This is a genomic window from Streptomyces sp. NPDC060031, assembly GCF_042736805.1.
Classification (GTDB): domain Bacteria; phylum Actinomycetota; class Actinomycetes; order Streptomycetales; family Streptomycetaceae; genus Streptomyces.
On sequence record NZ_JBHWVM010000060.1, the window covers coordinates 1 to 48,032 of the forward strand.

The 48,032-nt window shown below is 71.8% G+C and carries 47 protein-coding genes, 2 pseudogenes and 1 riboswitch; of the genes and pseudogenes, 26 read left to right on the forward strand and 23 right to left on the reverse strand.

Annotation, left to right across the window (positions count from 1 at the left end; all coding sequences use genetic code 11):
• Nucleotides 1–206: 206 nt before the first annotated feature.
• Nucleotides 207–353 (forward strand): annotated as a pseudogene (locus ACFWB8_RS24365) (NADP oxidoreductase); the annotation flags it as partial.
• A 372-nt stretch (nt 354–725) separates the two neighbouring features.
• On the opposite strand, the pseudogene ACFWB8_RS24370 reads toward ACFWB8_RS24365, so the two are convergent.
• Nucleotides 726–1,634 (reverse strand): annotated as a pseudogene (locus tag ACFWB8_RS24370) (LysR family transcriptional regulator); the annotation flags it as partial.
• A 208-nt stretch (nt 1,635–1,842) separates the two neighbouring features.
• Between ACFWB8_RS24370 and snpA the strand changes: the two are divergent.
• Nucleotides 1,843–2,502, forward strand: a complete 660-nt coding sequence (gene snpA, locus ACFWB8_RS24375) for a snapalysin (protein ID WP_385230830.1) — start codon at nt 1,843–1,845, stop codon at nt 2,500–2,502.
• A 250-nt stretch (nt 2,503–2,752) separates the two neighbouring features.
• Here the strand turns inward: snpA and ACFWB8_RS24380 are convergent, their stop codons facing one another.
• The 4 genes from ACFWB8_RS24380 to ACFWB8_RS24395 all read right to left on the reverse strand — a co-directional run bounded on the left by ACFWB8_RS24380 (nt 2,753) and on the right by ACFWB8_RS24395 (nt 6,593).
• Complete coding sequence (locus ACFWB8_RS24380) at nt 2,753–3,337, reverse strand: dihydrofolate reductase family protein (protein WP_385230833.1); 585 nt, start codon at nt 3,335–3,337, stop codon at nt 2,753–2,755.
• A gap of 77 nt (nt 3,338–3,414) precedes the next feature.
• Complete coding sequence (locus ACFWB8_RS24385; RefSeq protein WP_385230837.1) at nt 3,415–4,008, reverse strand: GNAT family N-acetyltransferase; 594 nt, start codon at nt 4,006–4,008, stop codon at nt 3,415–3,417.
• Nucleotides 4,009–4,137: 129 nt separating this feature from the next.
• Nucleotides 4,138–5,190 carry a family 2 encapsulin nanocompartment cargo protein polyprenyl transferase gene (locus ACFWB8_RS24390; RefSeq protein WP_385230953.1) on the reverse strand — a complete coding sequence of 351 codons (1,053 nt, stop codon included), beginning with the start codon at nt 5,188–5,190 and terminating at the stop codon, nt 4,138–4,140.
• Complete coding sequence (locus ACFWB8_RS24395; RefSeq protein ID WP_385230840.1) at nt 5,187–6,593, reverse strand: family 2B encapsulin nanocompartment shell protein; 1,407 nt, start codon at nt 6,591–6,593, stop codon at nt 5,187–5,189. Before ACFWB8_RS24395 ends, ACFWB8_RS24390 begins: the two co-directional genes overlap by 4 nt.
• Before the next feature lie 231 nt (nt 6,594–6,824).
• Here ACFWB8_RS24395 and ACFWB8_RS24400 point away from each other — a divergent pair, with 231 nt between their 5' ends.
• The 4 genes from ACFWB8_RS24400 to ACFWB8_RS24415 all read left to right on the forward strand — a co-directional run bounded on the left by ACFWB8_RS24400 (nt 6,825) and on the right by ACFWB8_RS24415 (nt 10,295).
• Entirely contained in the window at nt 6,825–7,340 is a 516-nt protein-coding gene (locus ACFWB8_RS24400) for an RrF2 family transcriptional regulator (RefSeq protein WP_385230843.1), read from the forward strand.
• 121 nt (nt 7,341–7,461) lie between these two features.
• Complete coding sequence (locus ACFWB8_RS24405; protein WP_385230846.1) at nt 7,462–8,658, forward strand: globin domain-containing protein; 1,197 nt, start codon at nt 7,462–7,464, stop codon at nt 8,656–8,658.
• A gap of 131 nt (nt 8,659–8,789) precedes the next feature.
• A complete protein-coding gene (locus ACFWB8_RS24410; RefSeq protein ID WP_385230849.1) occupies nt 8,790–9,380 on the forward strand; it encodes an N-acetylmuramoyl-L-alanine amidase in 591 nt (196 codons plus the stop codon).
• A 24-nt stretch (nt 9,381–9,404) separates the two neighbouring features.
• Nucleotides 9,405–10,295 carry a 1-aminocyclopropane-1-carboxylate deaminase/D-cysteine desulfhydrase gene (locus ACFWB8_RS24415; protein WP_385230852.1) on the forward strand — a complete coding sequence of 297 codons (891 nt, stop codon included), beginning with the start codon at nt 9,405–9,407 and terminating at the stop codon, nt 10,293–10,295.
• A gap of 102 nt (nt 10,296–10,397) precedes the next feature.
• Here ACFWB8_RS24415 and ACFWB8_RS24420 read toward each other — a convergent pair whose 3' ends face one another.
• The gene (locus ACFWB8_RS24420) at nt 10,398–11,978 is read right to left on the reverse strand and encodes a Na+/H+ antiporter (RefSeq protein ID WP_385230855.1); all 1,581 of its coding nucleotides are present in this window, start codon (nt 11,976–11,978) and stop codon (nt 10,398–10,400) included.
• A gap of 64 nt (nt 11,979–12,042) precedes the next feature.
• Here ACFWB8_RS24420 and ACFWB8_RS24425 point away from each other — a divergent pair, with 64 nt between their 5' ends.
• From ACFWB8_RS24425 to ACFWB8_RS24435, 3 genes are all read left to right on the forward strand, one after another.
• Nucleotides 12,043–12,303 (forward strand): UBP-type zinc finger domain-containing protein, encoded by a 261-nt coding sequence (locus ACFWB8_RS24425; protein ID WP_385230858.1) that lies wholly within the window; start codon nt 12,043–12,045, stop codon nt 12,301–12,303.
• A 215-nt stretch (nt 12,304–12,518) separates the two neighbouring features.
• A complete protein-coding gene (locus tag ACFWB8_RS24430) occupies nt 12,519–12,932 on the forward strand; it encodes an anti-sigma regulatory factor (protein ID WP_030153599.1) in 414 nt (137 codons plus the stop codon).
• Nucleotides 12,929–13,984 carry an RNA polymerase sigma factor SigF gene (locus ACFWB8_RS24435; RefSeq protein ID WP_385230861.1) on the forward strand — a complete coding sequence of 352 codons (1,056 nt, stop codon included), beginning with the start codon at nt 12,929–12,931 and terminating at the stop codon, nt 13,982–13,984. The genes ACFWB8_RS24430 and ACFWB8_RS24435 overlap by 4 nt, the downstream gene beginning before the upstream one ends.
• Before the next feature lie 37 nt (nt 13,985–14,021).
• Here ACFWB8_RS24435 and ACFWB8_RS24440 read toward each other — a convergent pair whose 3' ends face one another.
• Complete coding sequence (locus ACFWB8_RS24440) at nt 14,022–14,477, reverse strand: hypothetical protein (RefSeq protein ID WP_385230864.1); 456 nt, start codon at nt 14,475–14,477, stop codon at nt 14,022–14,024.
• Between the two features lie 84 nt (nt 14,478–14,561).
• Here ACFWB8_RS24440 and ACFWB8_RS24445 point away from each other — a divergent pair, with 84 nt between their 5' ends.
• Both ACFWB8_RS24445 and ACFWB8_RS24450 read left to right on the forward strand, forming a co-directional pair.
• Nucleotides 14,562–15,527, forward strand: a complete 966-nt coding sequence (locus ACFWB8_RS24445) for a diacylglycerol/lipid kinase family protein (RefSeq protein ID WP_385230867.1) — start codon at nt 14,562–14,564, stop codon at nt 15,525–15,527.
• A gap of 319 nt (nt 15,528–15,846) precedes the next feature.
• Nucleotides 15,847–16,104, forward strand: a complete 258-nt coding sequence (locus tag ACFWB8_RS24450) for a WhiB family transcriptional regulator (RefSeq protein WP_004937597.1) — start codon at nt 15,847–15,849, stop codon at nt 16,102–16,104.
• Nucleotides 16,105–16,285: 181 nt separating this feature from the next.
• On the opposite strand, the gene ACFWB8_RS24455 is transcribed toward ACFWB8_RS24450, so the two are convergent.
• Nucleotides 16,286–17,755 (reverse strand): sensor histidine kinase, encoded by a 1,470-nt coding sequence (locus ACFWB8_RS24455; protein WP_385230956.1) that lies wholly within the window; start codon nt 17,753–17,755, stop codon nt 16,286–16,288.
• Nucleotides 17,756–18,152: 397 nt separating this feature from the next.
• Nucleotides 18,153–18,749 (reverse strand): TetR/AcrR family transcriptional regulator, encoded by a 597-nt coding sequence (locus ACFWB8_RS24460; protein WP_385230870.1) that lies wholly within the window; start codon nt 18,747–18,749, stop codon nt 18,153–18,155.
• Nucleotides 18,750–18,834: 85 nt separating this feature from the next.
• Between ACFWB8_RS24460 and ACFWB8_RS24465 the strand changes: the two genes are divergently transcribed.
• Together ACFWB8_RS24465 and nagB are read left to right on the forward strand one after the other, a co-directional pair.
• Nucleotides 18,835–19,596, forward strand: coding sequence for an SDR family oxidoreductase (locus tag ACFWB8_RS24465; RefSeq protein WP_385230873.1), 762 nt, complete (start codon nt 18,835–18,837; stop codon nt 19,594–19,596).
• A 111-nt stretch (nt 19,597–19,707) separates the two neighbouring features.
• Nucleotides 19,708–20,493, forward strand: a complete 786-nt coding sequence (nagB, locus tag ACFWB8_RS24470) for a glucosamine-6-phosphate deaminase (RefSeq protein WP_385230876.1) — start codon at nt 19,708–19,710, stop codon at nt 20,491–20,493.
• Between the two features lie 88 nt (nt 20,494–20,581).
• On the opposite strand, the gene ACFWB8_RS24475 is transcribed toward nagB, so the two are convergent.
• The 4 genes from ACFWB8_RS24475 to ACFWB8_RS24490 form a co-directional block, all read right to left on the reverse strand.
• Complete coding sequence (locus ACFWB8_RS24475) at nt 20,582–22,063, reverse strand: glycoside hydrolase family 3 protein (RefSeq protein WP_385230879.1); 1,482 nt, start codon at nt 22,061–22,063, stop codon at nt 20,582–20,584.
• Between the two features lie 6 nt (nt 22,064–22,069).
• Nucleotides 22,070–22,861 (reverse strand): carbohydrate ABC transporter permease, encoded by a 792-nt coding sequence (locus ACFWB8_RS24480; RefSeq protein WP_385230959.1) that lies wholly within the window; start codon nt 22,859–22,861, stop codon nt 22,070–22,072.
• A 104-nt stretch (nt 22,862–22,965) separates the two neighbouring features.
• The gene (locus tag ACFWB8_RS24485; protein ID WP_385230882.1) at nt 22,966–23,985 is read right to left on the reverse strand and encodes a carbohydrate ABC transporter permease; all 1,020 of its coding nucleotides are present in this window, start codon (nt 23,983–23,985) and stop codon (nt 22,966–22,968) included.
• A gap of 127 nt (nt 23,986–24,112) precedes the next feature.
• Nucleotides 24,113–25,396, reverse strand: coding sequence for an extracellular solute-binding protein (locus ACFWB8_RS24490; RefSeq protein ID WP_385230885.1), 1,284 nt, complete (start codon nt 25,394–25,396; stop codon nt 24,113–24,115).
• Nucleotides 25,397–25,690: 294 nt separating this feature from the next.
• Between ACFWB8_RS24490 and ACFWB8_RS24495 the strand changes: the two genes are divergently transcribed.
• From ACFWB8_RS24495 to ACFWB8_RS24520, 6 genes are all read left to right on the forward strand, one after another.
• Nucleotides 25,691–26,455 (forward strand): GntR family transcriptional regulator, encoded by a 765-nt coding sequence (locus tag ACFWB8_RS24495; RefSeq protein ID WP_365918853.1) that lies wholly within the window; start codon nt 25,691–25,693, stop codon nt 26,453–26,455.
• A 135-nt stretch (nt 26,456–26,590) separates the two neighbouring features.
• Nucleotides 26,591–28,840, forward strand: coding sequence for a carbon starvation CstA family protein (locus tag ACFWB8_RS24500; RefSeq protein WP_385230888.1), 2,250 nt, complete (start codon nt 26,591–26,593; stop codon nt 28,838–28,840).
• Entirely contained in the window at nt 28,837–29,031 is a 195-nt protein-coding gene (locus ACFWB8_RS24505; RefSeq protein WP_385230891.1) for a YbdD/YjiX family protein, read from the forward strand. Before ACFWB8_RS24500 ends, ACFWB8_RS24505 begins: the two co-directional genes overlap by 4 nt.
• Nucleotides 29,032–29,068: 37 nt before the next feature.
• On the forward strand, nt 29,069–29,566 hold the full coding sequence (locus tag ACFWB8_RS24510; protein ID WP_385230894.1) for a GNAT family N-acetyltransferase: 498 nt from the start codon (nt 29,069–29,071) through the stop codon (nt 29,564–29,566).
• Nucleotides 29,567–29,624: 58 nt separating this feature from the next.
• Nucleotides 29,625–29,756: riboswitch (cobalamin riboswitch) on the forward strand.
• Nucleotides 29,757–29,898: 142 nt separating this feature from the next.
• Nucleotides 29,899–32,286, forward strand: a complete 2,388-nt coding sequence (locus ACFWB8_RS24515) for a ribonucleoside-diphosphate reductase subunit alpha (protein WP_385230897.1) — start codon at nt 29,899–29,901, stop codon at nt 32,284–32,286.
• Nucleotides 32,286–33,302: a ribonucleotide-diphosphate reductase subunit beta gene (locus ACFWB8_RS24520; RefSeq protein ID WP_385230900.1), complete on the forward strand. Its 1,017-nt coding sequence runs from the start codon at nt 32,286–32,288 to the stop codon at nt 33,300–33,302. Before ACFWB8_RS24515 ends, ACFWB8_RS24520 begins: the two co-directional genes overlap by 1 nt.
• Before the next feature lie 101 nt (nt 33,303–33,403).
• Here ACFWB8_RS24520 and ACFWB8_RS24525 read toward each other — a convergent pair whose 3' ends face one another.
• Nucleotides 33,404–33,628, reverse strand: coding sequence for a hypothetical protein (locus ACFWB8_RS24525; RefSeq protein WP_385230903.1), 225 nt, complete (start codon nt 33,626–33,628; stop codon nt 33,404–33,406).
• Nucleotides 33,629–33,710: 82 nt separating this feature from the next.
• Here ACFWB8_RS24525 and ACFWB8_RS24530 point away from each other — a divergent pair, with 82 nt between their 5' ends.
• Complete coding sequence (locus tag ACFWB8_RS24530) at nt 33,711–34,700, forward strand: helix-turn-helix domain-containing protein (protein ID WP_385230906.1); 990 nt, start codon at nt 33,711–33,713, stop codon at nt 34,698–34,700.
• Here ACFWB8_RS24530 and def read toward each other — a convergent pair.
• From def to ACFWB8_RS24570, 8 genes are all read right to left on the reverse strand, one after another.
• The gene (def, locus tag ACFWB8_RS24535) at nt 34,676–35,326 is read right to left on the reverse strand and encodes a peptide deformylase (RefSeq protein ID WP_385230909.1); all 651 of its coding nucleotides are present in this window, start codon (nt 35,324–35,326) and stop codon (nt 34,676–34,678) included. The genes ACFWB8_RS24530 and def overlap by 25 nt on opposite strands.
• A 66-nt stretch (nt 35,327–35,392) precedes the next feature.
• On the reverse strand, nt 35,393–36,403 hold the full coding sequence (locus tag ACFWB8_RS24540) for a tetratricopeptide repeat protein (protein WP_385230912.1): 1,011 nt from the start codon (nt 36,401–36,403) through the stop codon (nt 35,393–35,395).
• Between the two features lie 131 nt (nt 36,404–36,534).
• Entirely contained in the window at nt 36,535–37,869 is a 1,335-nt protein-coding gene (locus ACFWB8_RS24545; RefSeq protein WP_385230915.1) for an HD-GYP domain-containing protein, read from the reverse strand.
• Nucleotides 37,866–39,338 (reverse strand): HD-GYP domain-containing protein, encoded by a 1,473-nt coding sequence (locus tag ACFWB8_RS24550; RefSeq protein ID WP_385230918.1) that lies wholly within the window; start codon nt 39,336–39,338, stop codon nt 37,866–37,868. Before ACFWB8_RS24550 ends, ACFWB8_RS24545 begins: the two co-directional genes overlap by 4 nt.
• Before the next feature lie 181 nt (nt 39,339–39,519).
• Nucleotides 39,520–39,837: a mycothiol system anti-sigma-R factor gene (gene rsrA / locus ACFWB8_RS24555; RefSeq protein WP_385230921.1), complete on the reverse strand. Its 318-nt coding sequence runs from the start codon at nt 39,835–39,837 to the stop codon at nt 39,520–39,522.
• Nucleotides 39,834–40,478 carry a sigma-70 family RNA polymerase sigma factor gene (locus tag ACFWB8_RS24560; RefSeq protein WP_008741505.1) on the reverse strand — a complete coding sequence of 215 codons (645 nt, stop codon included), beginning with the start codon at nt 40,476–40,478 and terminating at the stop codon, nt 39,834–39,836. The genes rsrA and ACFWB8_RS24560 overlap by 4 nt, the downstream gene beginning before the upstream one ends.
• Nucleotides 40,479–40,742: 264 nt before the next feature.
• Nucleotides 40,743–41,378 (reverse strand): alpha/beta family hydrolase, encoded by a 636-nt coding sequence (locus ACFWB8_RS24565; protein WP_385230924.1) that lies wholly within the window; start codon nt 41,376–41,378, stop codon nt 40,743–40,745.
• A gap of 39 nt (nt 41,379–41,417) precedes the next feature.
• A complete protein-coding gene (locus ACFWB8_RS24570) occupies nt 41,418–42,236 on the reverse strand; it encodes an SOS response-associated peptidase (RefSeq protein WP_385230927.1) in 819 nt (272 codons plus the stop codon).
• Nucleotides 42,237–42,289: 53 nt separating this feature from the next.
• Here ACFWB8_RS24570 and ACFWB8_RS24575 point away from each other — a divergent pair, with 53 nt between their 5' ends.
• From ACFWB8_RS24575 to ACFWB8_RS24590, 4 genes are all read left to right on the forward strand, one after another.
• Nucleotides 42,290–43,003, forward strand: coding sequence for a M50 family metallopeptidase (locus tag ACFWB8_RS24575; RefSeq protein WP_385230930.1), 714 nt, complete (start codon nt 42,290–42,292; stop codon nt 43,001–43,003).
• A 64-nt stretch (nt 43,004–43,067) separates the two neighbouring features.
• Entirely contained in the window at nt 43,068–44,420 is a 1,353-nt protein-coding gene (gene aroA / locus ACFWB8_RS24580) for a 3-phosphoshikimate 1-carboxyvinyltransferase (RefSeq protein WP_385230933.1), read from the forward strand.
• A gap of 8 nt (nt 44,421–44,428) precedes the next feature.
• On the forward strand, nt 44,429–45,439 hold the full coding sequence (rsgA, locus tag ACFWB8_RS24585; RefSeq protein WP_385230936.1) for a ribosome small subunit-dependent GTPase A: 1,011 nt from the start codon (nt 44,429–44,431) through the stop codon (nt 45,437–45,439).
• A 145-nt stretch (nt 45,440–45,584) separates the two neighbouring features.
• The gene (locus ACFWB8_RS24590) at nt 45,585–45,908 is read left to right on the forward strand and encodes a DMT family transporter (protein WP_385230941.1); all 324 of its coding nucleotides are present in this window, start codon (nt 45,585–45,587) and stop codon (nt 45,906–45,908) included.
• On the opposite strand, the gene ACFWB8_RS24595 is transcribed toward ACFWB8_RS24590, so the two are convergent.
• Nucleotides 45,874–46,437 (reverse strand): TetR/AcrR family transcriptional regulator, encoded by a 564-nt coding sequence (locus ACFWB8_RS24595; protein ID WP_385230944.1) that lies wholly within the window; start codon nt 46,435–46,437, stop codon nt 45,874–45,876. The two genes, ACFWB8_RS24590 and ACFWB8_RS24595, sit on opposite strands and share 35 nt — an antisense overlap.
• A gap of 123 nt (nt 46,438–46,560) precedes the next feature.
• On the opposite strand from ACFWB8_RS24595, the gene hisN reads away from it, so the two are divergent.
• Together hisN and ACFWB8_RS24605 are read left to right on the forward strand one after the other, a co-directional pair.
• The gene (gene hisN / locus ACFWB8_RS24600) at nt 46,561–47,373 is read left to right on the forward strand and encodes a histidinol-phosphatase (protein ID WP_385230947.1); all 813 of its coding nucleotides are present in this window, start codon (nt 46,561–46,563) and stop codon (nt 47,371–47,373) included.
• Between the two features lie 165 nt (nt 47,374–47,538).
• On the forward strand, nt 47,539–47,934 hold the full coding sequence (locus ACFWB8_RS24605) for a cyclic nucleotide-binding/CBS domain-containing protein (protein ID WP_385230950.1): 396 nt from the start codon (nt 47,539–47,541) through the stop codon (nt 47,932–47,934).
• Nucleotides 47,935–48,032 lie beyond the last annotated feature (98 nt).

The following is a 48,032-nucleotide window of genomic DNA, read 5'->3' on the forward strand; positions in this document are numbered from 1 at the left end:
GCTTCCTGCGGTCGGGCCGTTCTCGTGCGCCCGGCAGGTGCGCAACCGGGCTCCGGGCGCCCATCGCGCGGATCGGGGTGGGGAGCGCCGTGCCCGGCGGAGTCAGGGCGTAGTCCACCCTCGGCGGGGCCTCGGCGTACGCGCGGCGCCCGACCAGGCCGTGGCTCGGCACCGGCTCACTGGCCGCCGCACTCGGCGGTGCCTGGGTGCGTGCCGGACACGACGTCTGCATCGGCGGCCGGGACGTGCCCGCGGCCGCCCGGACCGCCCGGCGGATCGGGGCCGGCGGCCACGGGACACAGGCCGGGGCCGCCGCCCACGGCGAGGCCGTACTGGTCGCCGTACCGGCCGGGGCGGCGGCCGACGCGGTCCGTCCGCTCGACCTCGCCGGGCGGGTCCTGCTCGACTGCACCGGCCCCATGACGACGGGACCCGGCGGCCCGGTGCTGACCGGCAGCGGCGCGCGGGGGCTGGCCGCGGCCGCTCCCGGCGCCCACCTGGTCAAGGTGTTCGGCCTCGTCCACGAGAACATCCGGACCGTGGAGAAGCCCGCCTTCGAGGGCTCCCCGCTCGCCGTCCCCCTCTGCACCGACTCCGCCGAGGCCGTACAAGTCACCGCCGAGCTCGTCACCACCCTCGGCCGCACTCCGCTGCCCTGCGGCGGCCTCGGCCGGGCAGCGCTCCTGGGGGCCACCGACGACGCCCAGGGGTCCCGAGCGCCGCGCGTGCCGGTGCAGCCATGCCCGGTACGGCGGGGTCCGCAGGGCGGCTTCGCGGTAGGCCGCGCGGAGGTCCTCGTACACCTCCGCGTGCGCGCCCGGCCGGGTCGCGAGCAGGAGTCGTACCGCGAGGGGGTCGCCCGAGAGCGGCCGGATCGCCATGTCGTCGCGCGGGCCGGAGGTGGGCTGGCAGGGGGCGACCGCCTCGCCGGAGACGATCAGTGAGGTCGCGGTGTGGTAGTCGGCGTGCAGTACGGGCGGGTCGAGCCCGGCGCCGGCGAAGACCCGGCGCAGGCCGTCCCACTCGCCGTCCACCGACGGGTCCACGGCCCACCGGTCGGTGGCGAGGTCCCGAAGTTCCACCACGGGCCGCGCCGCGGCCGGGTGGTCCCGGGCCATCGAGACGAACTGCGGCTCCCGGTCCATCAGTACGCGCAGCTGCAGCCCGGCCGGCACCCGCAGCGGGCTGCCCTCCACCTCGTGGACGAACGCCACGTCGAGCTGCCCCGAGGCCACCATCCGCAGCAGGGCGTTGGCCGAGACGTCCACCACCAGCGAGGTCTCGGTGTCGGGCAGCCGCCGGTGCAGCCGCCCCAGCCACCCCGGCAGGGCGCGGCTGGCCGTGGAGCCGATCCGCAGCCGCGGCCCGCGCGCCAGCGCCCGGGCCTCCGCGACGAGGGCGGCCATCTCGGCCAGCAGCGGGCGGGCCCGGCCCAGCACGGTGCGGCCGAAGGGGGTGGGCCGGCAGCCGGTCCGCTCGCGCAGGAACAGCTCGCCGTCCAGGGCCCGTTCGATCCGGCGCAGCTGGGTGGTCAGCGAGGGCTGGCTCACGCCGAGCTGCCGGGCGGCCTTGTGCAGACTCCCGGCGTCGGCGATGGCGCACAGGGCGCGCAGGTGCCTGACCTCAAGCTCCATGCCCAGAGAGTAGGCCGGGCCCGCCTGGCCGCACCAGCCACTGGCATCCCTCCGATTCCCGCCATTCTCACGGTGGTTGCCCTGCCGAAAACTCCCGATAGCCCGGTGTTATCGGTGGCTGACATCATCCGCCGGGCGCATGTGCTCCCGCAGACTCCGGTTCGAACAACCACCCCCCACCGCACCGGACGAGTAGGAGCTCCCCCACATGCGCCACTCCCGAAAGGCCTTACTGGCCACCACCGTCGGCCTCGGCATCGCCGCCGCCTTCGCCGGCACCGTCCCCGCCGCCGTCGCCGCGCCGGCACCCGTCGGCAATGCCGCGAGCTACGCCGCGTACGAGACCTCGCAGGAGAACCAGGCCGCCAACAAGGCCTTCTTCGAGGCCGTTTCGCGCTCGGTCGCCGAGCAGCGCGCCGCGAACCCGGGCGTCCTCGCCGTGACCGTCACGTACAACACCCGCAACGCGCCCAGCTTCCGCAGCGTGATAGCCCGTTCCACGCAGATCTGGAACAGCTCGGTGTCCAACGTCAAGCTGCAGGAGGTGTCCTCGGGCGGGAACTTCTCGTACCGCGAGGGCAACGACTCGCGCGGTTCGTACGCGAGCACGGACGGGCACGGCCGCGGCTACATCTTCCTCGACTACCAGCAGAACCAGCAGTACAACTCGACCCGGGTGACGGCGCACGAGACCGGCCACGTGCTGGGTCTGCCGGACCACTACTCCGGGCCGTGCAGCGAGCTCATGTCGGGCGGCGGGCCGGGCACCTCGTGCACCAACCCCAACCCGAACTCCGCCGAGCGCTCGCGCGTGAACCAGCTCTGGGCGAACGGCCTCGTCGCCTCCGGGCTGGACACGAAGGGCTAGGAGCCCGGAGGGGCGTACGCCGTGCAGTCCGGGTTCCGACAGGGGCCCGGGCTCCACGCCGGCACGAAGATCCCCAGGGACTTGCGCCGTCTGACCAGTGTGGCGACGGGGCCCCCACAGGCCGGGCACGTCCGCTGTTCGTGCCCGGCCCGCGGGGCGACCTTCGCGTGTTCCGTCGTGTGCTGCTCGTTACCGGACATACCTCCACGGTAGGCCGGTTCCGCGCATCCGGCGGGGCGGGCGGGCCGGGTCAGCGCTTGACGGCGTACGAGGTGATGACCTGGCCGCCGCCGAGGGCCTCGACTCCGGTCAGCTCCAGCCCGCGGACCCCGAAGCCGGCCCGCGACATCGGCATGCCGGTACCGGCGAAGACCGGGTAGGTCTTGACGATGAACTCGTCGATCTCGTCGACCAGCCGGCCGGCGAGGTCGGCGCCGCCGCACAGCCAGATGCCCAGCCCGTCCCGGGCCTTGAGCTCGCGGACCCGGGCCACCAGATCCCCGCTGATCAGCTCCACCTGCGGGTCGGGCGCGGTGGTGAGGGAGCGCGAGACGACGTACTGCTCGCGCAGGTGGCCGTACGGGCTGGTGATGCCCAGCTTGAGGCCCGGCTCGTAGGTCCCCCGGCCCATGAGCACCGCGTCGAAGCGGCGGGACTGCGCGTCCTCGATCCCGAGCTGCGCACGCCCGGGGGCGGCGATGGTCTCCGGGTACTCGGCCTTGAGGTGATCGATGAACTCGGGGTCGAGGTGGGTGTAGAAGAAATCGCCGTCGCCGTCCGGGGCTCCGATGAAGCCGTCGATCGTCGTGGCGATGAAGTACGTGAGCTTGCGCAAGCGAGTCTCTTCCGTTCGGCAGTGCCACCGCCCCGGGACACGTCGAGTAAAGTACTTCAGTTGAAGTGGTTACGCAATCACCCCCGGGGCTTGCGCCACATCGGCCACATCAGGGGCCCGTCCGGCAGCCGCACCGGCGTCCCCGTGTGCTCGAAGCCCAGCCGCTCGTACAGCCGGCCGCTGCGCTCGCTGCTCGCCTCCAGGTACGCCGGCACCCCCTCGCGGTCGCAGCGCTCCAGCACCGGCCGGATCAGCTCCCCTCCCAGGCCCTCGCCCTGCCGGCCCGGCGCGACCGCGATCATCAGCAGGTACTCGTGCTCCTCCTCGGTCGGGTGCACGGCGCCGGTCAGCCGGCCGACCAGCTCGCACCGCTCGTTGCCGGGGTCGGCCACCGCGCGCATCTTCGCCGGGATCCCGTCCTCCTCCTCCGGCTCGCCCGCGGGGATCCGCAGCCACAGCGCGGCCGCCGAGCCGTCGGCCGCGTAGTCGATCCGCCCCTCGGCCAGGGCGACGTCCACGAAGACGCCGAGGAACTTCCCGTGCACCGCCGCCCGGTGCTCCGGGTCCGGGAAGACCCAGCTGCTCACCGGGTCGGTGCGGAAGGCCTCGTCGAGCAGCCGCGCCACCGCGTCCCGGTCCGACTGGTCCGCCTGACGTATCTCCAGCGCCATGGGTCACACCCTTCACTTCACTCACGCGTCAACAACCTTGAGTGATCCTAGAGTTGACCCGGGAACGCAGAAAGGCCCGTTCCGGCACCCTGAGGTGCCGGAACAGGCCGAGGCCCGCCTACGGGGCACTCACTTCGTACGGCGCGTGACGAACTCCGCCAGCGCCAGCAGCCCGCCCGCCGCCCCGAGGTCCGGCACGGCCCGCGACAGCTGCTGCACCGCCCGGCCCATCCGGTCCGCGGCATGGGCCTGCGCCCAGTCCCGCCCGCCGGCCCGGTCCACCGCGTCGGCGGCCTTGAGCGCGTCCTGTGCCGTCATGGGACCCGCGTACAGGGCGGCCAGCTCCTCCCCGGCCGCGGTGCCCGAGGTGAGGGCGGCCACGACCGGGAGGGACTTCTTGCGGGCGAGCAGATCGGCGCCGGCGGGCTTGCCGGTGTGGCCCGGGTCCCCCCAGATCCCGATCAGGTCGTCGATGAGCTGGAAGGCCAGCCCGGCCTCCCGCCCGAAGGCGTCCATGGCGTCGACCTCGTCCGGCCCCGCTCCCGCGTACAGCGCACCGAGCGCGCACGCGCAGCCGAGCAGGGCCCCGGTCTTGGCCGTGGCCATGGCCAGGCACTCGTCGAGCGAGACGTGGCTGCGCTGCTCGAAGGCGCAGTCCGCCTGCTGGCCCGCGCACAGCTCGATGACGCAGGCGGCGAGCCGGGCCGAGGCCGCGGCCGAAGCCGGGTGCGGGTCCTCGGCGAGCAGCTTCAGCGCGAGCGACATCATGGCGTCGCCGGTGATGATCGCGTCCGGTGTCCCGAACACGGTCCAGGCCGTGTCCCGGCCCCGGCGCCGGACGTCCTTGTCGATGACGTCGTCGTGCAGCAGCGTGAAGTTGTGCGCCAGTTCCACGGCCACCGCCGCCCGTACGGCGTCCTCAGCCCGGGCCGCCGGACCCCGCAGGGCCCGGGCCGAGGCGAGCACCAGGGCGGGCCGGATGGCCTTGCCCCCACTGCCCGCGGCCGGCGTGCCGTCCGCGTGCTCCCAGCCGAAGTGGTACATCGCCACGCGCCGCATCGAGCCGGGCAGGCTCTCGACGGTCCGGCGCAGTTCCGGGTTGACCGTTTCTCTTGTCCGCTCCAGCAGGGCAGCGGCCTCCTGGCCCTCGCCGGTCGCCAAGGCGGCGTTCACCGCGCTCAGCGCCAGCGACCGATCTCGACGTTCTCCAGGACGCCCAGCGCGTCCGGCACCAGCACGGCGGCGGAGAAGTAGGCGGTGACCAGGTACGAGATGATCGCCTGCTCGCTGATGCCCATGAAGCGGACCGACAGGCTCGGCTCGATCTCGTCCGGGATGCCGGACTGGTGCAGGCCGATGACGCCCTGCTCGTCCTCGCCGGTGCGCATGCACAGGATCGAGGTGGTGCGGGCATCGCTGATCGGGATCTTGTTGCTCGGGAAGATCGGCACCCCGCGCCAGGCCGGGACCCGGTTGCCGCCGATGTCCACGGACTCCGGGTAGAGGCCGCGCCTGTTGCACTCGCGGCCGAAGGCGGCGATGGCCTTGGGGTGCGCCAGGAAGAACTTGGAGCCGCGCCGCATGCTGAGCAGCTGGTCCATGTCGTCGGGGCTGGGCGCGCCGTCGTGGGGCTGGATGCGCTGGTCGTAGTCGGCGTTGTGGAGCAGGCCGAAGTCGCGGTTGTTGAGCATCTCGTGCTCCTGGCGCTCGCGCAGCGCCTCGACCGTCAGCCGCAGCTGTTGCTCGGTCTGGTTCATCGGCTGGTTGTAGAGGTCCGCGACGCGGGTGTGCACGCGCAGGACCGTTTGTGCAATGGAGAGTTCGTACTCGCGCGGCCGGGCCTCGTAGTCCACGAAGGTGCCGGGCAGGACGGCCTCGCCCTGGTGGCCGGCGGAGAGGTCGATCGCGGCCTCGCCGTACTTGTTGGTGCGCTGGGCGGGCAGGGTGCGTACGTGGTCCAGGTGGGCCCGCAGCGAGTCGACCCGGTCGGCGAGGAGCTGGAAGTCCTGCCGGGAGAGGACGAGGGCGGTGCCGGAGGTGGCGGCGCGGGCGGTGTACTCCCAGACCGCCTCCTCGTCCACGAGGGAGTCCTCGCCGAAGAAGGCGCCGTCAGCGACGGTCTGCAGGACGGCCTCGTCCCCGTAGGGGCCGGGGCCGACCTGGTCGATGCGGCCGTGGGCGAGGAGGAAGACCTCGCCCGAGGGGCTGCCGAAGGAGGTGAGCTCCTGGCCGGCCTCGAAGTCGACCTGGCGGCACCGCTGGGCGAGTTCGGTGAGGACCTCCTCGTCCTCGTAGTCGCGCAGGAGCGGGAGCTCGCCGAGTTCGGCGGGGATGACCTGGACCTGGGTGCCGGTCTTGATGAACTCGACGACGCCGTTGCCGACCGAGTAGCTCAGGCGGCGGTTGACGCGGTACGTGCCGCCCTGGACCGAGACCCACGGGAGCATCTTGAGGAGCCACCGCGAGGTGATCTCCTGCATCTGCGGCGCGGACTTGGTCGTGGTTGCCAAGTTCCGCGCGGCCGACGTCCCCAGACTGCGCTGCGGTGCCTGGGTCTCGGATTCGGAACCTGCCTGGACCGACATGTCTTTCCCCTTCGATCACTCCATGGATCTGCGGGATGCAACCCTTCCAGTACGCAACGTGGTGCGACCATTACACAAAAGGGTGGGACTACTCCGTCCGTGGGTGGGCACGCTCTGAAGTTCAACTCCTCCCCCGGGAGGGCACTCGAACCCCACGGGTTTCGGCCACGCAGAGCGAACCGGGGCCGCGCTTAATTTGCATCATGCATGCCACTTTTCTACGGTGGGCTCATGCGGCTGACCCGATTCACCGACCTGGCACTGCGCGTCCTGATGCGCCTGGCCGTCGCGGAGACGGACCTCCCCACCACCCGGGAGGTGGCGGCGACCATGGAGGTGCCGTACACCCATACGGCCAAAGTGGTCGCCAGGCTGCAGCACCTCGGCATGGTCGAGGCGCGCCGCGGGCGCGGCGGCGGGCTCGCCCTGACCGCCACGGGGCGCGCCGCCTCGGTGGGCGGGGTGATCCGGGAGCTGGAGGGGGCGGGCGACGTCGTGGACTGCGACGGCACCACCCCGTGTCCGCTGCGCGGCGCCTGCGTGCTGCGCGGCGCGCTGCGCCGGGCACAGGAGGCCTTCTTCGCCTCGCTGGACCCGCTGACGGTGAACGACCTGGTCGCGGCGCCGACCGGGCCCCTGCTGCTGGGCATTTCGGGCGGGGCGCCGGCTGTGCGCAGGGGGCCGGAAGGCCTTGAACCGGGGGGCCGGATGGCTGATACGCACCGGCTGCCGGCCCACCCAGGCTGATCCCCGGCGGCCACTCGAACAGAAGTCCGCACAGCAACGGGTCCCGGGCGGCCGTTTTTTCACCCTTAAAACATGCATCTCATATCCCAATTAGGGATGCCCATCACGCGAGGAGTCCTTGATGCTGTCCGAGAAGTCGACCGAGACCGTCCGAGCCACCCTGCCCGCCGTCGGGGCCGCGATCGGCGACATCACGGAGCTCTTCTACAGCAAGCTGTTCACGGCCCACCCGGAGCTGATCCGCGACCTCTTCAACCGCGGCAACCAGAACGCCGGCCTCCAGAAGCAGGCCCTCGCCGGCTCCATAGCCGCCTTCGCGACCCACCTCGTGGCCCACCCGGGCACCCGCCCCGACGTGATGCTGAACCGCATCGCCCACAAGCACGCCTCCCTCGGCGTCACCCGGGAGCAGTACCCGGTCGTCCACGAGCACCTCTTCGAGGCGATCGCCGAGATACTCGGCGAGGCCGTCACCCCCGAGGTCGCCGAGGCCTGGGACGAGGTCTACTGGCTGATGGCGAACGCCCTCGCCACCATCGAGGAGCGCCTCTACGCCGAGCAGCAGGTCCTCGCCGGCGACGTCTGGCGGACCTGGACGGTCGCCGCCCGCGCCGAGGAGACCGCGGACTGCACCACCTTCCACCTCGTCCCGGCCGACGGCGCCCCCGCGCCGGGCTTCAGGCCGGGCCAGTACGTCTCCGTACAGGTCGAACTCCCGGACGGCGCACGTCAGATCCGCCAGTACAGCCTCTCCTCGGCGCCCGGCGCGCCGGTCCGTTCGATCACCGTCAAGCGGGTCCACGGCCCGGCCGCCGCGGGCCCCGACGGGGAGGTCTCCAACCACCTGCACGCCGAGGTCCGCGCCGGGGACACCCTGCGGGTCTCGGCCCCGTACGGCGACCTCGTGCTCCAGGACTCCGCCGCGCCGGTCCTGCTCGCCTCGGCCGGCATCGGCTGCACCCCGATGCTCTCGATGCTGGAGCACCTGGCGGAGACGGGGCACGCCGCGCCGGTGACCGTCCTGCACGCCGACCGCTCCCCGGGCGACCACGCGCTGCGCGCCGACCACCTCGCCCTGACCCACAAGCTCGCCGACGCCTCGGCGCGGTTCTGGTACGAGGAGTCGGCCGGGCCGGGCGACGGCGAGGGCCGCATCGACCTCGCCGCCGTCCCGATCGCCCCGCGCACCAGGGCGTACCTCTGCGGGCCGCTCCCCTTCATGCGGTCCGTGCGCGAGCAGCTGATCGCCAAGGGGGTGCCGGCCTCGGACATCCACTACGAGGTGTTCGGCCCGGACCTGTGGCTCGCCTCGGCGTAGCCGCGCCTGTCCGGATCGGCTCGCTCGCCGTACGAACGCCCTAGCCTCGGAAGGTCCGCCTCCACTAAACCGGAACGTAACGACACGAACACACACGGTGTTCGTCGCGCACCGCAACGAAGGAGGCGGCCATGGCCGCACCCATGTCCGCGGACCGGTTCATCCAGGCCCTGCGGGACGAGGGTCTGACCGTCGTCGAGGTGGGCGCCTGGCGCACCCACAACCGCAACCACAAGGGCCCGTGGGGCCCGGTCAACGGAGTGATGATCCACCACACCGTCACCCACGGCACCGCGTTCACCGTCGCACTCTGCCGCGACGGCGACGAGGCGCTCCCCGGTCCGCTCTGCCACGGCGTGATCACCAAGGACGGCCGCGTCCACCTGGTCGGCTACGGCCGCGCCAACCACGCGGGGGCGGGCGACTCCGACGTCCTCGCGGCCGTGGTCGCCGAGAAGCGCCTGCCGCCGGACCAGCACGCGAACACCGACGGCAACCGGCACTTCTACGGCTTCGAGTGCGAGAACCTCGGCGATGGCGACGACCCCTGGCCGTCGGTCCAGCTCGACGCGATGGCCCGGGCGGCGGCCGCGGTCTGCCGGGTCCACGGCTGGACCTCGCGCTCGGTGATCGGCCACCTCGAATGGCAGCCGGGCAAGATCGACCCGAAGGGCTTCACGATGGACTCCTTCCGCGCCCGCGTGCACGACCGCCTGAAGTAGCCGCGCGGGCGGGACAATGGCCGCATGAACGACGCGCTGCGCCCCCGCCCCGCGTCCCCGCTGGTCGAGGTGGTGGACGAACGCTTCGCCGTGCACGGCGTACGGCTGTTGCTCAAGCGGGACGACCTCGTCCACCCGCAGCTGCCGGGCAACAAGTGGCGCAAGCTCGCCCCGAACCTGCGGGCGGCCGTCGACGGCGGTCGCCCGGCGCTGCTGACCTTCGGCGGGGCGTACTCCAACCACCTGCGCGCCACGGCCGCGGCGGGCCGGCTGCTCGGCCTGCCGACGGTCGGGGTGGTGCGGGGCGAGGAGCTGGCGGGGCGTCCGCTCAACGATTCCCTCGCCCGGTGCGCGGCGGACGGGATGCGGCTGCACTTCGTCTCCCGGCAGGACTACCGCCGCAAGGCGGAGCCGGAGGTGCTGGCCCGGCTGCTGGACGAGGCCGCGGCGGCGGAGGCGTACGTGATCCCCGAGGGCGGCAGCAACGCGCTCGCGCTGCGCGGCTGCCGGGAGCTGGGGCGCGAGCTGCGGGGCATGGGCGACGTGGTGGCGGTGGCCTGCGGCACGGGCGGCACGCTGGCGGGCCTGGCGGCCGGGCTCGCCCCCGGGCAGCGGGCGCTGGGCGTGCCGGTGCTGGCGGGCGGCTTCCTCGGGGCGGAGATACGTTCCCTCCAGGCGGCGGCCTTCGGGGGGCGGGCGGGCGACTGGACCCTGGCCGAGGGCTTCGCCCACGGGGGCTACGCCCGGGTCCCGGCCGAGCTGGACGACTTCGCCGCCGACTTCGAGTCCCGGCACGGGCTGCCGGTCGAGCGGATCTACGTGGCGAAGCTCCTCTGGGCCCTGACCGCTCTCGCGGAGTCCGGGACGTTCGCCCGCGGCACCACCCTGACGGCGGTCATCACCGGCCGGCCCTAGCGCCGGGGCGGGTTGCCGCCGCCCGGGCCCTCCCCCCGAGCGCTGTGCGGGCGGAGCCCCTCACGCCGGCGGGGCTGCATCGCAGGAGCATCGCCGAGGGCGTCACGTCGACTCCTCTCGGTACGCCGCCGCTTCCTCCAGGTCCAGGCGGCGCAGGAGGGCCCGTAGCATCTCGTCGTCGATGCGGCGGCGGTCGCGCAGGGAGACGAACACCTCCCGCTCCGCGCCGATCATCTCCCGCGACAGCCGGCGGTAGACGTCGTCCGCCGACTCGCCCGTCTCCGCGTTGACCCCGCCCAGCCGCTCCCACACCGCGTTGCGCCGCCGCTCCAGCACCGTCCGCAGCCGGTCCGCCAGCGGCGGCGGCAGGGCGTTGGCCGGCTCCGAGAGCAGCTCGTCCAGCCGCTCCTCCGCGGCCCGCGAGGCCTCGCTCTGCGCCTGCGCCTCCGCCAGGGTCTCGGCGTGCAGGTCCTTCGGCGGCAGCCGCAGCCGGCGGATCAGCGGCGGCAGCGTCAGCCCCTGCACCACCAGCGTGCCGATCACGGTCGTGAAGGTCAGGAACAGGATCAGGTTGCGGTGCGGCACGCCCATCGGCACGGAGAAGGCGATCGCCAGCGACACCACCCCCCGCATCCCGGCCCATCCCACGATCACCGGAGCCTTCCAGTTCGTGTCCGGCTCCCGCTCCCGGATCCGCTCCGACAGCACCCGCGGCAGGAAGGTCGCCGGGAACACCCACGCGAACCGGGCCGCGACCACCACCAGGAACACCGCGAGCGCGTACCAGGCCGCGTGCAGCCCCTCGTACTCGCCCAGCCCCTTCAGCACCACCGGCAATTGGAGCCCGATCAGCGCGAAGACCACCGACTCCAGCAGGAAGGCGACCATCTTCCACACCGCCTCCTCCTGGAGCCGGGTCGCGAAGTCCACCTGCCAGTTGCGGTGTCCGAGGTACAGCGCGACCACCACCACCGCCAGCACTCCCGAGGCGTGCACCCGCTCGGCGGCCGCGTACGCCACGAACGGGATCAGCAGCGACAGCGTGTTCTGCAGCAGCGGCTCCCGCAGCCGCTTGCGCAGGTGGTGGATCGGAACCATCAGCAGCAGGCCCACACCGACCCCGCCCACCGACGCCAGCAGGAACTCCGCGATCCCGTGCGCCCAGCCGGCGCCCACCCCGACCACCGCGGCCAGCGCCACCTTGTACGCGGTGATCGCGGTGGCGTCGTTGACCAGCGACTCACCCTGCAGGATGGTCGTGATCCGGTTCGGCAGCCCCAGCTTCCGGGCGATCGCCGTCGCCGCCACCGCGTCCGGCGGCGCGATCACCGCGCCCAGCACCAGCGCCACGGGCAGCGAGAGGCCCGGCACCACCAGGTAGGCGACGTACCCGACCGCGACCGTCGCGAAGAGCACGTAACCCACCGACAGCAGCGCGACGGGCCGCATGTTCGCCCGCAGGTCCAGGTACGAGCTGTCGACCGCGGCCGTGTACAGCAGCGGCGGGAGCAGCAGCGGCAGCACGATGTGCGGGTCGAGGGCGTACGAGGGCACGCCCGGGACGTAGGCCGCCCCGAGCCCGGCAGCCACCAGGAGCAGCGGCGCGGGCACCGGCGTCCAGCGGGCCAGTCCCGCGACGACGGCGCAACCCGCGACCAGCGCCACCAGGGGCAATACCTCCATCGAAGATCATCCTCGCTCGGTCGAATCCGGCTTGGCGCGCCCGCGCCTCAGTACGCTGGTCATCATGAGCGAGTGCACCCATGTTCCCGAACTGCCGCGCCCCGAGCCCATCCCCCTTGCCCAGACCTGTCCCGAATGTCTTGAGCTCGGCAGCCATCCCGTGCAACTGCGGATGTGTCTGGGGTGCGGCTACGTTGCCTGCTGCGATTCCTCCCCGTACCGTCACGCCACGGCGCACCACCGCGAGACCGGCCATCCGGTCATGCGGAGCCACGAACCGGGCGAGACCTGGCGATGGTGTTTTGTCGACGGTTCGATCGTCTGAGGAGGGGTAGGTCAACCCTCCGCCGGTTCCCCCGATTTGGGCTCGCAGACCCCTAGCCACTGTGTGTACCCGTGGGCTTACCATCAGTCACCGGATAGAGAGGTACGGTCGGCCCGGGCGCTCCAAGCGGGTGCCACGAGGGGTGCCGCGACACGATCACCCGGATCGCGATAGCGTCACCGGCGAACAGAGCTCGTACCACCTTGGAGGTGAGGGTGTCCCAGATCGCAGGCGAGCCCGGGACCCAGGACTTCGTGGAAGTCCGGCTGCCCGCTGCGGGTGCCTACCTGTCGGTGCTGCGGACGGCCACGGCCGGCCTCGCGGCACGTTTGGACTTCACCCTCGACGAGATCGAGGACCTCCGCATCGCGGTGGACGAGGCCTGCGCGATCCTGCTCCAGCAGGCCGTGCCCGGCTCCGTCCTCAGCTGCGTCTTCCGATTGGTCGACGATTCGCTGGAGGTGACCGTCTCGGCGCCGACCACGGACGGTCGTGCACCGGAGCGCGACACGTTCGCCTGGACCGTCCTGTCGGCCCTGGCCGGCAAGGTCGAGTCCACGGTCGAGGAGGACCGGACGGTGAGCATCAGCCTCTACAAACAACGCGGCGCGGGACCAGGCCCGGCGTGAGCGGCGGGGAGATCCCGGTGCGGGGCGGGGATCGGCCCCGGGTACGGCACGAGGTCGACGGCGGCATCCCGGAACAGCTGCACGCCCGACCGCACCCGGCTGACGCGGATGCGGAAGACGGCTTTTTGGACTCGGCGGAGCGACGGGCGGGCCCTGTGAGCGAGAACCAGCACGAAGAACCACAGCCACCACAGCCGGTGAGGCCACCGGTGGCCGCTGCCACGGCCCCGGAGGCACCGGGCACACCGGCGGCCTTGGAGGCGCCTGTCTTCCAGCCGGCTCCGGCCCTGCCGGATCCGCGCGACCGCAGCGGCGCGCGGGCCCTGTTCATCGAGCTGCGGGCGCTGCCCGACGGGTCGGTGGAGAAGGCCGAGCTGCGCAACCGGCTCGTACGGATGCACCTGCCGCTGGTCGAGCACCTGGCGCGGCGGTTCCGCAACCGCGGTGAGCCGCTGGACGACCTGACCCAGGTCGCCACGATCGGTCTGATCAAGTCCGTGGACCGCTTCGACCCGGACCGCGGCGTCGAGTTCTCCACGTACGCCACGCCCACGGTGGTCGGCGAGATCAAGCGCCACTTCCGCGACAAGGGCTGGGCGGTCCGGGTCCCGCGGCGCCTTCAGGAGCTGCGGCTCTCCCTGACCACGGCGACGGCCGAACTGTCCCAGCAGCACGGCCGCTCCCCCACGGTGCACGAACTGGCCGAGCGGCTGGGGATCTCCGAGGAGGAGGTGCTGGAGGGGCTGGAATCGGCCAATGCCTACAGCACGCTCTCGCTGGACGTCCCCGACACCGATGACGAGTCACCGGCGGTCGCGGACACCCTGGGTTCGGAGGACGAGGCCCTGGAGGGCGTCGAGTACCGCGAGTCCCTCAAGCCGCTGCTGGAGGGACTGCCGCCGAGGGAGAAGCGGATTTTGCTGCTTCGCTTCTTCGGCAACATGACGCAGTCGCAGATCGCCCAGGAGGTCGGCATCTCCCAGATGCACGTCTCCCGGCTGCTGGCCCGCACCCTGGCCCAGCTCCGCGAGAAGCTCCTCGTCGAGGAGTAGGCAGAGGAGCGGGCCGCGCAGTAGTAGTACGTACGGGCTAGCGGGATCGTTCCGCGGGCCCGATCCCGAGTGCCTCGGTCGCCGTCGGATTCACCAGGAGCCCCACGACGGCCACCGCGGCCAGGGCCAGGGCGACCGCGGCGGCGGTCATCGCGCCGCCGCCCCCGGTCCACAGCGTCCACGCCACCGGCAGCGCCATCAGCTGCGTGATCAGCGCCGGGCCGCGGCTCCAGCGGCGGCCCAGCCGCAGCCCGCGGGCCGCGATCAGCGGCAGCGCGGCGAGCACGAGCAGGGTCACCCCGCCGGTCTCGGCCTGCCGCGGGGAGTCGGCGTCGCCGAAGACGCCCACGAACAGCATGTAGACGCCGAGGCCGGCCAGGGCCAGTCCCTCCAGCGCGGTGAGCACGGCGGCCGCGGTCAGCCGGCGGGGCAGCGGGGCTGCCGGCAGGTCGGCGGCGGCGGTGGCAGGGCTGGGGGTGGGCTTCGTACTCACCCCAGCAGGGTAGCCGCGCCCGCTCGGCCCCGGAGGGGACGGGCAGTATGGGCGGCGTATGGAGGGGTGGGTAGGCTGGCGCTCATGCGTGCACTTCTCGTGGCCAATCCAGCAGCGACGACCACCAGTGCGCGCACGCGCGACGTCCTCACCCACGCCTTGGCCAGCGAGATGAAGCTGGAGGCGGTGACCACCGAGTACCGGGGACACGCCCGGGACCTGGGGCGCAAGGCCGCCGAGACCGGTATCGACCTCGTGGTGGCGCTCGGCGGCGACGGCACCGTCAACGAGGTGGTCAACGGACTGCTGCACAACGGGCCCGATCCGGAGCGGCTGCCGGGCCTGGCCGTGGTCCCCGGCGGCTCCACCAATGTCTTCGCCCGCGCGCTCGGCCTGCCCAACGACGCGGTCGAGGCGACCGGCGCCCTGCTGGACGCCCTGCGCGAGCGGCGCGAGCGGACGGTGGGACTGGGTCTCGCCGCCGGCAGCCCGGGCACGGAGGACGAGTCGGTTCCGGCCCGCTGGTTCACCTTCTGCGCGGGCTTCGGCTTCGACGCGGGTGTGGTGGGGCGGGTCGAGCAGCAGCGGGAGCGCGGCAAGCGTTCGACGCATGCCCTGTACGTACGACAGCTGCTGCGCCAGTTCCTGGAAGAGCCCAACCGCAGGCACGGCACGGTCACGCTGGAGCGGCCCGGCGCGGATCCGGTGACGGATCTGGTGCTCTCGATAGTGTGCAACACCTCGCCCTGGACGTATCTGGGCAACCGCCCGCTTTACGCCTCCCCGGAGGCGTCGTTCGATACCGCGCTTGACGTATTGGCACTCAATCGTTTGTCAACTCCGGCGGTCGCGCGGTACGCGACACAGCTCCTGACCTCGACTCCTGAGCGTGGTCCGCACGGCAAGCACGCGGTGTCTCTGCACGATTTGACCGACTTCACCTTGCATTCGAAGGTGCCGCTTCCGTTCCAGATGGACGGAGACCACCTCGGCCTGCGCACCAGCGTTCGGTTCACAGGCGTACGCCGGGCACTGCGTGTGATTGTGTGAGTGGAAGGGCCCAAAGTCCTTTCACTCGAACGTTTACACGCCGGTCCACCCTCACGATGTAGGGCTGTGACCTAGTAGACACCGACGAATCAAAAAAAACTTTCCGGAAGGGGTTGTATCCCCGTCCGAGGTTTGCGAATCTCTACATGGCGATCGGGACAGCCCGCAGAACCCGGCACCCACACAGACCGCCAGAACCCCTCCACGAATCTACGACGCACCCGGGAAACTGGGCGCTCACCCTTCCCTCACGAAGGGATTCGTGAAAGCGTTCACATTCACAAGCAACCTGCCCGCAATACAAGGAGATGGAGCAGCCATGGACTGGCGTCACAACGCCGTTTGCCGCGAGGAAGACCCGGAACTCTTCTTCCCCATCGGCAACACCGGTCCTGCGCTGCTGCAGATCGAGGAAGCCAAGGCCGTCTGCCGCCGCTGCCCCGTTATGGAGCAGTGCCTGCAGTGGGCGCTCGAGTCCGGTCAGGACTCCGGCGTCTGGGGCGGTCTCAGCGAGGACGAGCGCCGCGCGATGAAGCGCCGTGCCGCTCGCAATCGGGCGCGCAACGCCACCGCCTGACATCGACTTTCGAGCCTCGAGCCGCAGCGCGTAGTACCCCGCATCAGCGCTCAGCAACGTGCTCTTGAGCCCCGGACCGACAACCTCCCCCAGCTACCGCTGGGAGGGGCCCGGTCCGGGGCTCAGTGCTGTCCGGCCTGTCCGGACCGCCTTCCGTCACGCTCGGTGAGCGGCCCGCTGCTCACTTCTGCGGGCTGGCCGGTATGTCGAGGACGACCTTGGTGCCGCGCGGCTCGACCCGGACCATGTCGAAGGTGCCGCCGAGCTCGCCCTCCACGAGGGTCCGTACGATCTGCAGCCCGAGATTGCCGGCCCGCTGGGGGTCGAAGCCCTCGGGCAGACCGCAGCCGTCGTCGAGCACGGTGATCAACAGCCGGGCGTCGTCGCGGCCGGCGCCGGAGCGGGCCGCGGACACCTCCACGGTGCCGCCCTCCCCTTGGGTGAAGGCGTGCTCCAGGGCGTTCTGGAGGATCTCGGTCAGCACCATCGACAGTGGAGTGGCGACCTCCGCGTCCAGGATCCCGAAGCGGCCGGTGCGGCGGCAGTCCACCTTGCCCGGGGAGATCTCCGAGACCATCGCGATGACGCGGTCGGCGATCTCGTCGAACTCGACCCGCTCATCCAGGTTCTGAGACAGCGTCTCGTGCACGATCGCGATCGAACCGACCCGTCGGACCGCCTCGTTGAGGGCCTCGCGGCCGTTCTCCGAATCCATCCGGCGGGCCTGGAGCCGCAGCAGTGCGGCCACGGTCTGCAGATTGTTCTTCACCCGGTGGTGGATCTCCCGGATGGTCGCGTCCTTGGTGATCAATTCACGTTCGCGACGGCGCAGTTCCGTGACGTCGCGGCACAGGACGAGGGAGCCGATCCGGGTGCCCTTCGGCTTGAGCGGGATGGCGCGCAGCTGGATGACCCCGCCGTTGCCCTCGACCTCGGTCTCCCGCGGGGCCCAGCCGCTGGCGAGTTTGACGAGCGCCTCGTCCACCGGGCCCCGGGAGGGCGCGAGTTCGGCGGTGGTGTCGCCCAGGTGCTGGCCGACCAGGTCGGAGGCGAGGCCGAGCCGGTGGTACGCGGAGAGCGCGTTCGGGGACGCGTACGTCACCACGCCGTCGGCGTCGAGCCGTATCAGGCCGTCCCCGACGCGCGGGGAGGCGTCCATGTCGACCTGTTGGCCGGGGAAGGGGAAGGACCCCGCCGCGATCATCTGGGCCAGGTCGGAGGCGGACTGGAGGTAGGTCAGCTCCAGCCGGCTCGGTGTACGCACAGTGAGCAGGTTGGTGTTGCGGGCGATCACGCCCAGCACCCGCCCCTCGCGGCGGACGGGGATCGACTCGACGCGGACCGGCACCTCCTCGCGCCACTCCGGGTCGCCCTCGCGCACGATGCGGCCCTCGTCGAGCGCGGCGTCGAGCAGCGGGCGCCGGCCGCGCGGGACCAGGTGGCCGACCATGTCGTCCTGGTACGAGGTGGGGCCGGTGTTCGGGCGCATCTGCGCGACGGACACGTACCGGCTGCCGTCGAGGGTGGGAACCCACAGGACGAGGTCGGCGAAGGAGAGGTCGGAGAGCAGTTGCCACTCCGAGACCAGCAGGTGGAGCCACTCCAGTTCGGTTTCACTGAGAGCGGTGTGCTGGCGTACGAGGTCGTTCATGGAGGGCACGTGGCGAGCGTACCCCGGGTACGTCGGATGACTTTCCGCACCTCGACTACTCAGGAGTATCCAGGAGCCCCGGACTCCGCGTACTGTTGGAGGAAGTGACGGGACCAATGGCCCTGTCATTGGATGGACAGGACAGATTGGTCTAGTCCACAATTGCCACAAGCTTCCGCCCTCCCCGCACAGGAGGACGGATCGAGGTAAGCCGCGCGCTCTGCCCTGACCGCGCAGGCCCCTCCCACCGGCCGCCGGGAACCGCACACCCGTTGGCCGTAAGTACTCCGGGCTACGGTGCCGGGCGGGCTGAGGGTCCCGTCAGGCACCGTGGCCCAGAGGAAAGCAGCCCGGCCCACACAGCCCGGCCCACACAGCCCGGTCTCCGCAGCCCGGCCTACGTCGCCGGCCAGGCCCGCATCGCCACCGCGGCCACCGCCTCCAGCTCCTCCCGGCCCGCGCCGTCGCGCGACTGCTGGGACATCCCCTGAAGCACGGCCCCCGCATAGCGGGCCAGCGCCCGCGCGTCCGTGCCGGCGGACAGTGCGCCGGTGGCCATGTCGGCACGGATCCGGCTCTCGAACATCGCCAGGTTGGCCTCGCGCCGCGCGCGCAGGGCCTGCGCGACCTCCTCCGAGGTCGTGTTGACGGCCGCGCTGATGACCATGCAGCCCGGCGGGTGGGCCGGGTCGGTGTACACCTCGGCGGCCTCGCGCAGGATCCGGTCGATGGCCGCGCGGGCGGTGGGCTCCTCGGCGAGCGCCACGCTGGCGAAGTCCCCGTACCGGCCGCCGTAGACCACCACGACCTCGTCGAAGAGCTTGCGCTTGTCCCCGAAGGCCGCGTACAGGCTGGGCGCGCTGATGCCGAGCGAGGCGGTCAGGTCGGAGATCGAGGTCGCCTCGTAGCCGCGGTCCCAGAAGGCCAGCATGGCTTTGTCGAGGGCCGCGTCGCGGTCGAAGGAGCGGGGCCTGCCGCGCTGTCCGGTCACCATGCGCACATTCTATAGCGCGCACTACGGAATCTGGGATACGGTCTTTTCTGTAGCGACCGCTATCGAATACTGGAGGGGGCGCGTCATGGGCGTGCTCAAGGGGAAGACGGCACTGGTCACGGGCGGCAGCCGGGGTATCGGCCGGGCCGTCGCACTGCGGCTGGCGCGGGACGGGGCGCTGGTCGCCGTGCACTACGGATCCAACGAGGCGGCGGCCGAGGAGGTCGTGGCGGCCGTGGAGGCGGCCGGGGGCCGGGCCTTCGCCGTCGGGGCGGAGCTCGGGGTTCCGGGGGACGCGGAGGCGCTGTGGGCGGCGTACGCCGCCCATCCGCTGGCCACCGAGGAGGTCGACGTCCTGGTGAACAACGCGGGGGGCGCGATCTTCGCGGGGATCGAGGGGACCGACGAGGAGATGTACGACCGGACGCACGCGCTCAACGCCAAGGCGCCGTTCTTCGTGATCAAGCACGGGCTGGCGCGGCTGCGCGACGGGGGCCGGATCGTGAACGTGACCGGCACCCCGGACATCGCCCTGCCCGCGATCCTCGCCACGATCACGGCGAAGGGCGCGGTCAACGCCCTGACCCGGTCACTGGCCGCCGCGCTCGCGCCGCGCGGGATCACCGTGAACTCGGTGGGCCCCGGCATCACCGAGACCGACCTGAACGCGGCCCTGCTCGCGGACCCGGCGGCCCGGGCCCACGTGGCCGCCCGCTCCGTCTTCCACCGGGTGGGCACGTCCCAGGAGGTCGCGGACGTGGTGGCGTTCCTGGCCTCGCCCGACTCGCGCTGGGTCACGGGCCAGCACCTCGACGCGACGGGCGGTCTCCAGCTGGCGCTGCTGTAGCAGGCCCGCGCGAGGAGGATCACGATGGAGTGGGCGAAGGCCCGTCACGGGCGCCCCGCCTCTGCTAGATTGGTCTATACCACACAATCTCTCCAGATCGGCAGGCCCCGCGTGGAAGTTGTCATCGTCCCGGACGCCAAGGCAGGCGGCGAGCTCATCGCGGAGGCCATGGCCGCCCTGGTCCGCCGCAAGCCCGACGCCCTGCTCGGCGTGGCGACCGGCTCGACCCCGCTGCCCGTCTACGAGGCCCTCGCCGCCAAGGTCAAGGCCGGCCGGGTCGACGCCTCGAAGGCCCGGATCTGCCAGCTCGACGAGTACGTCGGCCTGCCGGCCGGCCACCCGGAGTCGTACCGCGCCGTGGTGCTGCGCGAGGTCGTCGAGCCGCTGGGTCTGTCCGAGGACTCCTTCATGGGTCCCGACGGCTCCGCCGAGGACATCGTCGGGGCGTGCGACGCGTACGACCGCGCCCTCGCCGAGGCCGGTGGCGTCGACCTCCAGCTGCTCGGCATCGGCACGGACGGGCACATCGGCTTCAACGAGCCGTGTTCGTCGCTGGCCTCGCGCACCCGGATCAAGACGCTGACGGAGCAGACGCGCGTGGACAACGCGCGGTTCTTCGACAACGACATAGACCAGGTCCCGCACCACGTCATCACCCAGGGCATCGGCACCATCCTGGACGCCCGGCACCTGGTTCTGCTGGCCACGGGCGAGGGCAAGGCCGAGGCCGTCGCGCAGACCGTCGAGGGGCCGCTGTCAGCGCTGGTCCCGGCCTCCGCGCTGCAGTTGCACCGGCACGCCACCGTCGTGGTGGACGAGGCCGCGGCGTCGAAGCTGAAGCTGGCGGACTACTTCCGCCACGCCTTCGCCAACAAGCCCGCCTGGCAGGGTCTGTAGCCGTACCGGTACGACGCGAAGGGCCGGACTCCCGAACGGGAGCCCGGCCCTTCGCACAACCCGGCTCCGCCCCAGCAGGCCGGGCGGGCTACCGGCCCGCGATGACCTCCGCGGCCGCGCGGCCGCAGACGCGGGACGCGCCGTGCGTCGCGACGTGCAGCGCACCGCGGGGCTCCGCGCGCGGGAGGCCCATCTCCACGACCACCGTGTCCGGCCGCGCAGCGACCAGCGCGTCCACGGCCGCCGCCATCCACGGGTGCCGGTGCTCGTCGCGCACCACCGCGACCACGGTCCGCTCCCCCGCCGCGGCCAGGATCTCCTCCGCCGAGGCGCCCTCCGCGTACACGCCCGCCTCGGTGCCCGGCACCAGCGCCGCCAGTTCCCCGGCGACCCCCCACGGCGTCTCGTCCCCCACCGCGATGTTCGCGACGGGCGCGAGCGTGGCGACGTACGGCTCGGTCACCGGCGCGGCGGTGCCCGTCACCACCACCGCGCGGCGGGCCGCTTCGAGCCCGATGCCGGACGCGCGGCTCCCCTCCGGCTGCGCGTCCGGCCGGGACCCCCGGGTCCATTCGGCCAGTGCCCGCACCCGCGCGGCCGCCTGCGCGAGCCGCTCCTCGGAGAGCGCGCCCTCGCGTACGGCCGCGACCAGCGCATCGCGCAACCGCAGCACGGTCGCCTCGTCGGCGAGTCCGCCGCCGACACAGATCGCGTCGGCCCCGGCCGCGATGGCCAGCACCGAGCCGCGCTCGATGCCGTACGTCCCGGCGATGGCGTTCATCTCCATGCCGTCGGTGACGATGAGACCCTCGTAGCCGAGCTCCTTGCGCAGCAGACCGGTCAGGATCTGCGGGCTGAGCGTGGCCGGACGGGTCGGGTCGAGGGCGGGCACCAGGATGTGCGCGCTCATGACGGCCTTGGTGCCCGCCTCGATGGCCGCCTTGAACGGGACGAGTTCGCGCGCCTGCAGCACGTCCAGGTCGACGTCGATGCGCGGCAGCGCGTGGTGCGAGTCGACGTTGGTGTCGCCGTGGCCCGGGAAGTGCTTGGTGCACGCGGCGACGCCGGCGGCCTGCAGGCCCTCGACGTACGCGGCGGTGTGCCGGGCGGCGAGGTGGGTGTCGGCGCCGAAGGAGCGTACGCCGATGACCGGGTTGTCCGGGTTGGAGTTGACGTCCGCGGACGGGGCCCAGTTGAGGTTGACCCCGCACTCGGCGAGCCGGCGGCCCAGCTCGCGGGCGACGGCCCGGGTCAGGTCGGTGTCGTCGACGGCGCCGAGCGCCAGGTTGCCGGGGAAGGACGAGCCGCCCCGTACCTCCAGGCGCGTGACGTCGCCGCCCTCCTCGTCGATGGCGACGAGTACGTCCTCCCGCTCGCCCCGCAGCTGCGCGGTCAGCGCGGCGAGCTGCTCGGGCGAGGCGATGTTGCGGCCGAACAGGCCGACGGCGGTGAGGCCTTCGCGGACCTGGCGCAGCAGCCAGGCGGGGGCCGTGGTGCCTTCGAAGCCGGGCTGGAGGACCGCGAGGGCGTCCCTCGTCAGGGTGTCGGTGCGGTGCGCAAGGACAGTCACGGGCCGTTATCCCTTCACGGCGCCGGCGGTCATGCCGCCGACGGCCTTGCGCTGGAGGAAGACGAAGATGAGCAGGACCGGGAGCGCGAAGAGCGAGGACGCGGCCATGGTGGCGCCCCAGTCGTTGCCGAACGCGGTCTGGAACTGGGTCAGCCACAGCGGCAGGGTCTGCGCGGTCTTGTCCTTGTTCAGGATCAGGACCATCGCGAACTCGTTCCAGGCGGTGATGAAGCCGAAGAGCGAGGTGGACATCAGGCCGGGGGCCAGCAGCGGGAAGATCACCTTGCGGAAGGCCTGGCCGCGGGTGCAGCCGTCGATCTGGGCGGCCTCCTCCAGCGTCACCGGGACGGCGGCGATGAAGCCGCGCAGGGTCCAGATGGTGAAGGGGAGGACCATCACGAAGTAGATCGCGGTGAGCAGCGGGAGGCTGTTCAGGGTCTCGGCGTCGCGGGCGATCATGTACATCGCGATGACCATGACCTCCCAGGGGGCCATCTGCGCCATCATCACGGCGAGGACGAGGCCCTTGCGGCCCTTGAACTTCATCCGGGCGATGGCGAAGCTCGCGGCGAGGGCGACGAGCAGGGCCAGCAGGACGGCGCCGACGGTGACGACGACGCTGTTCGTGACGTACGTCCAGAACAGGTCGACCCCGGTGGCCTTGGTGAAGTTCTCCGTCGTCGGGGTGAAGACGAAGACGGGGTCCTTGGTGAGGATCTCGCTGGACGGCTTCAGGGCCGAGGAGAACATCCAGTAGACGGGGAAGACGAAGACGAGGGCCAGGAGGAGCGCGCCGATGTTCTTGGCGACGGCTGCGGGGCGGACCGGGCGGCGCTTGCGGAGCTGCTGCGGGGGCTTCGCGGACGGCGCGGACGGCGCGGGCTTCGGGGCGGTGGTCGTGCTCACTGCTCCTCCTCCTGCTTCAGGATCAGGCGGAAGTAGAAGGACATGACGATCACGAGGATCAGGATGGTCAGGACGGAGATCGCGGCGGCGAGGCCGTAGTGGGCCTGGCTCTGGCCTTCGACGTAGGCGAAGACCGGGAGGATCTCGGAGGCGCGGTCGGGGCCGCCCTTGTTCATCGCGTAGACCTGGGTGAAGGCCTTGAAGACCCAGATCACCTCAAGGAACGTGGTGATGAGGAAGAAGGGCTTGAGGCTCGGGAAGACGACCTTCCAGAAGGTCTGCCAGCCGTTGGCCCCGTCCATCCGGGCCGCCTCGTACAGCTCGGCGCTGACCGTGGTCAGGCCCGCGTACATGTTGAGGGCGACGAAGGGGACGGATCCCCAGACCACCAGGACCGTGACGATCACCAGGGTGGACAGGCCGGTCTCGAACCAGTTGTGCTGGTCGTAGCCTTCGACGCCGGCGGTGCGCATCACCCAGTTCATGACGCCGAACTGCTCGTCGAACAGCCACTGGAAGACCTGCACGGAGGCGACGATCGGCATGGCCCAGGCCATGACCAGTGCCATCGACAGGACCAGGCGCATCCACTTGCCGAGCTTGTTCAGCAGGATGCCGATGAGGCTGCCCAGCACCATGATCAGCACGACGTTGGCCGCGGTGAAGGCGAAGCTTCGGACGACGACGGTCCAGAACCGGGAGTCGCCCAGCAGCTCGGTGTAGTTGTCGAATCCCGCGAACGGGTACTTCCGCTGGATGAACTCGATCTTGTTGATGTCCTGGAAGGACAGGATCACGTTCTTGATCAGCGGGTAGAGCAGCAGGGTGGCCAGGCTGAGCACGGCCGGCCCGACCAGCAGGTAGGGCAGCCACCCCGAGGGGAGCGACCTCCTGCCCCCGCGAGGAGACGCAGGGCCGGGGCCGCTTTTGGTGGTGGGCACCTTCGGCCGTCCGGCGGACTTCGGTGGTGCGTCCTGTGGAGCGCTGGGCGCCGCTCCCTGGGAGTGCACGGTCATGTCTTGGCTTCCTCGCGGTTGACTGTGGAGTCAAATGCGCGACCGGGGGCGCGGCGGGCGTCTGGGCGCCTGCCGCACCCCCCGGTGCGTTCACACTGCTGGGTCGTGCGGATCCTGCGGGGTGGGACTACTTGTTGATGCGGCTCGCGATTTCCTTGTCCGCGTCCGCGCCCGCCTTGGCGGCGTCGTCACCCTTCAGGACCTTGGCCATGAACTCCTTGATGGGGTTGGGCTCGGTCTCGACGTTCGCCCAGCCCGGGGTGACCGGGGTGATCTTGCCGGAGGCGGCACCCTTGGCCATCGACTCGGCGAAGGAGCCGGGGGCGGCGGTGAAGTTCGCGGCGGCCTGGTTCGGGAGCAGCGCGCCCTCGGTGGCGGCGGCGTACTTGGTCATCTGGTCCTTGCCGGCGGCGAGGGCCAGCCACTCCTTGGCGAGCGCCTTGTTCTTGGAGCGCTCGGCCACGGCGAGGTTCGAGCCGCCGAGGAAGACCGAACCGGGCTTGTCAGCGGTCTTGCCCGGGATCGGGAAGTAGCCGAAGTCGCCTTCCTTGCCCGCTTCCTTCAGGGCCTTCAGCGCACCCTGGGCCTCCCAGCCGAGACCGATCCAGGAGGCGACGCCACCCTTGGGGATGATGTCGGTGGACTGCTGCGGGGTGGCCTCGTCCTTGTCCTTCGGGGCGGTGGAGTAGGACTGGAGCTTCTTGTAGAACTCCATGGCGGAGGCGGCCTGCGGGGTGCCGAGCTGGCCCTTCCACTTGCCGCCGTCCTTGACGGCGAGGTCGCCGCCCTCGTCCCAGACGAAGCCGGCGAGGACGTACCAGCTCTGGCCGGGGAGGTAGATCGGCTGCGAGGCGGGGTCCGAGGCCTTCAGCTTCTCCAGGCCCGCCACCCACTCGTCGCGGGTCTTCGGGGGCGTGACGCCGGCCTTCTCGTAGGCCTTCTTGTCGTAGACGACGACACGGTTGGCGGCGTACCAGGGGGCGGAGTAGAGCTTGCCGTCGACCTCGGCCGAGGCGAGCATGCCCTTCTGCCAGGCGTCGGCGCCGAGCTTGGCCTTGTCGCCGGTCAGGTCGGCGAGGCCGCCGGTGACGGCGTAGCCGGCGGTCTGGGTGTTGCCGAGCTCGATGACGTCGGGCGGGGTGTTCTCGGAGAGGGCGGTGGTGACCTTCTCCTGGATGCCCTTCCACTTCTGCTCTTCGACCTTGACCGTGACACCGGGGTGCTTGGCCGAGAACTCCTTGTTGACCTCGTCGAGCCAGGCCTTCGGCGCGGAACCGTCCATCACCCAGACGGTGATCTCCTTGGCGCCGCCCGCGTCGGTCTTGCCCTTGTCGTCGCCGCCGTTGCCGCACGCCGCGACTCCGACCATCATGCCCGCGACACTGACCGCCGCGATGAGCTTGCGCTTCACGCCACCCTCCTCAGGGATGCTGCCTGCAACTTCCCTCGCCCGCCGCGGTGACACAAGTACTCAAGTACTGCCCGTGGGGCCGGGATCCGATCCATATTGGTGTAGACCAGTAACGGGAGCTTGGCCTAGACCTTTAGGGGTGTCAAGGGTCTAATGAGCGGGTGATCGGTCCGTTATCGGACCGACACCTGGGGGAGGGAGGAGGCCTGTCCTCCCTCCCGTGTCACGATGTGACCGCACATATCGGAGGAGCCGGTGACGGCAGCGAAACTGGAGTCGGGAAGGCGGGCGGCGATGGCCACCGAAGGGGCGACCACGGAGCCGGAAGGCGGGGCAGCCACTCGCACGGCGCGCGTGCCCAAGTACTACCGCCTCAAGCGACACTTGCTCGATATGACCGAAACGCTCCCTCCCGGCACCCCGGTGCCGCCGGAGCGCACGCTCGCGGCCGAATTCGACACCTCCCGGACCACCGTCCGGCAGGCCCTGCAGGAGCTCGTCGTCGAGGGCCGGCTGGAACGCATTCAGGGCAAGGGCACCTTCGTCGCCAAACCCAAGGTCTCCCAGCCGCTCCAACTGTCCTCGTACACCGAGGACATGAGGGCCCAGGGACTGGAACCCACGTCCCAGCTCCTGGACATCGGCTACGTGACGGCCGACGACACCCTCGCGGGGCTCCTCAAGATCGCCACCGGCGGACGGGTCCTGCGCATCGAGCGGCTCCGACTGGCCAGCGGCGAGCCGATGGCCATCGAGACCACGCACCTTTCGGCCAAGCGCTTCCCCGCGCTGCGCCGCTCGCTGGTCAAGTACACCTCCCTCTACACCGCTCTCGCCGAGGTGTACGACGTCCGCCTCGCCGAGGCGGAGGAGACCATCGAGACCTCCCTGGCCACCCCGCGCGAGGCCGGACTGCTCGGCACCGACGTGGGCCTGCCGATGCTGATGCTCTCCCGCCACTCGCTGGACGCCGACGGGGAACCCGTGGAGTGGGTCCGCTCGGTCTACCGCGGCGACCGCTACAAGTTCGTCGCCCGACTCCAGCGCCCCGCCGTCTGATTCACCGCGGCACGACCGGCCGCGCCGTCCGCCACGGGTCCTCGTACCGATATACGGACGGGGTCTTACGTTCAGCGGGTGGGTCCCCCTAGATTCCCTCTGCTCACGCAGGTGATGGACGAGGGGACGAGGAACATGCCGGAACCGGGATCAACAGGTACAGAGCAGAACACGGCGAGTCCGGGCACCACGCCGGGCTCGCCTTCTGCGTCTTCGACGCCGGGAGGCCTTTCGCCGAAGTCGGTGGCCGCCTGGGTGCTGGTCGCACTCATCGGGGCCGTCGGATGGGGCGTGCTGGCCCTCTCACGGGGCGAGGAGATCTCGGCCGCCTGGCTGCTCGCCGCCGCACTGGGCTCGTACGCGATCGGCTACCGCTTCTACGCGCGCTTCATCGCGAACCGCGTGCTGAAGGTGGACAAGACCAGGGCCACCCCCGCCGAACGCCTCGACAACGGTGTCGACTTCCACCCCACCGACCGACGGGTGCTTTTCGGCCACCACTTCGCCGCCGTCGCCGGTGCGGGCCCGCTGGTCGGCCCGGTGCTGGCCTCCCAGATGGGCTACCTGCCGGGCACCATCTGGATCGTCACGGGCGTGATCTTCGCGGGCGCGGTCCAGGACATGGTCACGCTGTTCTTCTCCACCCGGCGCAACGGCCGTTCGCTCGGCCAGATGGCCCGTGACGAGATCGGCCCGGTCGGCGGCGCCGCCGCGCTGGTCGCCGTGTTCGTCATCATGATCATCCTGCTGGCGGTGCTGGCGCTCGTCATCGTGGGCGCGCTGGCCGACTCCCCCTGGGGCGTCTTCTCCATCGGCATGACCATCCCGATCGCCCTCTTCATGGGCTTCTACCTGCGCGTCCTGCGGCCGGGCCGGATCACCGAGGTGTCGGTGATCGGCGTCGCCCTGCTGCTGCTCGCCATCATCGCGGGCGGCTGGGTCGCGGAGTCCTCCCTGGCCGACGTCTTCACGCTGGAGAAGGAGACCCTGGTCCTCTGGATGATCGGGTACGGCTTCCTGGCCTCGGTGCTGCCGGTGTGGATGCTGCTCGCGCCGCGCGACTACCTCTCCACCTTCATGAAGATCGGCACCATCGGCCTGCTCGCGGTGGGCGTGGTCATCGCCATGCCGACGCTGAAGATGCCCGCGGTCACCGACTTCGCCTCCGCCGGCAACGGCCCGGTCTTCGCCGGCTCGATGTTCCCGTTCGTCTTCATCACCATCGCCTGCGGCGCACTGTCCGGCTTCCACGCGCTGGTCTCGTCGGGCACCACCCCGAAGATGATCCAGAAGGAGACCCAGGTCCAGGTCATCGGCTACGGCGCGATGCTGACCGAATCCTTCGTCGCCGTCATGGCGGTCATCGCGGCCTGCATCATCGAGCCGGGGCTCTTCTTCGCCGTCAACTCCCCCGCCGGGGTCGTCGGCACCACCGTCGAGGCCGCCTCGCAGGCGGTGGGCCACTTCGGCTTCGCCATCTCCCCCGAGACCCTCGCCCAGGCGGCCAAGGACGTGGAGGAGACCAGCCTGCTGTCCCGCACGGGCGGCGCCCCCACCTTCGCACTGGGGATGTCGCAGATCTTCTCGTCCGTGATCGGCGGCGCCTCGCTGAAGGCGTTCTGGTACCACTTCGCGATCATGTTCGAGGCGCTCTTCATCCTGACCACCGTGGACGCCGGCACCCGCGTCGGCCGTTTCATGCTCCAGGACACCCTCGGCAACGTCCACAAGTCCTTCAGGGACGTCAGCTGGAAGCCGGGCGTCTGGTTCGCGAGCGCGATCGTCGTCGGCGGCTGGGGCTACTTCCTGTGGGTCGGCGTCAAGGACCCGCTGGGCGGCATCAACCAGCTCTTCCCGCTGTTCGGCATCGCCAACCAGCTCCTCGCGGCGGTCGCGCTGACCGTCTGCACCACGCTGCTGGTCAAGTCCGGACGGCTCAAGTGGGCCTGGGTGACGGCTGTCCCGCTGGCCTGGGACGTGGCCGTCACGCTCACCGCGAGCTGGCAGAAGATCTTCTCCTCGGACGTGGCCGTCGGCTTCTTCGCCCGGCGCGACCTCTACCAGGACGCCATCGACTCCGGCAAGGTCCTCAAGCCCGCCAAGAACATGGGCGAGATGCACACCGTGGTCACCAACGCCACCGTGGACGGGGTCCTGTCGGTGCTCTTCGCGCTGCTGATCATCATCGTGCTGCTGGACGCCGCGCGCACCTGCCTGGGCGCCGTCCGCAACCCCGGGTCGGTCACGCTCTCCGAGGTCCCGTGGACGGAGTCGAAGATCGTCGCCCCGGCCGGTCTGATCGCCACCCCCGAGGAGCGGGCGGAGCTCGCCGCCGCCGGACTCGACTCGGGCGGCGGCCGGGCCAAGGAGCCCGCGGCGTCATGAGCCTGCGCACCGTGCTCGCGAGGGCCCGGTACTACGTACGGGAGTTCACGGGCGAGGCGGCGTACGACCGCCACGTCGCCCACGCCCGCTCCCACGACCCGCAGGCGCGGGTCCCGACCCGCCGGGCCTTCGAACGCGCCCGTACGGACGCCCGCGAGGCCGACCCCCGCGAAGGGTTCCGCTGCTGCTGAGCCGCGTGCGAAGGGCCGCCGGCGCACACTCGACCCCATGGACATCGAGATCAGGGCGGCGCTGCCCGCCGAATACGAGGAGCTGGGCGCGATCATCGCGCATGCGTACCTGGACGACGGACTGCTGGACTTCGAGTCGAACGAGGCGTACGCGCAAGTGCTGCGCGACGTCGCCGGGCGCGCCGCCGAGGGCGAGGTGCTCGCCGCGACCGCCGGCGGCGAACTCCTCGGCGGAGTGACCTTCGCCGCACCCGGCAGCCCGCTGGCCGACATCTCCGGCCCCGCGGAAGCGGAGTTCCGGATGCTGGCGGTGGCGCGCGGGGGCCGCGGGCGCGGCGCCGGCGAGGCGCTGGTGCGCGCCTGCCTCGCCCGCGCCCGGGCCCTGGAGGGGGTCACCCACGTGGTGCTGTCGACCCAGGCGTCCATGTACGGGGCGCAGCGGCTCTACGAGCGCCTCGGCTTCGTCCGCACCCCGGACCGGGACTGGGATCCGGTGCCGGGGCTGACGCTGCTCACCTACCGGCTGGAGCTGTAACACCACGTTCAGCAAGGGGCCGACACAACATGTGGGGGCTACCGCATCAAGGCGCCCCCACATGTATGCTCATGCTCGCTGTCGTCGCAGGGGAATCCGGTGAGAATCCGGAACTGTCCCGCAACGGTATGAAATGCACCCATCCGTGTATCCGCAAGTCCGAGGACCTGCCGACAGTGCGCCCGGCTCGACCGAACCGGGTGCCGATACGTCCGGGCCTCGCGGTTGGGCCGGTGGACGCCATGCGGTGTACGCGTTCTGCCACCCCCGCATGCGCCCGCTCGCACCCCCGCCCCGCCGAAGTCCGGGCCGAGCGAGGGAGAGCACCCCCCGTGACCATCGCGCCTGCCGCGCCGCGCGCCGAGTCCGACCTGCCCGCAGTCGAGGGTCCCGGGACCGCGTTGCTGCGTACCCTCACCGAGCTGACGGCCGACCTCCGCGACACCGACCCCGGCCGCGTCGCCGCCGCCGCGCTGCGCGGGCGCAGCTCCGCCGCGGACGAGGCCGAGCTGCGCGGGCTCGCCACCGAGGCCGCCGCCGGTCTGATCTCCGAGGACCCGGCGTACTCCCGGCTGGCCGCGCGCCTGCTGACGATGGCCGTCGCCGACGAGGCCGCGGGCCAGGGGGCCACCTCCTTCTCCGCCTCCGTCGAGGTCGGCCACCGCGAGGGGCTGATCGCCGACCGCACGGCCGAGTTCGTACGCCTCCACGCGAGCCGCCTCGACGCGCTGGTCGAGCACGCCCTCGGCGAGGGCGCCGACGACCGCTTCGGCTTCTTCGGCCTGCGCACCCTGCACAGCCGCTACCTCCTGCGCCACCCGATCACCCGCCAGGTCATCGAGACCCCGCAGTTCTTCATGCTGCGCGTGGCCTGCGGCCTGGCCGAGGACGAGAGCCTGCGCGCCGTCGAGGAAGTGGCCTCGCTGTACCGGCTGATGAGCCGCCTCGACTACCTGCCGTCCTCCCCCACGCTCTTCAACTCCGGCACCCGGCACCCGCAGATGTCCTCCTGCTACCTGCTGGACTCCCCGCTGGACGAGCTCGACTCGATCTACGACCGCTACCACCAGGTCGCGCGCCTCTCGAAGCACGCCGGCGGCATCGGTCTGTCGTACTCCCGCATCCGCGCCCGCGGTTCGCTGATCCGCGGCACCAACGGCCACTCCAACGGCATCGTGCCGTTCCTGAAGACCCTCGACGCCTCCGTGGCCGCCGTGAACCAGGGCGGCCGACGCAAGGGCGCCGCCGCCGTCTACCTGGAGACCTGGCACGCGGACATCGAGGAGTTCCTGGAGCTGCGCGACAACACCGGCGAGGACCAGCGCCGTACGCACAACCTGAACCTCGCCCACTGGGTGCCGGACGAGTTCATGCGCCGCGTGAACGCCGACGCCGACTGGTCGCTGTTCTCCCCGGCCGACGTCCCCGAGCTGGTGGACCTGTGGGGCGACGAGTTCGACGCCGCCTACCGCAGGGCCGAGGGGTCGGGCCTGGCCCGCAAGACCATGCCCGCCCGCGACCTGTACGGCCGGATGATGCGCACCCTCGCGCAGACCGGCCAGGGCTGGATGACCTTCAAGGACGCCTCCAACCGCACCGCGAACCAGACCGCCGAGCCCGGCTCGGTCGTGCACTCCTCCAACCTGTGCACCGAGATCATCGAGGTCACCAACGACGGCGAGACGGCCGTCTGCAACCTCGGCTCGGTCAACATGGGCGCCTTCGTCGTGGCCGGCGCCGACGGCCCGGAGATCGACTGGGAGCGGCTGGACGAGACCGTCCGCACCGCCGTGACCTTCCTCGACCGCGTGGTGGACATCAACTTCTACCCGACCGAGCAGGCCGGGCGCTCCAACGCCCGCTGGCGGCCGGTGGGTCTGGGCGCGATGGGCCTCCAGGACGTCTTCTTCAAGCTGAAGCTGCCCTTCGACTCCCCCGAGGCGAAGGCGCTGTCCACGAAGCTCTCCGAGCGCATCATGCTCGCCGCGTACGAGGCCTCCTGCGACCTCGCCGAGCGCAGCGGCCCGCTGCCGGCCTGGGAGCAGACCCGTACCGCCCGCGGTGTCCTGCACCCGGACCACTACGACGTCGAGCTGAACTGGCCGGAGCGCTGGGACGCGCTGCGCGCCCGCGTCGCGAAGACCGGCATGCGCAACTCGCTGCTCCTCGCCATCGCCCCGACGGCGACGATCGCCTCGATCGCGGGCGTGTACGAGTGCATCGAGCCGCAGGTCTCCAACCTCTTCAAGCGCGAGACCCTCAGCGGTGAGTTCCTCCAGGTCAACGGCTACCTGGTGGAGGAGCTGAAGGAGCTCGGCGTCTGGGACGCGCAGACCCGTGAGGCGCTGCGCGAGTCCAGCGGCTCCGTCCAGGGCTTCGGCTGGATCCCGGCCGAGGTGCGCGAGCTGTACCGCACGGCGTGGGAGATCCCGCAGCGCGGCCTGATCGACATGGCCGCGGCGCGCACCCCGTTCCTCGACCAGTCGCAGTCGCTGAACCTGTTCCTGGAGACGCCGACCATCGGGAAGCTGTCCTCGATGTACGCGTACGCCTGGAAGCAGGGCCTGAAGACCACGTACTACCTGCGCTCGCGCCCGGCCACGAAGATCGCCCGTGCCGCGCAGGCCGCCACCCCCGCAGCGCTCCCCCAGGCCGTCGCCGACGCGGAAGCGCTCGCCTGCTCCCTTGAGAACCCCGAGTCCTGCGAGGCCTGCCAGTAATGAGCTCCAACGAGACCAAGAACCTCCTGGACCCGGGCTTCGAGCTCACCCTTCGCCCCATGCGCTACCCGGACTTCTACGAGCGCTACCGGGACGCGATCAAGAACACCTGGACGGTCGAGGAGGTCGACCTCCACTCCGACGTGGCCGACCTCGCCAAGCTGACGCCCGCCGAGCAGCACATGATCGGGCGGCTGGTCGCGTTCTTCGCGACGGGCGACTCGATCGTCTCGAACAACCTCGTGCTGACGCTGTACAAGCACATCAACTCCCCGGAGGCGCGCCTGTACCTGTCGCGCCAGCTGTTCGAGGAGGCCGTGCACGTCCAGTTCTACTTGACGCTGTTGGACACCTACCTCCCGAACCCGGACGACCGCGCGGCCGCCTTCGACGCGGTCGAGGAGATCCCGTCGATCCGTGAGAAGGCGCAGTTCTGCTTCAAGTGGATGGATTCGGTCGAGAAGATCGACCGGCTGGAGACGCAGGCCGACCGCCGCCGCTTCCTGCTGAACCTGATCTGCTTCGCCGCGTGCATCGAGGGCCTGTTCTTCTACGGCGCCTTCGCGTACGTGTACTGGTTCCGCTCGCGGGGTCTGCTGCACGGGCTGGCGACGGGCACCAACTGGGTGTTCCGCGACGAGACCATGCACATGAACTTCGCCTTCGAGGTCGTGGACACGGTCCGCAAGGAGGAGCCGGAGCTCTTCGACGAGGCCCTTCGCCAGCAGGTCACCGACATGCTGAAGGAGGCCGTGGAGGCCGAGCTGCAGTTCGGCCGCGACCTGTGCGGTGACGGCCTGCCGGGCATGAACACCGAGTCGATGCGCGAGTACCTGGAGTGCGTCGCGGACCAGCGCCTGGTCCGCCTCGGCTTCCCGCCGGTGTACGGCTCGCAGAACCCGTTCTCGTTCATGGAGCTCCAGGGCGTCCAGGAGCTGACGAACTTCTTCGAGCGCCGCCCGTCGGCCTACCAGGTCGCGGTCGAGGGCACGGTCGACCTGGACGAGGACTTCTAGCCCGTACGAGCAGGTGCGCCGGGAGCCGGAACGCGACGGATGTCCGCGTCCCGGCTCCTCGCGTTCGGGGCCGGGAGCGGCGCCGGGACCGGGGGCGGGGCTCAGTGAGCCATGTGACCCCGTCGCCAGGTGCCGAACCGGATGCCGCGCCTGCGCGGGGTGGGCGCGAGACCGCCCGACCGCTGGCGCGGCAGCCACACCCGCCGGGTCGCGGCGGCCCGCAGCTGCCGGTCGATCCGCCGGTCGCTCCGGGCCCCGTACAGGCTGGGCCCGAGCAGCACGGCGGCGATGGCCAGGACGGCGAGGTAGTTCACGAAGGTGCTCATACCTCCACTGTCCGCCTGATCGGCCATGATCGACCAGTGGCAGGACTGTCACCAAAGAGCGAATTACTGCCACACTGGATCCATGCTGACCAACGTAGCCGTAGCGCTCGTCGACGGAGTCGCCCCCTTCGAGTTCGGGATCTTCTGCGAGGTCTTCGGGATCGACCGCGGCGCCCAGGGCCTGCCGGTATACGACTTCGCCGTCTGCGCGGCCGAGGAGGGCCCGCTGACCATGGCCGACGTCGGCTTCGCCATCGCGCCCGCGCACGGCCTGGAACGGCTGGAGGAGGCGGACCTGATCTGCCTGCCCGCCGACCGGCGGGCCCCCGTACGGGAGTACCCCGAGCCGTTCCTCGACGCCCTGCGCCGGGCGGTGGACCGGGGCGCGCGGGTGCTCAGCGTGTGCAGCGGCGCCTTCGTGCTCGGCGCGGCCGGTCTGCTGGACGGGCGGCGCTGCACCACCCACTGGATGCACGCCCCCGCGCTGGCCCGCCGCTTCCCGCGGGCCCAGGTCGACCCGGACGTGCTCTACGTGGACGAGGGCTCTGTGATCACCTCGGCCGGCACCGCCTCGGGCATCGACGCCTGCCTGCACGTGGTCCGCCAGGAGCACGGGGCCGAGGTGGCCAACACCATCGCCCGGCGGATGGTCGTACCGCCCCACCGGGACGGCGGGCAGGCCCAGTTCATCCGGCGGCCGCTCCCGCGCACCGCCTGCGACACGGTCGGGGAGGTCATCGGGTGGATGGCCCGCCACCTGGAGGAGGAGATCACCGTCGAGCAGCTCGCGGAGCGCGCGCACATGTCCCCGCGCACCTTCGCCCGCCGCTTCCTCCAGGAGACCGGCACCACCCCGTACCAGTGGGTGCTGCGCCAGCGGGTGCTGCTGGCCCAGGAGCTGCTGGAGTCCACGGACGACACGGTCGACGCCATCGCGGGCCGCTGCGGATTCGGCAACGCGCCCGCCCTGCGCCACCACTTCCTGCGGACCCTGGGCACCACGCCGAATTCCTTCCGGCGTGCCTTCCGGGGCCCGCAGGCCGTCGCTCAGGCGTTCGGGACGGTCTCGTAGCGCGGAGTGCCCTCTTCCATCTGCCGCAGCGCGTCCTTGCGGTCGCGCTTCGAGAGCCGGTCGATGTACAGGTACCCGTACAGGTGGTCGGTCTCGTGCTGGAGGCAGCGCGCGAAGTAGCCGGTGCCCCGCACCTTGATCGGGTTGCCCTGCGCGTCCTGGCCGGTGACCTCGGCGTAGTCCGGGCGGGCCAGCGAGGCGTACGCGGTCGGGACCGACAGGCAGCCCTCGTTCGAGTCGTCCAGCACGCGGGCGCCGGTCGGCAGCTCGACGAGCTTGGGGTTGACCACGACACCCGTGTGGCGCTTGCCGTCGTCGTCCGGGCAGTCGTAGACGAAGACCTTGGCGTCCACGCCGATCTGGTTCGCGGCCAGGCCCACGCCCTCGGCGGCCTTCTGGCTGGCGAACATGTCGTCGATCAGCTGCGCCAGCTCGTCGCCGAACTCGGTGACGTCCTTGCACTCCCGGTGCAGCACGGGGTTGCCCACCACCGTGATCGGGCGGGCGGTGCCGCGCTCCCGGTAGGCGAGCTCGCGCGCCTCACAGTCCTCGGTGTCCACGACGTAACCGTCGTTCGCTCCACCGACGACACCGACCTCGACAACGTCGTTCTCCTGCTGCGCCATGTCCGCCGTACGCCTTCCGTAAGTCCACCAAGTCACCGATGTGCCGGTACAGCCTACGGCCCCCGCTCAGCAGACTTCCTCGAGATCCCGCCACTCCCTGGACTCCGGGCTGTCCGCGACCCAGCCGTCGAGCAGTCCGCGCACCAGACCGGCCGGCGCCGCGATCCCGCACTCGCGTTCCGGCACCCACAGGGACCCGGACCCGGCCGTACGGTGCCCCAGCGGGCCGGGGTGCCCCGGTTCGCTGTGGTCGTGCGGATCCAGGTGCTCCCCGTCGCCCTCGCCGCTCGGCATCGCGCTCTCCGAGCAGGTCCGGCACAGCAGCCGCACCGAGGAGGACCAGTCCTCGGCCGCGAAGCCCGCGTCGGAGGCCAACTGCTCCAGGGCGTTGCGGTCCGCCTCGGTGGCCGCCTCCAGCAGCACCACCCAGGTCGGCACCGGCGAGGGCGCCCACAGCTCGATCTCGTCGAAGACGGGGTAGGAGGGGCCGGCCGCGGTGACCCGCTCGCCGTGCGGGACCCCGTCGTGCAGCACGACCTCGCCCCAGCGCCGCCCCGAGGAGGGCAGCGGGATCGACAGGACCTCCATGCGCGCCGGGTCCAGCCGGCGGCCCCAGACCACCTCGGCCTCGCCCTCGGGCGACAGCCGCACGGCGGCGCTGCCGAGCTCCATGCCGACCGGTTCGCCGGTGTGCTTACCGTTGCCCGCCCCCGCGCCGTGCGGGTCCCCGGGCACCCTCAGCCCGTACGCCTGCCAGGCGCGGCGGGCCAGCGGCCAGTCCTGGAGCGCGGTCGCGGCGATCCCGACGTTCCACCAGTCCGGGGCGCCCGTCTCGCGGTCCAGCAGGGCCACGGCGCGCAGCCCGGCGGACCTCGCCTGCTCCCAGTCGTGCCGGAACTTGTGCAGCAGGGCCAGGTTGAACCAGGACTCGGACAGCCAGGGCTCCAGGTCCGCGGCTCTGGTCAGGAGCGCGCCCGCGTCCTCGTACCGCCCGTCGCCGATCAGCGTGAACGCGCGGTCGGTGGCCTGCCGCCACGAGGCGGAGGGCCGATGCCGTACCTTCCCGAAGATCCTCACGATTCCCGCCTGCCTGGGGGCACCACCCAGCGGTGGCTGGGGGACAACGGTGCAGCCTTGCGGACACTGTCACGGACACTCTCACTCGCATCCAACCATGCCCACTCGGACGGCCGCTCATTACCCATGGGTTACCCAGCCTGGACAGGAACGACCCCGCCACGTCCACCCCGGGCCAGAACCCTGGCCAGACACTCCACCACCTCTGGCTGATAGTCGTGTCCGGTGCCCAGTCGCAGCCGCTCCAGGGCCGCCAGTGAGCCGCCCGGGTGACCGCTCCCGCCGGCGTGCCCGCAGAGGTCCTCGTACGCGTTGACCGTGCGCACGATCCGGGCGGCTACGGGCTGCTCCCGGTACGGGTCCGCCTGCCGCTCCACCACCACCGCGACCTCGGCCGGCACTCCCGTCTGGCGGGCCACCTCCCCGCCCAGCTCGGCGATCCTGCGGGCCTCGGCGGCGGGCAGCTCGGCGGTGGCCCCCGCCGGGACCGGGTCGACGAGGGAGAGCTGCCCGATGTCGTGCATCAGGGCGGCGTACTCCAGCACCGTGAGCTCCCGCTCCGACAGGCCCAGCTCCCGGCCCACGGCGCAGCTCAGGGCGGCGACCCTGCGGGCGTGGCCGGGCCGGGTGTAGCCGGCGACCTCGGTGGCGCGGGCCAGGGAGGTGATGGTCTGGCGGTAGGTGGTGCGGATCGCGGCGATCCGGTGGAAGGACAGCTGGGTCAGCAGCAGCGGCAGGCTGAAGACGGGCACCGCCCACAGGCCCGCGCCGGCCACGCCGAGGGCCATCACGACCCCGGTGGCGCAGATCGCCGAGCCGATGCCGAGCTGGGCGCGCAGCTCGTCGCGCAGCAGCGGACCGTACGGCCAGCCGGTGCGGGCCCCGGCGAGCGCGGCGGCGAGCACGGCGTCGCACAGGGCGGTCAGGCCGAGCAGGAGGAGCAGGAAGAGGACGAGGTACGGGCCCTGCCCGACCCGGTCCTCCAGCCGGCCGGAGTTGTACAGGGGCTGGAAGCAGGCGGCGGCGAAGGTGACCGTGAGGACCCGCCGGGTCAGGTGGTCCAGGGCGGGCCCGCGGCCGCGGGCGATGTGCGGGACGATCCCGACGAGGGCCGCGGCGACGACGACCGCGACGATCTGGAGGACTCCGTGGTGGGTGGGCCGCCCTGCGGCCTGGCCGAGCAGGGCGTACGCGAGGGCCCCGGCGGAGCCGAGCGGGGCGGTCCGGTGCAGGGCGGTGCCCGCCGTGCCTGCGGTGCCTGCGGTGCCTGCAGTGCCTGCAGTGCCTGCAGTGCCTGCGGTGTCGCTGCCCACGTCCCGGCGGGCCAGCTCTCCGATGACGATCAGGGCGCCGAAGGCGAGGGCGGTCCCGGGCTCGACGAGGCCGGTCCACAGGGTGTGCCCGAGGGCCACCGCGATCAGCCCCCCGGCGGCCCCCCGCACCGTCCACGAGGCCCAGGCCCTCACCCGGCACCGCCGCCCGGGCGGTCGGCACCCGGGGTGCGGACGGGCCGGGGCGGCCGGGCGGCCGGGGCGGTGTCGGGACCGGGGCGGGCCGCGGAGTCGTCCCGTATCTGCGCCGGGAGCGCGGACAGCGTCGGCCCGCCGGAGATCACCTGGAGGTCGTCGTCGGAGGTCACCACCGGGTGCCAGCCCCGTCGGCCGATGGCGCCGACCAGGGCGCGGACCATCGCCGGGTCGAAGTGCGCGCCGGCGCAGCGTTCCAGTTCCGCCAGCGCGGTCGGCACCGGGCGGGCCCGGCTGTAGGAGCGCGTGGAGGTCATCGCGTCGAAGGCGTCGGCCACGGCCACCACCCGGGCCAGTACCGGGATCTGCTCTCCGGTCAGGCCGTACGGATAGCCGGATCCGTCGACCCGTTCGTGGTGGTGCAGGATCGCGGACCTGGCCTCCCCCAGGAAGCCGATGCCGCGCACCATCTCGTGCCCGTATTCGGGATGCAGTTCGATGACGCGGCGTTCCTCGGGGGTCAGCGGCCCGTCCTTGCGCAGCAGCCGGGTCGGGACGCCGAGTTTGCCCACGTCGTGGAGGATCCCGGCGATGCGGACGACTTCGAGCCGGTCCTCGGCCATGCCCAGCTCGCGGGCGATCATCGTGGAGGCCTGGCCGACGCGCTCGCTGTGGCCGCGGGTATAGCGGTCCTTGATGTCCACGGCCTGGACGAGCGCCCGGATCGTGGCCTGGTGCGCGGCGCGTTCGCGGTGGTACTGGGCGAAGACCCAGCAGGAGATGTACATCGGCAGCAGGACGAGCAGCGCTGCCGGGAGTCCGTACGGGCTGCGCCACATGACGGCCATCATCAGCCCGGCGAGGCCGTGTACGCAGTGCGGGGCGAGGGACCGCGTGAGCAGTCCGCGCCAGGCGGTGGCGGCGGGCCGGCGCTCGGCGGCGGCCAGGACGCCCCCGTCGAGGGCGGTGAGCACCAGGCAGAAGGCGGCGGCCGCGGCGGCCGCGGGGAGCACCACGTACGGGAAGTCGGCTACCCAGGCGGGCGGGTCGGACCCCCCGAGGAGGCTCCCGCCCAGCGCGGCCGGGCCGCGCAGCAGCCCGTACGCCTGCCCGGCGGCCCAGGCGGCTATGGACTGCTGGGCCGCGTGCCACACCCGGCGTACCCCCGCGGGCCGCTGGACCACCGTCCCGGCCAGCCCGCCCGGCAGCGCGATGAGCGCGGCGGCGGCGGGCGGCAGCAGGAAGACGGCGGCGAGCACCACGGGGAAGAAGCAGCCGAGCCCCTCGGGCACCCGCCTGCCCAGCAGCGGGCAGACCTTGACGAGTTCGCAGCCGAGGTAGAGAAGGGTCATCAGACCCACGGACGGCCAGGGGGTGGCGGGATCCGCGAACGCGGGGGCGACGCACAGTACGGCGCCGAGGACGGCGGCGAGGATGTAGGCGCGTGCCGCCGACGGAAGTACCCGCATGCGCTCTCCTCCCCTGTGCCGTGGAAGCCGGGTACCGAATCACACCAGTACCGAAAGGGGAGACTAAGTGGGGCCGCGGGCGAGGCGGGCCACATTTCCGCATTGCGCCATGCGGAGGCCCCCGGATTACCACCTTCGGGTGAAGGAAAGGCCCTTCCGGGGGCGGACGTTCGCGTGCGATTCAGCCGGCCGCGGGTCCTGCCGCGGCAGGACCGGCCGTGATGTCGTGATCGGGAACGGCCTGTCCCGAACGGATCAGTTCGATCCGGCCCATCACCTTCGACCGCAGGTCGCTCGGCACGTCGTCCGACCCGCAGCACCGCTTGACCAGCTTCTTCACCGCCTGCTCGAGGCCGTACTTCTCCAGACACGGATTGCACTCGCCGAAGTGCGTCTCGAACTTCGTGCAGTCCGTGTCGGGCATCTCGTGGTCCAGGAACTCGTAAAGGTGGTCCAGGACCTCAGAGCAATCCGTCTCGTGCGGCTCTCCGCAGCTCATGAGCCCGAGCCTTTCAGGTCGTTCGACTCTCCCGCGCCGGCAGGAACCAGCCCGCGCTCACGGGCGTAGTCCTCCAGCATGCCGCGGAGTTGACGGCGGCCACGGTGCAGCCGCGACATGACCGTACCGATCGGTGTACCCATGATGTCCGCGATCTCCTTGTACGCAAAGCCCTCTACGTCGGCAAGATAGACCGCGATGCGGAACTCCTCCGGAATGGCTTGCAGGGCTTCCTTCACATCCGAATCGGGCAGGTGGTCGAGCGCCTGCGATTCGGCGGAACGCAGCCCGGTCGACATGTGCGACTCGGCGCGCGCCAACTGCCAGTCCTCGATCTCCTCCGCGGCGCTGCGCTGGGGTTCGCGCTGCTTCTTGCGGTAGGAGTTGATGAAGGTATTGGTCAGGATGCGGTAAAGCCAGGCCTTCAGGTTGGTGCCCTCGCGGAACTGGTGGAAGGACGCGTACGCCTTCGCGTACGTCTCCTGGACCAGGTCCTCGGCGTCGGCCGGATTGCGCGTCATGCGCAGCGCGGCCGAGTACATCTGGTCGAGGTAGCCGAGGGCGTCCCTCTCGAAGCGCGCATTGCGCTCCGGGGTCGTTTCCTCCGCGTGGCCTTCGTCGGTCCCAGCGACAGGACCCACCTCCTCCGACTGCGTGGCGACTCCGAAAGCGGACCCGCTCGAATCGGAGAATAGTCGACCGTCCCGGTCCGCCGCCGCCCGAAGCGAGCCGCGCTTGGGCCCGGGCAGCACCGTCCAGTCCAGGTCAAGGGCCTGCGGACGGTTCTGGCTGATGACCTGGGTCATGCGCTCCCACTCCTCCGACGATTTACCGTACGTACGACATCCGGGACAACAGAGAGGCCGGGCCCCGCATTCCCGGGCGGGCGAGGGGTTGCGGCCCCTTCACGGCCGGAGCCGGGCGAGCCAGTCCCCGACCGCGCCGGTGAGCCGGGCGAGGGCCTCGTCCTGGGTGAGCCCGGCCTTCTTCGGCACCGCGAAGCCGTGGTCCCCGTACGGGATCTCCACCAGGGCGTGACCGCCCCCGGGGAATTCCTCCGGTCGGCCGAACGGGTCCCGGCCGCCCTGCACCACCAGAGTGGGGCGCCCGGCGCCGAGCAGCTCCTCGGCGCGGGACTTCTCGGGGCGGCCCGGCGGGTGCAGCGGGAAGGCCAGCGCCAGCACGCCGGCCGCGCCCAGTTCGACGGCGGTCCGGCAGGCCACCCGCGCCCCGGCGCTGCGTCCGCCCGCGACCACCGGCAGGCCCGGCTTCGCCAGCACCGGCCAGAGCGCCCGCCAGCCCTCGTCGAGCACCTTGGGCGCGGCGGCGACCTTCTTCCCGGCGACCCGCCAGGGCTGTTCGACCAGGGCCACGGTGATCCCCCGGGCGGGCAGGGCCTCGGCCAGGGCGCGCAGGTCCCGGGCCTCGATGCCGCCGCCGGCGCCGTGGCCGACGGCGAGCACGAGCCGCGGCTCGCGGGCGGGGTGCCAGGTGACGCGGGCCTCGCCCGCCGGGGTGTCGACGCTCTCGGTGGTGGTCATGGGCCGATCATGCCGGGCGGCGGGCCCGCGGGGCGTGCGTCAGAACAGCGTGCCCTCTTCCGGCGCGGCCAGTTCCTCCAGCAGTTCCGGGCCGTTGTTGCGGACGTTGCTGACGGCGGTGGACACCGGGTGGGCGCGCATCAGGCCGCCCGGCGGCGGCGCGAGCAGGTCCCGCAGCGCCCCGTCGGTGTCGGTGTTCGCCGGGTCCAGCCAGGCGTCCCAGCGGTCCGGGGTCAGCATCAGCGGCATCCGGGGGTGGATGTCGCAGAGCGAGCGCGGCCCCTCGGCCGGGGCGACGCCCAGCGGTCCGGTCTCTGCCTCCGTGGTGATCACCGAGCAGGTCGCCCACCAGGCGAGCGGGTGCTCGTCGGGCAGGGTCCGGTCGCGCCAGAACTCGTATATCCCGGCCATCGCGAAGACGGAGCCGTCGGCGGGCAGGACGAAGTACGGCTGCTTGCGGGCCCGCTTCTTCTTGCCCTCGACCTCCAGCTGCCGCTCGTCGTGGGCGGTGACCCACTCGTAGTACCCGTCGGCGGGGACGATGCAGCGGCGCTGGGAGAACGGGCGGCGGAAGGACGGCTTCTCGTGCACCGTCTCGGCCCGGGCGTTGATCATCCGGGCGGCGCCGTCGGGGTTCTTGGCCCAGGACGGGACGAGCCCCCACTTCAGCACCCGGAGCTGGCGAACCGGACGCGGGCTCGGCGCGTCTTTCAGGGGGCGGTCCAGGACGACGTGGACCTCCTTGGTCGGGGCCACGTTCCAGTCGGGTGCCAGGCTCTTTGCCGGCTCCCACTTCTCGATTCCGAAAAGCTCCACCAGATCCTCGGGTCCACGGCTCGCTGCATACCTTCCGCACATGGCTGCCACACTGCCATGGCACCCGACCACCCCCGCAAGGAGTCCGCCAGATCATGGACAGCAGCACCACCGCCGGTCTGTGGGACCGGCTCACGGGCATACAGGCGGCGCCCGACCGATGGCTGGTGATCGCGACGGGGCTGGCCGCGCTGGCCGCCGTGGGCCCGCGCCCGCTGTGGCGGCTCTCCCGCAATGCCGTGACCATCGCGCACGAGGGCGGCCACGGGCTGCTGGCACTGCTGACCGGGCGCGAGCTGCAGGGGATCCGGCTGCACTCGGACACCAGCGGGGTCACCGTCAGCCGGGGCAAGCCGTACGGGCTCGGGATGATCCTCACCGCCGCCGCCGGGTACACGGCGCCCTCGCTGCTCGGGCTCGGCGGGGCGGCGCTGCTGTCGGCGCACCGGATCACGCTGCTGCTGTGGCTGGCGACGGCGCTGCTGGCGGCCATGCTGGTGCTGATCCGGAACGCGTACGGGGTGCTGACGGTGGTGGTGACGGGCACGGCGTTCGTGCTCGTGTCCTGGCGGGCCGCGGCCGACGTCCAGGCGGTGTTCGCGTACGCGGTGGTGTGGTTCCTGCTGCTGGGCGGGGTCCGGCCGGTCTTCGAGCTGGGGGCGAAGCGCAGGCACGGCGGCGCGCCGGATTCCGACGCGGACCAGCTGGGGCGGCTCACCCATCTGCACCCCGTGGTGTGGCTGCTCCTCTTCCACGTCGTCGCGCTCTGCTCGCTGGTCGGCGGCGGACGCTGGCTGCTCGGACTCTGACCGCCCCCCGGGACGGCTTCGCGATCAAGATCTGCCTTCGTGGGTAGCCACTAAAGTGGGGGCCATGACCGAGACCTCCGCGCTCCCCGCCCTCTGGCCCGCCCCGCTCGCTGACGGCCGCATCCACGCCACCGTCGCCGTGCCCGGGTCGAAATCGGTCACCAACCGCGCCCTCGTGCTCGCGGCGCTCGCCTCCGAGCCCGGCTGGGTGCGCCGCCCGTTGCGCTCGCGCGATTCACAGCTGATGTCGGACGCGCTGCGCGCGATGGGCGTCGGCATCGAGGAGACCGTCTCCTCCGCCTCGGCCGGCGACGGCGCGGGCGGCGAGGCCTGGCGGATCATCCCGGCCGCCCTGCGCGGGCCGGCCACCGTCGACGTCGGCAACGCGGGCACGGTCATGCGCTTCCTGCCGCCGGTCGCCACCCTCGCCGCCGGCGACATCCGCTTCGACGGCGACCCGCGCTCCTACGAGCGGCCGCTCGGCGAGGTCATCAACGCACTGCGCGCCCTCGGCGCCCGGATCGACGACGACGGCCGGGGCGCGCTGCCCCTGACCGTCCAGGGCGGCGGGGCCCTGGAGGGCGGCACGGTCGAGATCGACGCCACCAACTCCTCGCAGTTCGTCTCCGCGCTGCTGCTCTCCGGCCCGCGCTTCAACCAGGGCGTCGAGGTCCGGCACGTGGGCACCAACCTGCCGTCGATGCCGCACATCCGGATGACGGTGGAGATGCTGCGCGCGGCCGGCGCCCAGGTGGACACCCCCGAGGCCGGCGGCGAGAAGAACGTGTGGCGGGTGGCGCCCGGCGCGCTGCTCGGCCGCGACATGGTCGTGGAGCCCGACCTCTCCAACGCGCAGCCCTTCATGGCGGCGGCCCTGATCACCGGCGGCACGGTCACCATCCCCGACTGGCCGCGCCGCACCACGCAGCCCGGTGACGCGCTGCGCCGGATCTTCACGGAGATGGGCGGCTCCTGCGAGCTGACCGACGCGGGCCTCGTCTTCACCGGCACCGGCAAGATCCACGGCATCGACGTGGACCTCGGCGAGGTCGGCGAGCTCACCCCGGGCATCGCTGCGGTCGCCGCCCTGGCCGACTCCCCGTCGACGCTGCGCGGTGTCCAGCACCTGCGGCTGCACGAGACGGACCGGCTGGCGGCGCTCACCAAGGAGATCAACGAGCTCGGCGGCGACGTCACCGAGACGGCCGACGGTCTGCACATCCGCCCGCGCCCGCTGCGCGGCGGCGTGTTCCACACGTACGACGACCACCGGATGGCGACCGCGGGCGCGGTGATCGGCCTGGCCGTGGAGGGCGTGCAGATCGAGAACGTGGCCACGACCGCGAAGACGCTGCCCGACTTCCCGAAGATGTGGGCCGACATGCTCGGGCATGCCCCGCGAGGAGCGGGAGCGTAGGGCCCGTCATGCGCAGGTACGGCAAGCACACCGACGAGGACGACATCCGTCAGCGCCCGAACCCCAAGGGCAACCGGCCCCGGACGAGCATCCGGCCCAAGCACGAGGACGCCTCCGAGGGCTTCGTCCTGACCGTCGACCGCGGCAGGCTGACCTGCCTGGTCGGGGACCGGACCGTCCACGCGATGAAGTCCAGGGAGCTGGGCCGCAAGGCCGCGGTGGTCGGCGACCTGGTCTGGATCGTCGGCGACCTGTCCGGCAAGAAGGACACCCTCGCCCGGATCGTGCGGATCGAGGAGCGCAAGTCGGTCCTGCGGCGCACCGCCGACGACGACGACCCGTACGAGCGCGTGGTCGTCGCCAACGCCGACCAGCTGGCCATCGTCACGGCGCTGGCCGACCCGGAGCCTCGGCCCCGGATGATCGACCGCTGCCTGGTGGCCGCGTACGACGCCGGGCTGGAGCCGCTGCTGGTGCTGACCAAGTCCGACCTGACCTCCGCCGACAAGATCCTGGAGATCTACTCGACGCTCGGCGTGAACTACGTCGTCACCAACCGCGAGGAACTGTCGACGGGCGACGCGGCCGCCAAGGTGCGCGAGCGCCTGGAGGGCCGGATCACCGCTTTCGTGGGCCACTCGGGTGTCGGCAAGACCACCTTGGTCAACTCGCTGGTGGCGCCGGACCGCAAGCGTGCGACCGGCGTGGTCAACGCGGTCACCGGGCGCGGCAGGCACACCACCACCTCGGCCCTGGCGCTGCCGCTGCCCGGGATGGAGGGCTGGGTCATCGACACCCCGGGCGTGCGCTCCTTCGGTCTCCACCACGTGGACCCGTCCCGGGTGATCCTGGCCTTCCCGGACCTGGTGGCGGGCACGGAGGAGTGTCCGCGCGCGTGCAGCCACGACGAGCCGGACTGCGCGCTGGACAAGTGGGTGGAGGACGGCCACGCGGACCCGGCACGGCTGTACTCGTTGCGGCGGCTGCTGGAGACGCGGGAGCGCCGCGAAGGCGACTGATCGGCGGTGGATGCCGGTTGATCGGCGGTTGGTCGGCGGTTGGTCGTCCCGCGGGGTTTGGCCGGGTTGGCTGAAGGTCATGTCTGGATGAACGCACCATCGCACCAAGTGACGCGGGGTCACGTGACGCGGGGAGGCATTCGACATGGCGTGGCTGCTCGTCGTGGTCGCGGGAATCCTGGAGACCGGCTTCGCGGTCTGCCTCAAGCTGTCCCACGGTTTCACCCGGCTGTGGCCGACCGTCGCGTTCGCGTGCTTCGCGCTCAGCAGTTTCGGGCTGCTGACACTGGCGCTCAAGAAACTGGACGTCGGCCCCGCGTACGCGGTGTGGACGGGCATCGGGGCCGCGGGCACCGCGATCTACGGCATGGTCTTCCTCGGCGATCTCGTGTCGACCCTCAAACTCGTCTCGATCTCGCTGGTCATCCTCGGGGTCATCGGCCTCCAGCTGTCCGGTTCGGCCCATTGAGCAGCCGCAGCAGCTCCCCGGAGCCCGGCTGTGCGGCCGGGGCTATCAGGTAGGAGAGCGCGAGGCGCACGGCCAGCTCGCACCGCTGCGCCGCCTCCCCCGACCCGAGCGCTCCGTCCGCCCGCTCGCGCACGGAGCGGACCAGCTCCGCGGGCCCCAGCGCCGGCACTCCGGGCCGGGCTCCCTGACCGGCCGGCACCGGCAGGTTCCCGTTCCAGCAGCCCGTCAGCATGGCCCGGACGAGGGGGCGCGCCCGGGCCGCCCGTACGGTCCACTCCGCGACCGCGGCCAGCCGCTCGGCGGTCGCGGCCGGGGGGCCCAGGGCCCGGTCCACCCCGTCGAGGTACCAGGCGGCCTCGCGCCGGACCAGGGCGTGACCCAGGCCCGCCTTGCCGGCGAACTCGTTGTAGAGCGTCTGGCGGGACACCCCCGCTGCGGCGGCCACCTCGACCATCCGCACGGCCGGCCAAGGGCGCGCCGAGAGGGCCGCTCCCGCGGCTTCGAGCAAGGACTCCCGGGCTGTCGGCATCGTCGCCTCCCCGCTTGACGTCCCCGCCAGAGTTGACGGACCGACAGGTCCTGTCAAGGGCGCGTCCCGGTCGCACCGTGGACGCCGTTCGCCGGTCCGCGCCGGTCTCGATACTGTTCTGGCATGCCCGAGTATGACGATGACCTGCGCCTTGCCCTTGAGCTCGCCGACGCGGCGGACGCCGCCACGATGCAGCGGTTCCGCGCCCTCGATCTGAGAGTCGAGACGAAGCCGGACATGACCCCGGTCAGCGAGGCGGACACCGCCACCGAGGAGATCATCCGGGCCGGGATCACGGCCGCGCGCCCCGACGACGCGATCCTCGGCGAGGAGTACGGCCTCAAGGGCAGCGGCCCCCGCCGCTGGGTCGTGGACCCGATCGACGGTACGAAGAACTACGTGCGCGGCGTGCCGGTGTGGGCGACGCTGATTTCGCTGATGGCCAAGGACACCGAGGAAACGGACGGTGTCTTCCGCCCCGTGGTCGGCGTGGTGTCCGCGCCGGCGCTGGGGCGGCGCTGGTGGGCGGCGCGCGGCCGGGGCGCGTACGCGGGCGGTGCGCTGGGCGGGACGACGGCGATCGGCGTGTCGAAGGTGGGCGGGCTGGGCGACGCCTCGTTCGCGTACTCCTCGCTCGGCGGCTGGGAGGAGCAGGGCCGGCTTGCGGGGTTCCTGGACCTGACCCGCGCGTGCTGGCGTACGCGGGGTTACGGGGACTTCTGGCCGTACATGATGGTCGCCGAGGGCTCACTGGACCTGTGCGCCGAGCCGGAGCTGAACCTGTGGGACATGGCGGCCATCGCGGTCGTGGTCGAGGAGGCGGGCGGCCGCTTCACCAGCCTGGACGGGGTGGACGGCGTACACGGCGGGAACGCGGCGGCCTCCAACGGGCTGCTGCACGAGGAGATGCTGGGGCACCTGCGGCCGCGCGCCTGACGCGCCGGGGGCGCGGCCGCGCGCATGCGAGTGTGCCGAGCGCGCCCCCTTGATGACTCTGCGTGCTCATGGGAATCTGAGACTCCCCCTGCTTGTGCGCTTGTGAATCTCTTCTCAAGTGCACCCCCCGGGCGGGGGGACTCACCCCAGGAGGTGGCTCTCTTCATGCTCGTCCGCGACGCCATGAGCACCGTGATCCTCACCCTCGGCCCCACTCACACCCTGCGTCAGGCGGCCTGCCTGATGTCCGGCCGGCGCGTCGGCGCGGCCGTCGTCCTCGATCCCGAACACAGCGGCATCGGCATCCTCACCGAGCGCGACATCCTCAACTCGATCGGCGCCGGCCACGATCCCGACCGGGAGTCCGTGGGCGCCCACACCACGAACAACGTGGTGTTCTGCACCCCTGACGCCACCGTGCAGGAAGCCGCCGAGGCCATGGCCCACGGCGGCTTCCGCCACCTGATCGTGCTGGAGAACGGCGGCCCGGTGGGCATCGTGTCCGTACGGGACGTCATCCGCTGTTGGGCACCGGCGCGGCGCCGCGCCGTACCGGCGTAGCCGACGACGGCGGGGGGGCGGCCCCCCCCCCGGCGGGGGCGCGCCCCCCCCCGCAAAACACACCAAACCAATGAATCGCCCACGGCGCGGAGCGCCGC

Excerpts from the sequence above, each read along its gene's own strand:
- ACFWB8_RS24590 (WP_385230941.1), top strand. The coding sequence starts at position 45,585 with ATGGCGTGGCTGCTCGTCGTGGTCGCGGGAATCCTGGAGACCGGCTTC.
- ACFWB8_RS24575 (WP_385230930.1), top strand. The coding sequence starts at position 42,290 with ATGGACAGCAGCACCACCGCCGGTCTGTGGGACCGGCTCACGGGCATA.
- ACFWB8_RS24405 (WP_385230846.1), top strand. The coding sequence starts at position 7,462 with ATGCTGTCCGAGAAGTCGACCGAGACCGTCCGAGCCACCCTGCCCGCC.
- ACFWB8_RS24525 (WP_385230903.1), bottom strand. The coding sequence starts at position 33,628 with ATGAGCACCTTCGTGAACTACCTCGCCGTCCTGGCCATCGCCGCCGTG.
- rsgA (WP_385230936.1), top strand. The coding sequence starts at position 44,429 with ATGCGCAGGTACGGCAAGCACACCGACGAGGACGACATCCGTCAGCGC.
- rsrA (WP_385230921.1), bottom strand. The coding sequence starts at position 39,837 with ATGAGCTGCGGAGAGCCGCACGAGACGGATTGCTCTGAGGTCCTGGAC.
- ACFWB8_RS24450 (WP_004937597.1), top strand. The coding sequence starts at position 15,847 with ATGGACTGGCGTCACAACGCCGTTTGCCGCGAGGAAGACCCGGAACTC.
- ACFWB8_RS24395 (WP_385230840.1), bottom strand. The coding sequence starts at position 6,593 with ATGTCGGTCCAGGCAGGTTCCGAATCCGAGACCCAGGCACCGCAGCGC.
- hisN (WP_385230947.1), top strand. The coding sequence starts at position 46,561 with ATGCCCGAGTATGACGATGACCTGCGCCTTGCCCTTGAGCTCGCCGAC.
- ACFWB8_RS24520 (WP_385230900.1), top strand. The coding sequence starts at position 32,286 with ATGAGCTCCAACGAGACCAAGAACCTCCTGGACCCGGGCTTCGAGCTC.
- ACFWB8_RS24400 (WP_385230843.1), top strand. The coding sequence starts at position 6,825 with ATGCGGCTGACCCGATTCACCGACCTGGCACTGCGCGTCCTGATGCGC.
- ACFWB8_RS24605 (WP_385230950.1), top strand. The coding sequence starts at position 47,539 with ATGCTCGTCCGCGACGCCATGAGCACCGTGATCCTCACCCTCGGCCCC.
- ACFWB8_RS24465 (WP_385230873.1), top strand. The coding sequence starts at position 18,835 with ATGGGCGTGCTCAAGGGGAAGACGGCACTGGTCACGGGCGGCAGCCGG.
- ACFWB8_RS24495 (WP_365918853.1), top strand. The coding sequence starts at position 25,691 with ATGGCCACCGAAGGGGCGACCACGGAGCCGGAAGGCGGGGCAGCCACT.
- ACFWB8_RS24485 (WP_385230882.1), bottom strand. The coding sequence starts at position 23,985 with ATGACCGTGCACTCCCAGGGAGCGGCGCCCAGCGCTCCACAGGACGCA.
- ACFWB8_RS24570 (WP_385230927.1), bottom strand. The coding sequence starts at position 42,236 with ATGTGCGGAAGGTATGCAGCGAGCCGTGGACCCGAGGATCTGGTGGAG.
- ACFWB8_RS24505 (WP_385230891.1), top strand. The coding sequence starts at position 28,837 with ATGAGCCTGCGCACCGTGCTCGCGAGGGCCCGGTACTACGTACGGGAG.
- ACFWB8_RS24500 (WP_385230888.1), top strand. The coding sequence starts at position 26,591 with ATGCCGGAACCGGGATCAACAGGTACAGAGCAGAACACGGCGAGTCCG.
- ACFWB8_RS24550 (WP_385230918.1), bottom strand. The coding sequence starts at position 39,338 with ATGCGGGTACTTCCGTCGGCGGCACGCGCCTACATCCTCGCCGCCGTC.
- ACFWB8_RS24460 (WP_385230870.1), bottom strand. The coding sequence starts at position 18,749 with ATGGTGACCGGACAGCGCGGCAGGCCCCGCTCCTTCGACCGCGACGCG.
- ACFWB8_RS24415 (WP_385230852.1), top strand. The coding sequence starts at position 9,405 with ATGAACGACGCGCTGCGCCCCCGCCCCGCGTCCCCGCTGGTCGAGGTG.
- def (WP_385230909.1), bottom strand. The coding sequence starts at position 35,326 with ATGGCGCAGCAGGAGAACGACGTTGTCGAGGTCGGTGTCGTCGGTGGA.
- ACFWB8_RS24445 (WP_385230867.1), top strand. The coding sequence starts at position 14,562 with ATGCGTGCACTTCTCGTGGCCAATCCAGCAGCGACGACCACCAGTGCG.
- ACFWB8_RS24455 (WP_385230956.1), bottom strand. The coding sequence starts at position 17,755 with ATGAACGACCTCGTACGCCAGCACACCGCTCTCAGTGAAACCGAACTG.
- snpA (WP_385230830.1), top strand. The coding sequence starts at position 1,843 with ATGCGCCACTCCCGAAAGGCCTTACTGGCCACCACCGTCGGCCTCGGC.
- ACFWB8_RS24425 (WP_385230858.1), top strand. The coding sequence starts at position 12,043 with ATGAGCGAGTGCACCCATGTTCCCGAACTGCCGCGCCCCGAGCCCATC.
- ACFWB8_RS24565 (WP_385230924.1), bottom strand. The coding sequence starts at position 41,378 with ATGACCACCACCGAGAGCGTCGACACCCCGGCGGGCGAGGCCCGCGTC.
- ACFWB8_RS24410 (WP_385230849.1), top strand. The coding sequence starts at position 8,790 with ATGGCCGCACCCATGTCCGCGGACCGGTTCATCCAGGCCCTGCGGGAC.
- aroA (WP_385230933.1), top strand. The coding sequence starts at position 43,068 with ATGACCGAGACCTCCGCGCTCCCCGCCCTCTGGCCCGCCCCGCTCGCT.
- ACFWB8_RS24530 (WP_385230906.1), top strand. The coding sequence starts at position 33,711 with ATGCTGACCAACGTAGCCGTAGCGCTCGTCGACGGAGTCGCCCCCTTC.
- ACFWB8_RS24420 (WP_385230855.1), bottom strand. The coding sequence starts at position 11,978 with ATGGAGGTATTGCCCCTGGTGGCGCTGGTCGCGGGTTGCGCCGTCGTC.
- ACFWB8_RS24595 (WP_385230944.1), bottom strand. The coding sequence starts at position 46,437 with ATGCCGACAGCCCGGGAGTCCTTGCTCGAAGCCGCGGGAGCGGCCCTC.
- ACFWB8_RS24385 (WP_385230837.1), bottom strand. The coding sequence starts at position 4,008 with ATGGCGCTGGAGATACGTCAGGCGGACCAGTCGGACCGGGACGCGGTG.
- ACFWB8_RS24510 (WP_385230894.1), top strand. The coding sequence starts at position 29,069 with ATGGACATCGAGATCAGGGCGGCGCTGCCCGCCGAATACGAGGAGCTG.